This window comes from Oceanobacillus sp. FSL W8-0428 (genome assembly GCF_038004405.1).
Classification (GTDB): domain Bacteria; phylum Bacillota; class Bacilli; order Bacillales; family Amphibacillaceae; genus Oceanobacillus; species Oceanobacillus sojae.
Window position 1 is genome coordinate 4,669,758 of the sequence record NZ_JBBORB010000001.1, and the last position, 57,671, is coordinate 4,727,428.

General features: G+C 37.7%; 50 protein-coding genes and 2 rRNA genes (2 of these 52 cut by a window edge). 17 read left to right on the forward strand and 35 right to left on the reverse strand.

Annotated elements, in window-relative coordinates:
- Together MKY30_RS22505 and MKY30_RS22510 are read right to left on the reverse strand one after the other, a co-directional pair.
- Positions 1-219, reverse strand: the beginning of a protein-coding gene (locus MKY30_RS22505) for a DUF1444 domain-containing protein (protein ID WP_147210954.1). 591 nt of this gene lie to the left of the window's left edge; the window shows 219 of its 810 coding nt (coding positions 1-219); its start codon is at positions 217-219; its stop codon lies off the left edge, out of view.
- A gap of 315 nt (positions 220-534) precedes the next feature.
- On the reverse strand, positions 535-858 hold the full coding sequence (locus MKY30_RS22510; protein ID WP_147211075.1) for a thioredoxin family protein: 324 nt from the start codon (positions 856-858) through the stop codon (positions 535-537).
- Positions 859-1,128: 270 nt separating this feature from the next.
- On the opposite strand from MKY30_RS22510, the gene MKY30_RS22515 reads away from it, so the two are divergent.
- Positions 1,129-1,569: a YtoQ family protein gene (locus tag MKY30_RS22515; protein WP_147210953.1), complete on the forward strand. Its 441-nt coding sequence runs from the start codon at positions 1,129-1,131 to the stop codon at positions 1,567-1,569.
- Positions 1,570-1,625: 56 nt separating this feature from the next.
- Here MKY30_RS22515 and MKY30_RS22520 read toward each other — a convergent pair whose 3' ends face one another.
- Together MKY30_RS22520 and MKY30_RS22525 are read right to left on the reverse strand one after the other, a co-directional pair.
- Positions 1,626-2,135, reverse strand: a complete 510-nt coding sequence (locus tag MKY30_RS22520) for a DUF84 family protein (protein ID WP_147210952.1) — start codon at positions 2,133-2,135, stop codon at positions 1,626-1,628.
- Between the two features lie 4 nt (positions 2,136-2,139).
- Entirely contained in the window at positions 2,140-3,204 is a 1,065-nt protein-coding gene (locus tag MKY30_RS22525) for a M42 family metallopeptidase (protein ID WP_147210951.1), read from the reverse strand.
- Between the two features lie 183 nt (positions 3,205-3,387).
- On the opposite strand from MKY30_RS22525, the gene MKY30_RS22530 reads away from it, so the two are divergent.
- Positions 3,388-3,702 carry a PepSY domain-containing protein gene (locus MKY30_RS22530; protein WP_147210950.1) on the forward strand — a complete coding sequence of 105 codons (315 nt, stop codon included), beginning with the start codon at positions 3,388-3,390 and terminating at the stop codon, positions 3,700-3,702.
- A gap of 67 nt (positions 3,703-3,769) precedes the next feature.
- On the opposite strand, the gene MKY30_RS22535 is transcribed toward MKY30_RS22530, so the two are convergent.
- Complete coding sequence (locus tag MKY30_RS22535; RefSeq protein WP_147210949.1) at positions 3,770-4,627, reverse strand: YtnP family quorum-quenching lactonase; 858 nt, start codon at positions 4,625-4,627, stop codon at positions 3,770-3,772.
- Positions 4,628-4,959: 332 nt separating this feature from the next.
- Between MKY30_RS22535 and MKY30_RS22540 the strand changes: the two genes are divergently transcribed.
- Both MKY30_RS22540 and MKY30_RS22545 read left to right on the forward strand, forming a co-directional pair.
- A complete protein-coding gene (locus tag MKY30_RS22540; protein ID WP_147210948.1) occupies positions 4,960-5,142 on the forward strand; it encodes a hypothetical protein in 183 nt (60 codons plus the stop codon).
- On the forward strand, positions 5,139-6,608 hold the full coding sequence (locus tag MKY30_RS22545) for a sodium:solute symporter family protein (RefSeq protein ID WP_147210947.1): 1,470 nt from the start codon (positions 5,139-5,141) through the stop codon (positions 6,606-6,608). Before MKY30_RS22540 ends, MKY30_RS22545 begins: the two co-directional genes overlap by 4 nt.
- A 45-nt stretch (positions 6,609-6,653) precedes the next feature.
- Here the strand turns inward: MKY30_RS22545 and MKY30_RS22550 are convergent, their stop codons facing one another.
- From MKY30_RS22550 to MKY30_RS22580, 7 genes are all read right to left on the reverse strand, one after another.
- Positions 6,654-6,842, reverse strand: a complete 189-nt coding sequence (locus MKY30_RS22550) for a hypothetical protein (RefSeq protein WP_147210946.1) — start codon at positions 6,840-6,842, stop codon at positions 6,654-6,656.
- Between the two features lie 222 nt (positions 6,843-7,064).
- A complete protein-coding gene (locus MKY30_RS22555) occupies positions 7,065-8,120 on the reverse strand; it encodes an aromatic acid exporter family protein (protein ID WP_156985961.1) in 1,056 nt (351 codons plus the stop codon).
- A 279-nt stretch (positions 8,121-8,399) separates the two neighbouring features.
- Positions 8,400-9,785, reverse strand: a complete 1,386-nt coding sequence (locus MKY30_RS22560; protein ID WP_339282491.1) for an NAD-dependent succinate-semialdehyde dehydrogenase — start codon at positions 9,783-9,785, stop codon at positions 8,400-8,402.
- 193 nt (positions 9,786-9,978) lie between these two features.
- Positions 9,979-11,145 (reverse strand): hydroxymethylglutaryl-CoA synthase, encoded by a 1,167-nt coding sequence (locus MKY30_RS22565; protein ID WP_147210943.1) that lies wholly within the window; start codon positions 11,143-11,145, stop codon positions 9,979-9,981.
- A 301-nt stretch (positions 11,146-11,446) separates the two neighbouring features.
- Positions 11,447-14,533, reverse strand: coding sequence for an SMC family ATPase (locus MKY30_RS22570; protein ID WP_339282492.1), 3,087 nt, complete (start codon positions 14,531-14,533; stop codon positions 11,447-11,449).
- 17 nt (positions 14,534-14,550) lie between these two features.
- Entirely contained in the window at positions 14,551-15,717 is a 1,167-nt protein-coding gene (locus MKY30_RS22575; RefSeq protein WP_339282493.1) for an exonuclease SbcCD subunit D, read from the reverse strand.
- 105 nt (positions 15,718-15,822) lie between these two features.
- A complete protein-coding gene (locus MKY30_RS22580) occupies positions 15,823-17,037 on the reverse strand; it encodes an EAL-associated domain-containing protein (protein WP_339282494.1) in 1,215 nt (404 codons plus the stop codon).
- 608 nt (positions 17,038-17,645) lie between these two features.
- Here MKY30_RS22580 and qoxA point away from each other — a divergent pair.
- The 4 genes from qoxA (at position 17,646) to qoxD (ending at position 21,453) form a co-directional block, all read left to right on the forward strand.
- On the forward strand, positions 17,646-18,536 hold the full coding sequence (gene qoxA, locus MKY30_RS22585; protein WP_147210939.1) for a cytochrome aa3 quinol oxidase subunit II: 891 nt from the start codon (positions 17,646-17,648) through the stop codon (positions 18,534-18,536).
- A 76-nt stretch (positions 18,537-18,612) separates the two neighbouring features.
- Complete coding sequence (gene qoxB, locus MKY30_RS22590; protein WP_147210938.1) at positions 18,613-20,562, forward strand: cytochrome aa3 quinol oxidase subunit I; 1,950 nt, start codon at positions 18,613-18,615, stop codon at positions 20,560-20,562.
- Positions 20,562-21,164 carry a cytochrome aa3 quinol oxidase subunit III gene (gene qoxC, locus MKY30_RS22595; RefSeq protein ID WP_339282495.1) on the forward strand — a complete coding sequence of 201 codons (603 nt, stop codon included), beginning with the start codon at positions 20,562-20,564 and terminating at the stop codon, positions 21,162-21,164. Before qoxB ends, qoxC begins: the two co-directional genes overlap by 1 nt.
- Position 21,165: 1 nt before the next feature.
- Positions 21,166-21,453: a cytochrome aa3 quinol oxidase subunit IV gene (gene qoxD / locus MKY30_RS22600; protein WP_147210936.1), complete on the forward strand. Its 288-nt coding sequence runs from the start codon at positions 21,166-21,168 to the stop codon at positions 21,451-21,453.
- A gap of 69 nt (positions 21,454-21,522) precedes the next feature.
- Here the strand turns inward: qoxD and MKY30_RS22605 are convergent, their stop codons facing one another.
- Positions 21,523-21,753 carry a hypothetical protein gene (locus tag MKY30_RS22605; protein WP_147210935.1) on the reverse strand — a complete coding sequence of 77 codons (231 nt, stop codon included), beginning with the start codon at positions 21,751-21,753 and terminating at the stop codon, positions 21,523-21,525.
- Between the two features lie 198 nt (positions 21,754-21,951).
- On the opposite strand from MKY30_RS22605, the gene MKY30_RS22610 reads away from it, so the two are divergent.
- Entirely contained in the window at positions 21,952-22,710 is a 759-nt protein-coding gene (locus MKY30_RS22610) for a processed acidic surface protein (RefSeq protein WP_339282496.1), read from the forward strand.
- A gap of 106 nt (positions 22,711-22,816) precedes the next feature.
- Here MKY30_RS22610 and MKY30_RS22615 read toward each other — a convergent pair whose 3' ends face one another.
- Positions 22,817-23,047, reverse strand: coding sequence for a hypothetical protein (locus tag MKY30_RS22615; RefSeq protein ID WP_156985956.1), 231 nt, complete (start codon positions 23,045-23,047; stop codon positions 22,817-22,819).
- A 412-nt stretch (positions 23,048-23,459) separates the two neighbouring features.
- On the opposite strand from MKY30_RS22615, the gene MKY30_RS22620 reads away from it, so the two are divergent.
- Positions 23,460-24,275: a ZIP family metal transporter gene (locus MKY30_RS22620; RefSeq protein ID WP_147210932.1), complete on the forward strand. Its 816-nt coding sequence runs from the start codon at positions 23,460-23,462 to the stop codon at positions 24,273-24,275.
- 70 nt (positions 24,276-24,345) lie between these two features.
- Here MKY30_RS22620 and prpB read toward each other — a convergent pair whose 3' ends face one another.
- From prpB to mmgD, 3 genes are read right to left on the reverse strand one after another with little or no spacing between them, the layout of a single operon-like run.
- Positions 24,346-25,257 (reverse strand): methylisocitrate lyase, encoded by a 912-nt coding sequence (prpB, locus tag MKY30_RS22625; RefSeq protein ID WP_339282497.1) that lies wholly within the window; start codon positions 25,255-25,257, stop codon positions 24,346-24,348.
- A gap of 13 nt (positions 25,258-25,270) precedes the next feature.
- Positions 25,271-26,704 (reverse strand): bifunctional 2-methylcitrate dehydratase/aconitate hydratase, encoded by a 1,434-nt coding sequence (locus MKY30_RS22630; RefSeq protein ID WP_339282498.1) that lies wholly within the window; start codon positions 26,702-26,704, stop codon positions 25,271-25,273.
- 17 nt (positions 26,705-26,721) lie between these two features.
- Positions 26,722-27,828, reverse strand: coding sequence for a citrate synthase (gene mmgD, locus MKY30_RS22635; RefSeq protein WP_339282499.1), 1,107 nt, complete (start codon positions 27,826-27,828; stop codon positions 26,722-26,724).
- Between the two features lie 218 nt (positions 27,829-28,046).
- Here mmgD and MKY30_RS22640 point away from each other — a divergent pair, with 218 nt between their 5' ends.
- On the forward strand, positions 28,047-28,916 hold the full coding sequence (locus MKY30_RS22640) for a LysR family transcriptional regulator (RefSeq protein ID WP_147210928.1): 870 nt from the start codon (positions 28,047-28,049) through the stop codon (positions 28,914-28,916).
- A 53-nt stretch (positions 28,917-28,969) separates the two neighbouring features.
- Here the strand turns inward: MKY30_RS22640 and MKY30_RS22645 are convergent, their stop codons facing one another.
- Positions 28,970-29,887, reverse strand: a complete 918-nt coding sequence (locus MKY30_RS22645) for an AEC family transporter (protein ID WP_147210927.1) — start codon at positions 29,885-29,887, stop codon at positions 28,970-28,972.
- Positions 29,888-30,112: 225 nt separating this feature from the next.
- Here MKY30_RS22645 and MKY30_RS22650 point away from each other — a divergent pair, with 225 nt between their 5' ends.
- Positions 30,113-30,538, forward strand: coding sequence for a thiol-disulfide oxidoreductase DCC family protein (locus MKY30_RS22650; protein WP_339282500.1), 426 nt, complete (start codon positions 30,113-30,115; stop codon positions 30,536-30,538).
- A 184-nt stretch (positions 30,539-30,722) separates the two neighbouring features.
- On the opposite strand, the gene MKY30_RS22655 is transcribed toward MKY30_RS22650, so the two are convergent.
- The 3 genes from MKY30_RS22655 to MKY30_RS22665 all read right to left on the reverse strand — a co-directional run bounded on the left by MKY30_RS22655 (position 30,723) and on the right by MKY30_RS22665 (position 36,488).
- Positions 30,723-31,010, reverse strand: coding sequence for a DUF378 domain-containing protein (locus MKY30_RS22655; protein ID WP_147210925.1), 288 nt, complete (start codon positions 31,008-31,010; stop codon positions 30,723-30,725).
- 940 nt (positions 31,011-31,950) lie between these two features.
- Positions 31,951-33,147: an ornithine--oxo-acid transaminase gene (locus MKY30_RS22660; RefSeq protein ID WP_147210924.1), complete on the reverse strand. Its 1,197-nt coding sequence runs from the start codon at positions 33,145-33,147 to the stop codon at positions 31,951-31,953.
- 206 nt (positions 33,148-33,353) lie between these two features.
- Positions 33,354-36,488 (reverse strand): DEAD/DEAH box helicase, encoded by a 3,135-nt coding sequence (locus MKY30_RS22665; protein WP_341085442.1) that lies wholly within the window; start codon positions 36,486-36,488, stop codon positions 33,354-33,356.
- Positions 36,489-36,748: 260 nt separating this feature from the next.
- Between MKY30_RS22665 and MKY30_RS22670 the strand changes: the two genes are divergently transcribed.
- Positions 36,749-38,320: a peptide chain release factor 3 gene (locus MKY30_RS22670; RefSeq protein WP_147210923.1), complete on the forward strand. Its 1,572-nt coding sequence runs from the start codon at positions 36,749-36,751 to the stop codon at positions 38,318-38,320.
- A gap of 46 nt (positions 38,321-38,366) precedes the next feature.
- Here MKY30_RS22670 and helD read toward each other — a convergent pair whose 3' ends face one another.
- The 6 genes from helD to trmB all read right to left on the reverse strand — a co-directional run bounded on the left by helD (position 38,367) and on the right by trmB (position 46,770).
- Positions 38,367-40,676 carry an RNA polymerase recycling motor HelD gene (helD, locus tag MKY30_RS22675; protein WP_341085443.1) on the reverse strand — a complete coding sequence of 770 codons (2,310 nt, stop codon included), beginning with the start codon at positions 40,674-40,676 and terminating at the stop codon, positions 38,367-38,369.
- Between the two features lie 258 nt (positions 40,677-40,934).
- Complete coding sequence (locus tag MKY30_RS22680) at positions 40,935-41,381, reverse strand: hypothetical protein (RefSeq protein ID WP_339282504.1); 447 nt, start codon at positions 41,379-41,381, stop codon at positions 40,935-40,937.
- A 122-nt stretch (positions 41,382-41,503) separates the two neighbouring features.
- A complete protein-coding gene (locus tag MKY30_RS22685) occupies positions 41,504-42,733 on the reverse strand; it encodes a Zn-dependent hydrolase (protein ID WP_341085445.1) in 1,230 nt (409 codons plus the stop codon).
- 27 nt (positions 42,734-42,760) lie between these two features.
- Positions 42,761-43,948: a hypothetical protein gene (locus MKY30_RS22690; protein WP_341085447.1), complete on the reverse strand. Its 1,188-nt coding sequence runs from the start codon at positions 43,946-43,948 to the stop codon at positions 42,761-42,763.
- 673 nt (positions 43,949-44,621) lie between these two features.
- Entirely contained in the window at positions 44,622-45,887 is a 1,266-nt protein-coding gene (gene uraA / locus MKY30_RS22695; RefSeq protein WP_147210918.1) for a uracil permease, read from the reverse strand.
- Positions 45,888-46,134: 247 nt separating this feature from the next.
- Positions 46,135-46,770, reverse strand: a complete 636-nt coding sequence (gene trmB / locus MKY30_RS22700; RefSeq protein ID WP_147210917.1) for a tRNA (guanosine(46)-N7)-methyltransferase TrmB — start codon at positions 46,768-46,770, stop codon at positions 46,135-46,137.
- A 180-nt stretch (positions 46,771-46,950) separates the two neighbouring features.
- Here trmB and MKY30_RS22705 point away from each other — a divergent pair, with 180 nt between their 5' ends.
- Entirely contained in the window at positions 46,951-47,232 is a 282-nt protein-coding gene (locus MKY30_RS22705; protein WP_341085450.1) for a YtzH-like family protein, read from the forward strand.
- A gap of 17 nt (positions 47,233-47,249) precedes the next feature.
- On the opposite strand, the gene MKY30_RS22710 is transcribed toward MKY30_RS22705, so the two are convergent.
- The 6 genes from MKY30_RS22710 to MKY30_RS22735 all read right to left on the reverse strand — a co-directional run bounded on the left by MKY30_RS22710 (position 47,250) and on the right by MKY30_RS22735 (position 53,507).
- Positions 47,250-48,068 (reverse strand): phosphotransferase family protein, encoded by an 819-nt coding sequence (locus MKY30_RS22710; protein ID WP_147211073.1) that lies wholly within the window; start codon positions 48,066-48,068, stop codon positions 47,250-47,252.
- A 433-nt stretch (positions 48,069-48,501) separates the two neighbouring features.
- Complete coding sequence (locus MKY30_RS22715; protein WP_341085451.1) at positions 48,502-49,410, reverse strand: diacylglycerol/lipid kinase family protein; 909 nt, start codon at positions 49,408-49,410, stop codon at positions 48,502-48,504.
- Positions 49,411-49,445: 35 nt separating this feature from the next.
- Positions 49,446-50,375 (reverse strand): nuclease-related domain-containing protein, encoded by a 930-nt coding sequence (locus MKY30_RS22720; protein WP_341085452.1) that lies wholly within the window; start codon positions 50,373-50,375, stop codon positions 49,446-49,448.
- A gap of 192 nt (positions 50,376-50,567) precedes the next feature.
- On the reverse strand, positions 50,568-51,131 hold the full coding sequence (gene thpR / locus MKY30_RS22725; protein ID WP_339282513.1) for an RNA 2',3'-cyclic phosphodiesterase: 564 nt from the start codon (positions 51,129-51,131) through the stop codon (positions 50,568-50,570).
- 2 nt (positions 51,132-51,133) lie between these two features.
- Positions 51,134-51,868: a pseudouridine synthase gene (locus tag MKY30_RS22730; protein WP_156985950.1), complete on the reverse strand. Its 735-nt coding sequence runs from the start codon at positions 51,866-51,868 to the stop codon at positions 51,134-51,136.
- Between the two features lie 16 nt (positions 51,869-51,884).
- Positions 51,885-53,507: a putative polysaccharide biosynthesis protein gene (locus MKY30_RS22735; RefSeq protein ID WP_147210911.1), complete on the reverse strand. Its 1,623-nt coding sequence runs from the start codon at positions 53,505-53,507 to the stop codon at positions 51,885-51,887.
- Between the two features lie 220 nt (positions 53,508-53,727).
- Between MKY30_RS22735 and MKY30_RS22740 the strand changes: the two genes are divergently transcribed.
- The 3 genes from MKY30_RS22740 to MKY30_RS22750 all read left to right on the forward strand — a co-directional run bounded on the left by MKY30_RS22740 (position 53,728) and on the right by MKY30_RS22750 (position 56,699).
- The gene (locus MKY30_RS22740; protein WP_341085455.1) at positions 53,728-54,996 is read left to right on the forward strand and encodes a BaiN/RdsA family NAD(P)/FAD-dependent oxidoreductase; all 1,269 of its coding nucleotides are present in this window, start codon (positions 53,728-53,730) and stop codon (positions 54,994-54,996) included.
- Positions 54,997-55,112: 116 nt separating this feature from the next.
- Positions 55,113-55,307, forward strand: a complete 195-nt coding sequence (locus MKY30_RS22745) for a hypothetical protein (RefSeq protein WP_147210909.1) — start codon at positions 55,113-55,115, stop codon at positions 55,305-55,307.
- 222 nt (positions 55,308-55,529) lie between these two features.
- Positions 55,530-56,699 carry a dicarboxylate/amino acid:cation symporter gene (locus MKY30_RS22750; protein WP_341085458.1) on the forward strand — a complete coding sequence of 390 codons (1,170 nt, stop codon included), beginning with the start codon at positions 55,530-55,532 and terminating at the stop codon, positions 56,697-56,699.
- Between the two features lie 475 nt (positions 56,700-57,174).
- Here the strand turns inward: MKY30_RS22750 and rrf are convergent.
- Together rrf and MKY30_RS22760 are read right to left on the reverse strand one after the other, a co-directional pair.
- Positions 57,175-57,290: ribosomal RNA gene (rrf, locus tag MKY30_RS22755) — 5S ribosomal RNA — on the reverse strand.
- A 138-nt stretch (positions 57,291-57,428) separates the two neighbouring features.
- Positions 57,429-57,671: ribosomal RNA gene (locus tag MKY30_RS22760) — 23S ribosomal RNA — on the reverse strand; it runs 2,678 nt beyond the window's last position.

The following is a 57,671-nucleotide window of genomic DNA, read 5'->3' on the forward strand; positions in this document are numbered from 1 at the left end:
AGCTTCGTGAACATGCTCCACAATTTCATCGACAGCTTCCATACCCCGCTCATTGTATTTAGCAATTAAGTTAGGCAGGGAAACCGTCATTCCTTCTTTTGATTCTTTCCACTCAATTCGCACTGCATCATCATCACGCTTGTACACAATCCGATAATCGGGATTTTTCAATTCATCCTCCAGCAGATGCTTCATCTTGATGCTGGTCATTTTTGCCATAAAAATGCCTCCTTGTTTATTTAGAAAGCCCCTCTAAAAGTGCGTGTTCAAAAAGTCCGATAAACAGGGCCAAGAAGTTCAAGGCGACGAATTTTTTCCGGACGGACTTTCACAAGACGTGATGACTTCTGTGTTGTCCACAACAGAAGTTCCTCTATGCCTAACAATACGTGAGTAACGCTTTTGGTGGGACGAGTAATCGCAGTCCCATCGGAAAAAATTCGTCAACGCACTTCCGCAGGATGCGGTGGCTTCTGCGTTGCCCACATGACGTGGGCGTTATTAGTAGAAGTTCCTTTTATCGCCGTGTCATTTTTATTGGGCTTTTTGAACATCCTCTAAAAAGGATTCAATTTCTTCTTTCGTTTTTCGATCCTTACTAACAAACCGGCCAAGCTCTGCTCCTTTTTCAAACACAAGAAAGCTTGGAATGCCATAAATATCATACTCCTGGCACAGTTCAATAAAATTGTCCCGGTTCACCTCAATAAATTCAAATTGCGAATATGCTTCTTCTATTTCAGGCAATACCGGTTCAATCACACGGCAATCCGGACACCAGCCTGCAGTAAATAAAAAAACAACAGGTCCTTCCTGAATATACGCATTAAATTCTTCTGTATTTTGTAATTCTTTCATTTTAAACACCCTTTCTCTTTCTCTATAATAGCTTGCTGCCCATTTTCTTTCAATCAAGTTACCTTGTTTCATCTTTCCCTGAAGAAAATCTGTTTAGCAATCGTTCAAGATTACACTATGCTAGTTACATTAATTATCATAGGTTGTTATTTCTTCTTCGACACAAATAACATTTTCACAAAAAAACCTTTTGTCATAAGTAATCAAATAACTTAACAAGATTTAAAAAAACATTTACTATAAAGATAACATTGATTGGGAGGGATTGGAATGAATTTAACTGTTTATCTGGCTGGACAAATTCATGATAATTGGAGAGAAGAGGTTAAAAAGCTTGCCGAGGAAAAAAAGCTTCCTTTAACATTTGTTTCCCCGCAAACAAATCATGATCGTTCTGATGATATTGGTGAGGCAATTTTAGGAAAACAGCCTGGTAATTTTTATCGCGATGATGCTGCTTCAAGTGTTAATAATTTCCGAACACAGGTTTTAATGCAGAAATCAGATCTTGTTATTGCGTTATTCGGAGAAGAGTATAAGCAATGGAATACTGCCATGGATGCAAGCACTGCTATAGCTTTAGGAAAACCAACGATTATTATTCGCCCAGAGAAATTAATTCATCCTTTAAAAGAGCTGTCAAATAAAGCAAATATTACCGTAGAATCTGTAGAGCAGGCTTTAGATGTTATTGCGTATATCTACGAATAAGTAAATTTTGGTGATTAACAAAAAACAGGCCCGAAGGCCTGTTTTTTTATTGTTAACTATTTATTTGCAAAATCAAGCTGTCCTTTAAGAAGCTGTACAACATGTGTAAACATATCTTCTCTTGACACAAGGTTATTTGTAAAAATACCAATCGCACCTTCATGACTGCGGACATTTTCTTTTTTTGTATATGCGTCCATCACAACACTTAATTCACCAGCTGTTTTAAGTTCTTTTTCAAATTCTTTTGGAAGAGCTATTCTTGCTCCACTTGCTGTAAACAGTTCTCCGTCTGCTGTAGCCAATGCTCCCCAGTTACAGAGAAATAATGTATCATCTACATACATTACTCCTCCTTCTAAACCGATTCCTATTGAACCAGCCTCGCCTGATATGCACCCCTTCGCACGATTAATCGCACCAATTCGTGTTTCTTCATCTGAAAAAGGCTGAACAGAAACATTCGATGGAACTTCCAGTGAGTTCACCTCAAAATTAGAAAAGACATTTCTTACAGCCTCTACTTTTGTCGGATTCTTCGAGCCTATAATAACAGTTTGCTGCATTTTGTCAGCTCTGCTTTAACCCGGAAACAACTGTCTCATCAGTTGTTTTAACAAGTTTAACAATTAATTCTTTCGCAGCCGCATAATCATCTACATGAATAATGGATGCTGATGTATGAATATATCTTGAGCAGATTCCGACAACTGCTGAAGGGACTCCATCACCAGATAAATGGACACGACCAGCGTCAGTACCGCCTGGAGAAATAAAATATTGATAAGGAATATTATTCGATTCTGCTGTGTCGAGTACAAACTCTCGCATACCTTTATGCGTAATCATCGTACGGTCATAGATACGCAATAAAGCTCCTTCTCCTAATTGTCCAAATGCTTTCTTATCTCCGGATGCATCATTTGCCGGCGAAGCATCTAAAGCATAAAAAATATCAGGCTTTATCATATTAGCTGCCACTTGAGCTCCACGTAAACCTACTTCTTCCTGTACAGTTGCACCAGAATAAAGCTGGTTTGAAAGGGTTTCTCCCTGCAGTTCTTTTAAAAGCTCAATGGCTAAGCCGCAGCCATAACGATTATCCCAAGCTTTCGCCAGGATTTTCTTCTTGTTAGCCATTGGTTCAAATGGCGTAATCGGAACAATAGTATCTCCTGGTCGGACACCGATACGTGCTACATCCTCTTTATCATCCGCTCCGATATCAATTAACATATTTTTTATCTCCATCGGCTTGCCACGTTGTGCATCTGTCAGTAAATGCGGCGGAATAGACCCGATAACTCCAATAACCGGCCCTTTTTTTGTCATCACCTGGACACGCTGGGCCAGCATAACCTGACTCCACCAGCCCCCCAATGTCTGGAAGCGGAGCATTCCGTTATCCGTAATCTGTGTCACCATAAAGCCGACCTCATCCATATGCCCTGCTACCATCACTTTAGGCCCTTTACCATTTTTCACGCCAAATACTCCACCTAAATTATCCTGAATAATTTCATCGGAGTATTTTTCCAGTTCTTGTTTCATAAAATTACGAACGGCATGCTCATTACCTGGTGCGCCCTGTAATTCTGTTAAATTCTTAAACAATGTAAGCGTTTCTTTATTCATTAAAAAGCCTCCTAAGTATATTACTGCATCGACTAAAAAACTGTATTAACACTACTGCAAGTATACTCGAAAAAGTGAAACTCTTTCCAGTATTTATGTTCAATTGTTTGTATTTCTCCGTCAAATTACGATATACTACACATATAGCAGACATTGAATCTTACTAAAACAGAGGTGAATAAATTGAGCAAAAAGAAGGTATTACTTGCAGCAGCAATCGGTATTGCTATCGGATATATTGCACGTGAACAAGTAAGTAATCAAACAAAAATCACTCCAGAAAAAGCATTAAATCATGCAAAAGAAATGTTTAAACGTAATGGACCTATCAGCGGCTCCTGGATTTACATGAAACCGGAAGAATTAGAAAGAAACGGTCTGCTTTACGATGTGTACCGCGGTGGAGTAACCAGAAATATTGATGGTGCTAACAAACAATTTGATTTCTACGTAGACATAGAAACCGGCGCAGTTATAGATACAGAAGCAGCCGTTTAATACAATGCTTATTCAGGGCAGCTTTCTCTTTTAGAGATTGCTGCTCCTTTTATTTTCACTCTACCGTTTATTTATAAGCGTAGCGCATACGCTTTATCTGATCTATTATTTCTCCTGTTTCATTAAACTTAATTGCCCTGAAATACGCATCATGATAAAAAGTAAACCATGCATTTTCTTTATAGCCCTGATTCATCCAGTATTCTTTTTGTAATACGGATTGGACAGGGTAATCATCATATGCAAGAACCCAGAGCTTATTTTGATGTGCATGCGTCGGCATAATATCTGCCATATGTAAAAAGCTCTCCTTATCATCTTGGAACCGAATAATAGCGTGTCCATCACTATGACCGCCGGTATGGACCATCGTTAATCCTGATAAAATTTCCACTTCATCTGTAAAGGTACAAATTTGTTCACTAATCGGCTTCCAATTTTCCTCCCAATACGTATTTACCGACCGGATATTAGGGTGTCGCATCTCATCCCACTCCACCTGAGAAACATAAATTTTTGCTTTTTTAAACACAGATTCATATTTTTCTTCATCAGTAAGCTTTGTTAAACCATTCGCGTGATCATAATGAAGATGTGTCATTAATACGATCTCAATGTCATCAACAGTAAGCCCCAAATCCAGTAAAGATGCTTCTAATTTCGTTTCTTCCAACACCCCAAAATTTCTTTTCTGTTTCTCAGATAATTTATTCCATCCAATTCCTGAATCAATCAGCAAATAAGAGCCATCCAACTCCATTAAAATAGGATCTGTACGCAGCTCGATTTGATTTTTTTCGTTATTTGGATATTTTCTCTCCCACAACGCCTTTGGCACTACACCAAACATAGATCCGCCATCCAGATGTGTTACGCCCCCATTCAGCCAAGTGAGCTTTGCTCTGCCAACCTGTAAAGTTTCCATCTTAATCCTCCTTTTTTCTTCTAAGTTTATCTGATAAATCAACATCTCGCAAACGCTGTCATAAGAATCAAAATGTACGGTTTAAACACATATAACTAATCCCCTATTCTTTGGCTAAAGCTTTCCTTATCCCTTTACCAGAAGTCAGGTTTTAGCTGTTTTTTCATTTAAGCGTTGTTTACTTTCACCATTCGGAAAATCGCAGTTTAAAAATTATATTTTCACATTCACAAAAAAATGTGGCAAATTTATGAACTATCTGCTATGATTGTTAACGAATTCACATTCTTTTTCTTGTGAATTGAATCACATATATAAATGGAGGTATTAACATGAAGGAAAAAAGCTTAGCGATTATTATTGGAATTATTGTTCTTGCTGCTTTTATTATTCCATTTACACTTCTTAAAGACGTTGAAAAATGGTATGGAAGCTTTCTTTTTTGGTTGATATTAACTTTAATTGTAATCGCATGCAATACAATACTGACAAAAGATTGGGGCAATGAGGAATGAACGTGTCGCTTATTTGGTGGGGATTAGGAATTTATATTGCTGTATCTGTTTTTATCGCTTTTTTATCACGGACCGGCAAACAGACTAATATGGGAGCTTATTTCCTGGGAGACCGAAAAATGGGAGGTTTTGTTTCTGCATTAAGCTATAGTGCTACTACATACAGTGCATTTATGCTGGTCGGATTAGCAGGACTTACCTATCGTGGCGGTATCGGTGCACTAGGCTTCGAATTAATTTATTTAATGGGTGTATCGTTAATCTCATTTTTTGGTCCGCGTTTTTGGATTGTGGGCAAAAAATATGGATATATTACACCTTCTGAAATGATTGGTGATCGTTATCAAAGTAAAGCTGTGGCCATTGCAATTGCTATTAGTAACTGTCTTTTTCTCATCCCATATAGCGCCGTACAGCTGGCTGGTGTAGGATATTTACTACAGGGGGTATCAAACCAGCAAATCTCTTTCAGTAGCGGGGTAATTATCGCTGTCATTTTAGCAATTATATTTGCTTATATAGCCGGAATGCGCTCCGTTGCCTGGACAGATTCTCTGCAATCGCTATTTATGATTATCGGATCCACTTTGGTTGTCCTCTTTTTAATTCATGAGTTAGGCGGTTTCGCAGGATTCTTTCAGCAGCTGGAAACTAATCATCCTGAAATGCTGACAGTGCCTGGTAATGGCTATTTTAGCTTTTTAACATTTATTGGATTAACCATACCATGGTTTTTCTTTAGTATTTCCAATCCGCAAGTCAGTCAACGTCTGTTTATGCCCGCTTCTTTAAAAAGCATGCGGCATATGCTGTTAGGATTTATGATATTTGGATTGATTTATACCTTTGTATCCATATTCTGGGGTTACTCCGCTTTCTTACTGGAGCCAGGCCTGGATAATCCTGATTTAGCAACACCTGTTGTACTGTCTTCATCAGCAATACCGCCTGTTTTGGCTGTTATTGTAATGGTAGGTATTATTGCCGCTGCAGTCTCAACCATTGATTCTATACTGCTTACATTATCATCTATGTTTGCAAAAGACGTATATGGAAATATTCGCAAGGATACCACAGATCGCGTGCAGCTTAAGATTGGAAAATTTATTATTCCTGTTATTGCCTTGCTGGCTTATTTATTCGCAGAACTGCAGTTGGATTTGATCGCAGTATTATCCGTTGCTTCCTCTGCCGGCTTAATCGTTGTTGTTCCGGCTATTATCGGCGCATTCTTTTGGAAAAGAGGAACAGCTGCTGCTGTATTAGCGAGTACCATCATCCCCGGTACCCTTGTTCTGATTTTAGAGCTGCTGCAGGCAAAACCGTTCGGACTAGCTTCTGGCCTATGGGGGCTTATTCTATCAACATTACTGTTCATCTTTGTTAGTTTATTCACAAATGCTCCAACACAAAAGGCGAATGAATTTATTGATTATATAAAGGAAAACCTTCAAAATAAAAAATAATAAAATCCATAAAAATCGTGTAGATAGAGTTACCTACACGATTTTTTATGTTAATGAAGAAAGCATTTGATGCTGCTGCTTTTTAACAATTTTCATTTGTTCTTCTATTTGTATCCGCAGATCTTCCGGGATATGCTCCTGTTTGCTTTGCTGTAAAGTCTGGTAGGTTTCCTCATACCGTTCATACATATAATAAAGATTTTCTAGTTCATGACGAGATAAAAAACGTACCAAATTGATACTCCCCCTTCTATATATAGTATTACTACTATATACAAAACAGGAGATAAATATACCTATTTTCCTGGTATTGACAAGCAAAAATTTACCGCAGATAAACTTTTTTATAGAGGAAGAACAAAAGCTCTTGCGAAATGAATTTTCGTTTTATATTTCCTTAAACATAAAACGAAGGAGACTGCGATGTCACAATCTCCTTCGTCTCATATCTATGCTTTATATTTTGCCATCTGCATGTAATCCTTTTTTACGGACATATTTTTCCAACTTATCCAGTTCATAAAAAAGTTCTACGATACTATTCGCAACAGGAAAAACATAATGCCATTTTTCATAGTCTGTACCCTGCAATGCATCAATTAAATTATTAATCGTTACACCCATCGCCTGTTTTGTCTCTTTTTGTAAATCTCGGTCCAAGACGATGCGGTCTTCATACATAAGGAAGACATTTTCACTATAGTTATTGATTTCACTGACCAATTTTTTAATCAAGAAGGATTTACCGGCTGCCATTTGTTCAATTTCCTTTAAATTTTTCTCCAGCTCTACAATCAGTGTATGCTTTTTCCGTAATACCTGTATCATTTGCTTATAGATCACAATATTCCGGAAAAACGATCTTCGTTTTCGAATAAATAATCTATTTTTTTCATCTGTAATAATATCAAAATAGTCTCTTATTTTATTTATTTGCTTCTCCACTTTTCTTTCTTCATCACGAATTTGCGGTACACTCATTGTATTGCTCGGAATAACCCGCAGAAGAAAATGAGAGCTCTCACTGGCTTCCTTAATCATCTGAAACAGAATCTTTTGATGGTTTGGGGGATTTACAAATACATTAACAATAAAAGCAGAAAGCACCCCAATGGCTACCAGAGATACACGGGATAAAATATACACAAAATTAATATGATCTCCGTGACTTGCTACCATCATACTGACAATGGTTAAAACCGTTAAATTAATTGTTTTGGTCAAGCCCAGCTTGATATTAATTGCAATTGATAATATAACAACTGCCCCGACTGAAATAGGGTGACTTCCGAGTAAAAACACCCCTAAGATGGCGAGCGTTGCTCCGACAGAATTTCCAATAACTACTTCTTTAATATAATTAAATGAGCGCATAATAGACGGCTGCATTGCTATAACAGATGCAATCGCTGCGATAACAGCATATTCCATATCAAAAAAGCTTGTAATTAATAATGTTAATGTTACTGCCAGCCCTGTCTTTAACATCCTGGGGCCAATATTAAATTCCATTCACCTGCACCTCTCTAGAAGTAGTATACAGCTTTCCTTCAAACGTGTCACGGAAATAAAACACCGTTTTTTCTTGTGAATTTGAAAGTAAAATGATTCAAATACATTTACCTTCTATTTCATTTGATAAGCTTTATCAGACTGAATCCCGGCTTCTGAAGCCAAAGATTCAGTCTGTAAAAGATACTTGCCTGCACTTAGATATTTTTCAGGAATTAGAAATAATATATAGTTATTTTCAATTACAAGCATTTTACTGCATACATTTTCAGATGCGGATTATAGCTGAATGGACAGATATTTTACCTCAACATATTCATCAATTCCGTGGTGACCGCCTTCCCGGCCGAGTCCGCTCTCTTTAAATCCTCCAAATGGAGCTTGTGCTGTTGAAGGTCCTCCATCGTTAATACCCACAATGCCATACTCTAATTGCTCGCCAACCTCAATTGCTGTAGTGAGGTTTTCCGTGAATAAATATGCTGCTAATCCATAAGGAGTATTGTTAGCACGTGCAATAACCTCCTCCTTGGAGTCGAACGTGGTGATCGGAGCCAAAGGGCCAAAGGTTTCTTCCTGCATACACAGCATCTCATCATTTACATTAGTTAATACAGTCGGAGCAAAAAATAAACCTTCATTTGCTTTTTCATCACCTAACAGTTTTTCTGCTCCTTTGTTCAGAGCGTCCTTAATATGCTCCCGCACTTTTTCAACTGCTGACTGATCAATTAAAGGACCAATTTCTACTCCTTCTTCTAATCCATTCCCTACTTTAAGCTGTGCTGCTTTTTCTGCAAAAGCCTTTGCAAACTCCCGCTCAATAGACTCATGAACATAAATTCTATTTGCACAGACACAGGTTTGCCCCGCATTACGATATTTAGAAGCAATTGCTCCATCTACTGCTTTTTCAATGTCTGCATCCTCCATAACAATCAACGGAGCAAGGCCGCCAAGCTCCAGAGAAATCTTTTTCACAGTATCAGCAGATTTTCGCATTAATAATTTTCCTACCTCTGTCGAGCCTGTAAATGATATTTTCCGAACACGCGTATCCTCCATCCAGGCATCACTAATTTCACTGGAGCTTCCTGTTACAATTTGAAGCACGCCCTCTGGAATTCCTGCCTCTATCGCAAGCTCGCGCAGACGAATAGCTGTTAAAGGTGTGGCGCTCGCCGGTTTTACAACTGCCGTACAGCCGGCTGCCAATGCCGGTGCAACCTTGCGGGTAATCATTGCGGCTGGAAAATTCCATGGTGTAATCGCTGCAATGACACCAACAGGCTGACGGGTGACAACAATTCTCTTATCTCTCGCTGTTGCAGGAATTGTTTCGCCATAGAGCCTTTTTCCCTCTTCTGCGTACCAGGCAATAAAGCTGTTGGCATATTGAATTTCTCCGGCTGCTTCCTTTACAGGTTTTCCTTGTTCCATTGTCATGATTTCAGCTAATTCGGATTCATGCTGTTCAATAAGTCTGTGCCATTTATTTAATAAAGCACTTCTTTCATAGACGGATTGTTTCGACCATGCTGGAAAGGCTTCGTATGCTTTATCAACAGCTTGCTCAGCCTCCTTTTCCCCACCTTTTAAGACCGTATCCACTACCTCACCTGTTGCCGGATTCGTTACTTCAATAACTTCTTTACTTTTTGTCATTAGAATACCCTCCAACTTTCATGATATGCTTCACTCTACCCCAATTATACATCTTGAAATCATCAATTCCACCTATTTGAATGAATATAAAATGAATATAAGCTGATAAAAATACGTTTCCTTCACATTCACTTTTTATTTTTCAACAAAAAAACTCCCTGACAAAAGTTATTGCCCGGGAGATTTTATATTCCTATTTAGCTGCATAGCTGCGAATGTGATCTTTTACACCGGCTAAACAGATTTTTGCCGGATCTTCATCAATATTCAGCTGTTTCTCACTGCCATCTGTTGGAAGTGATTCTTCAAATACTTTCTCATATGCTGCTACAGAAATACATTTTCTATTTGCAAACATTGCTTGGTGCTCTGCTGTCTGCAGATGCTTTTTATAGTCCGGCTGCAGTTTTCCGGAGAAGAATTCACCGACAGCTCCAGAACCGTAGCTGTATAAACCGATCGTATCTCCTTCTTTTAACTCATCCTGATTTTCTAATAATGAAATCAGACTGAGGTAAAGAGAGCCTGTGTAGATATTGCCTACATTACGATTATATTTCGTACTGATTTGATAATTATTTTTTAACCTTTCCTGTACTTCCTCAGGTGCATCCTCAATCACTGTACGCAGTGCTTTCCAGCCCATTTTTGTATATGGTAAATGAAAAGCTATTGCGGCAAAATCCTCTAAGCTTCTACCAGTTTGCTCCTGGTAGTCTTTCCATACTTTTTGGAAGAAAGCAATATATTGTTCATTGGAGTATTTCCCATCCACATACGCTGTTGTGGAATATACCGGTCTCCAAAAATCCATAATATCCTCTGTATAATATGTGCTTTCACTTTCCAGATCCAGTAATCTTGGAGATGCACTTACTAAAATAGCCACTGCACCAGCGCCTTGCGTCGATTCACCAGGGGTATTCAACCCGTAACGTGCAATATCAGAAGCTAATACAAGAACTTTTTTATCCGGGTGAAGCGCAATATGCCCTTTTGCCATTTGAATTCCCGCAGTTGCACCGTAGCAAGCCTGCTTCAGCTCCACCGAGCGTGCCCTTGGATTCAAACCTAATAATTGATGTATATAAACAGCAGCTGATTTGGAATGATCTACTCCAGACTCTGTTCCAAAAATAACCAAATCTATTTTCTCTTTATCTTCATCATCTAAAATCTGTTCCGCTGCATTAGCTGCTAAAGAAACTGGATCTTGTGTCACTGGTGGAACAGCCATTTCATCCTGTCCCAAACCAACGGTAAATTTACCTGGATCAATTCCCCGTTCTTTTGCTAAATCATTCATATCTACATACAGATGCGGTGCATAAAACCCTAGTTTATCGATTCCAATCTTCACTATTATTCCTACCCTTCTCCTTACTAATATGAGGCTGCTTTAAAAAGCTCATATCCTGCGTTTTCAGTAAATCAAAACTTTATATACTTGGTGCAATAAAAATTCTCCCGAGATGTAAAACAATATCATATCGGGAAGAAGCCATTATATTTCCTTGGCAATATATTTCTTAATTATTCAGATGTCAATCCAAAACAATTATTGTCGAAAAATACAATAATTAAATGATAATACAAGGATTGTTTAAATAGCAAACAAAATAGCGTTATTTTATCTTTTAGCAGATTAATCACGGAGCCATTTATTTAACAATTATTTCTGTTTTACTGAATCCTTCTTTTGTTTTATGAACTTCTATCGCTGCCGGAAAAACATCCTTCAGCTCCTGCACATGCGAAATAACACCTATCATTCTTCCGGATTGCTGCAGCTGTATAAGCGCATCAATCGCTTTAAGCAAGGATTCTTCATCCAATGATCCAAAGCCTTCATCAATAAACATTGTCTGAATAACAATATTCCCCTGGAAGCTTTGAATGACATCACTCATACCAAGTGCAAGACAAAGAGAGGCATGGAATTTTTCTCCTCCAGACAATGTTTTTACATCTCTGGTCTGCCCTGTGTATTGATCATAGACATCTAATCCTAGTCCACTTTGTTTTCCACGTGATTCCTGGCGGTCACTTCTCGTCAGATAGAATTGTCCATTGGAAAGATCGTTTAAGCGCAGATTTGCAGCCTCAATAATTTGCTCTAGATACTCCATCTGCAGATACCGTTCAAAAGATATCTTTTTGGGATTTTGTCCCCGCAGAGTATCATATAAATCTGTTATTACCATCCGCTTTTTCTCCACATTTGCAGCTTGAAGATCAAATTCCTGTAACTGGTTTATATAAAATGTCATGTCCTTCTTTTCCTGCTGCAGCTGCTGCAGCTTTTCAAGATTGACTTTTGTTTCTTGCTTCCATTTTTCTAAGACAGTTTCTATCTCCGATACATCTTGTTTTGATTTTCCTTCCAGCTTCTTCTTAAGTTCGGAAATTTGTTTTTCTAATTGATAGCCTTGTTTTTCATAATCAGCAAGCCTTTTTCTCACAGACTCATAAGTAGATTCATCCCACTTTACTTGCTGATATGTCAGCTCTGTAAAATCTGCCTGCTCTAACTTCTCCTGAAAGATTTTCTCTAAGTTGTCTATTTTCTGTTTCCGTTTTATATGATTTTCTCGCAGGTTATGCACGTCAGCCGTCCATTTTGTAAATGCTTCCTGTACGTTTCTATAGTTTTCCTGCACATCTGTCCAGCGCTTTTCCATTTGTTGCTTTTTGGTTCTTAAATTGCTGATTTCAGCTTCCAATTTGGAAAGAATGCGTAAGCTCTCTGGAATCTGGGTGAATTGCTGCTGATAAACCGCCCTCTTACTTTGATAATCAGTTTGAAGCTGACTGACCCGGCTACTTTGTTCATTAACAGCAGTGTCACTTTGCTTTTGTTCCTGACGCGTCCTTGCTAATTCTTTTTTACATTCAGTTAAGCGTGCTTTAGATTGCTCCAGACGACCTTCCTCGCTTTTTTTCTTCTTCCCTTTCTCAACGATTTCCTGATATTTTTGCTCCGGGTTAGAAAATTCCAATTCGTGCTGAGTAAGCTCCTGTTCTAATGCTTGTTTTTCTGATTGATAAGCTTTTATATTTGCAGCAAGTTCCCGCCAAACAGCTTCTTTTTCATCCATCCGTTTTTTTGACTGTTCCAGCTCCTCTTTGGTGACTTCTGCTTCCTTTGTTGCAGCTGGCGATGGGTGCTTTAAGCTGCCACAGACCGGACAAGGCTCACCATCATGCAAATGCACAGCTAATACATGTGCCTGATTAGCAAACCAGGCTTGTTCCAGCCGTTTATAGCCTTCTTTCTCCTTCAGGTAAACAGCTTCTTTATTCTTTAAGGCTGCCTCACCTGTTTGTATTTGCACTACTTTTTCTTTATATTTTTTCATCAGCATTGCCTGCTCGCGGAGCAGTCTTAATTCGTCCCTTACTGCCTCCAGCTTATCTGAATCTTTATCTAACAGTTCTTCTTCTTTTTCCAGGCGGTCGATTTGTTTACTGCGTAACTCATGGCGCTCTTTTAATTTATCTAACTGTGATTCTCCCTGCTTTAATTGGGCATCTAGTTTCTGAATCTCCATTTTTTTTTCTTCTAATTCTTTTACAACAGGCAAAAAGCCTTCCAGACGATTTACTTCTATTGATATTTTATCCCGTTCTCCCGCATTTTCCTGTTCTTTTTTAAAATCAACTTCTGCCTGCTGTTTTTGATTTTCCATTTTTGTCTGTTGTGCTTCCAGCTGCTGCAGCGCTTTGTCACCTTCTTCGAACTCTTTACTTGCTTCTTTCAGCTGATGTTCATATGGAATAATCAACTTTGCCTGCTCTGCCGCAGACACTTCACTTTTTAATCTATCCATTTCTTTAGCTTGTTCTTTCCATGATGTGAAATGATTCTGATGCATCTCCAGTTCAGAAAAATTCTCATTAACCTGTTTTGCATGGAATAATTGATTTTGAACATATTCCTGCTGCTTTGTTGCTTCTTTATAGAAACTGTCCACTTCTTCGATAGTCTGTTTATTCTTTCTCAATTCTAATTCCAGTACCTCAATAATCTGATTTGCATTAACATGCTCTCTGCTTGCCAGTTCATGTATATCAGAATCATCCGCAAGCTCCAAAGAAAAAATTTGCGCACGCAGCTGCTCCATCCGATTTAAAATACGCTGATTTTCTTGCTCTAATTTTGCTTTCTTCTCTTTAAGCAGTTCATTCATATATTTATAATGCTCTGTTTTGAACAAGCGTCTTAATATTTCTTCTTTGTTTTCTGTACCGGAAGTAAGTAATTTACGAAATTCCCCTTGTGGAAGCATTACAATTTGTTTAAATTGATCCGGTGTCAGACCGATAATCTCTTCTACTTTTTGATCAATTTCACTTACCATTTGCCTGTCTACACAGGGAAATTCCCCTTCTTCTCGTATTTCATAAAATTCACATTTATCTCCAGTCTTACTTTTATTCCCTTTCTTAACATGACCAAGCTGACGAAAAATACGATATGTTTTATCCTGTATTTGAAAAACAAGCTCAGCCGATGTATGTATATCTTCATCTGCAAAGTCACTGCGCAGCATGCGTTGATCTTCCCGATCAGATCCACTTGCTTTCCCATATAATGCAAAAGCTATTCCATCAAATAACGTGGTCTTCCCTGCTCCCGTTTTCCCTGAAATCACAAAAAGTGTATTCCCCTGAAGCTCGTCAAAGTCAATGGTTTCTTTTTCTTTATAAGGCCCAAAAGCATTTAATGTTAGTCGTAATGGCTGCATTCTATTTTCACCTGCTTTTATCTGGATGCTTTCCGTTCACTGGCTGCATCCTGAATTTCTTGAAATAATTCATTCATAATTTGATTAATTTCTTCTGATGCTTCCTTCTCCGTCACTTCCTGATAAAAAGCATCAAATAATTCCATTTCACTTAAGCTCGTCTTCGGAGCCTGATTCTCTGTGTAATTATTTGCACCTGTTGTTGTTCTGATTCTTTCAACATGCATGGCGTTTGGAAAAATAGAACGTACCTTTTCCATTGGCGATAATACCGGCAGCTCATCCAGTAATTGCACAAATACATAATCTTCACTTCGCGGCTGTTTATAAATATCCTCCATCTTCATTTTTAAAGAACGGATTTCCCGTTTAGGAATAAGGAGCTTCTTCTCCACCTGAATTTCCCCTTTTTCATCCAATTCCACTACTAAATATCCTTTTTTATGATGTTCCTCTGATAAGGAATATTTCAGTATTGACCCGGAATATCGGATTTTTTCTTCTAATACATGATGAGCCTGGTGGAGATGCCCCAGAGCCGTATAATGAAAATCTTTAAACAGATGTGCATCAACATGCTCTGCACCGCCGATGGATAAGGGACGTTCAGAATCACTTGTATTTTCCTCTGTCTCGCCAAAAGGAGTTACAAAGGCATGTCCAACATAAACATGACGCGCTGCCGGATCCATATTTTCTTTTATGCGATTAACCAGAAAAGCATTTGCATCCTGATGATTGCGGATATCCTCTTCTTGAAACAAGGCTTTCACCACACTCGGATCCGCATACGGATTAAGATGAAAATGTACTTCACCAAATTCATCTGAAAGAATAATCGGCTTTCGATTTTCCGACAATTGCCCAATAATATGATAGCCATTTTCTTTCATCAGCCGGCTGCCAAAATGAAGTCTGCCTGGACTATCATGATTCCCCGCAATCGCTAAGACAGGTATACCTAATTGATTAATAATCCTGCCCAAAGTTCTATCCAATAAATCAACTGCTTCCACTGGCGGTACGGCACGATCGTATAAATCTCCTGCAATAATAACTGCATCTGGACTCTCTTTTTCTACCGTCTCAACAAACTGATCCAGAATAAACGCCTGGTCTTCAGTCATATACACTCCTTGTACCAGCTTACCTAAATGCCAATCTGCTGTATGAATTAATTTCATTTTGCAACCTCCCGACGAACCATACTTCCATTTGATTTTCATATTTCTTTTTCACAAAGTTATTCCGGCTTGTAAAGTCCTGTTGTATGTACAGAACCCTTTTATTTATAACAAGCCTTCTTTTTCAATCAAATAACTATAAGGAATATCAAAAAATATATAGCGCTGGTGCGACAACGGATAAGCATAGGTTCTAATCAGCTCTGAACGTTCAATATCTGTATATAAATCAGATAAAATTCCTTTTTTTTCAATATTCATCCGCATAATATTTTCGAAAAAATATGGACGCCAGCTCCAATTTTTATGCATTCCCTCTTGTAATAATATCCAATTCCCCTGACTATCCTTCTCTACATTTGCTGATACTTGTAATCCAACGCTATTACAGATATATATACGAAATACAAAATCTTCACAGCCTTTAGCAAGCTTTAGTAACCAGGCATCATCATTTCCTGGTCTCACCTGTGACAAAAGCCCGTTAATAGTTCCATGAACTAAATCTAATAATTCAAATTGCGCTTTGGCCTTCTGTTGTTCATAGGTTACGAATTCTCTAAAATACTCGGTTAATTTACTTTTACAGCAACCTTCCTCAATAAACTCCTGCTGCGGCGAAGTCAGGTAACTTCCCTGGTAATATTCTCCCCCGCTTTTCCAGGCAAAGTTCAATTGATTATAAGAACGTATTCCTTTAAATAATAGAGATGCACCTATTTTTCTGGATAGCATCGATACACCAAAATAAACATCCTTATACAAATGCGGCAGGAAATCATCCTTTAAAAATGATGTATCTACTTTTATAAAAGAAGGATGTAAAATAGCTAATTGATTTAAACTGCCATTCGGATAAGCTAATTCAATACTAATTTTAACTCCTAAAGTTTTTAAATATTTAATGATATGATTTAGCTGATCCATGTTGCCGGTCAGACAAATATCTTTAATTTCCAGAATTATTTTATTCAGATCTAATCCATTTTCTTGATAATCATGAAGTAAATTAATGAATGTTTCACCATTATCACGAACGAGTAATTCCGCATCATAATAAAAAGAAAGGTATCCTGGATAATTTTCCTGTAATTTCTTTTCAATCGCTTTTTGATGAATGTATTGATTAACTTCCAGACGAAATTCATCCGGTATAGAAGTATCATCGAAGAGCCAATCCAAACGCTGCTTTCTGCCATTTTCATCTAAAAAATAAGCAATTACTTCATAGCCGCTGATCAGCTGCTTGTCTGCACGGATAATTGGTTTATAATAAGGAAGTAATTGTTCTAAATCTATTAAAATATCTAGTGGATCCATACTGACTCCCCCTTCATGTCATTATATCATATTCCATTTTAAACCTTTTTGCGTATATTTTTATACGGATATTTTTACATACTCCTTCAATAATAACAAAATAATAAACTGAATCCTTATTCCATGATTTTTTACTATCATGAATTATTATTTAATCGTACAAATTTTCCAACAGAATATGGGAAATCCCATACTACCATTTTTTATTATTGTCAAGTTTTTTTCGACATTTTTCGACACTTTTCAAAAATATGTAGAAGTTTTCTTGAACATTTTGTGAAGTGTTTCTCAATGTCTTGTAATTTCTTTACATCAGTATTAATATTGTTTCTGCTATAGAGTTATACTAAATTAATTGTGTGTTCAATAATCGAAAGAATATTTTCCAATTTTCTTTGAACAACCTCTTAATAAAGTGAAACTTCATTCGGCGGAGGATTTTCATCCCCGCTGAATGATAGTTGAACCAATCGGGCCGTTACTGGCTGTTTAAACTCCCATATAGAGCCTTTAATTCTTCTCAATTCTTGAAGTTGGAGTCTTACAGCCGGTTACACTTCGATAAAAACCAGACAATCTTATACACAATCAAGGGAAGGGGTATTAACATGAAGTTAAAGTGGGCCTATTTAGCAATTTTAACAGGTATTGCCGGATTACTGGCAGGCTGTGAACCATTACTCGTACTTAATCCAAAGGGTCCCCAGGCAGAGACAACTGCAAATGTGATTTGGTTATCTATCATTACAATGTCTTTCATTGTTGTTGTTGTCCTAGTAATGCTAACAGTTATTTTATTTAAATATAGAGCATCAAAACAAGATCCTGATTATGAACCTCCACATATTGAAGGCAATAAATATGTGGAAGGGATTATTGTCACAATTCCAATTCTAATTGTTGCTTTTTTATCTGTTGTTTCCACTATTTCAACGCATCAAGTGGAAAGTCCTCCGGAAGGATATGCTGAAGATGAACCAGTCGTTATTTACGCATCATCTTCTAACTGGAAATGGCATTTCAGTTATCCGGAGCAGGATATTGAAACAGTAAATTATGTTTTCATCCCAACAAATCAAAATGTGGAATTCCGTTTATATTCTCACGGAACAATTTCAAGTTTTTGGATTCCGCAGCTTGCAGGGCAGAAATATGCGATGGCTGATATGACAAACTACTTGAATGTTGTTGCAGAAGAGCCTGGAGAATATATGGGAAGAAACTCCAACTTTAATGGAGAAGGTTTTGCAGAGAATGAATTTACAGTAACTGCGCTCGCTCCAAGTGAATTTGATTCTTGGGTCGAAGATATTCATAATACTGCCGATCCGCTTACAGAAGAGAAATTTGAAGAATTATTAGAGCCTGGACATTTAGGACAAATGACTTTTAATGGTACTCACCAGGAATTTAAACCTGCGCCTGAAGGAGAAAACAGCCCTCATGATCACGGAGGTTCCTCAGATTCAGAAGAGGAAGGCGAACATCACCACCACTAAGTCATTTATTTGGCTAGCAGCACACTCCTGGAGTGTGCCTGAATATTTCTAAGCTCTAGAAAGGAGTTTTATCATAATGGATTTTTTTGATAGATTTACAATTCCACCCCATGATGATCCAATGCTTTATGCGTCCATCGTTGCAATTGGACTTGTAAGTATTGCGATTGTTCTCGGTGTTACCTATTTTAAAAAATGGGGTTATCTTTGGAGTGAGTGGTTAACAACAGTTGATCATAAACGTATTGGAATTATGTATATTATTTCAGCATTGCTAATGCTTTTCCGAGGTGGCGCTGACGCTGTTATGATGCGGCTGCAAACTGCTGTTCCGGATAATTCCTTCTTAGATGCACAGCATTATAACGAAGTTTTCACCACACACGGTGTTGTTATGATCTTTTTCATGGCAATGGCATTTATTATCGGTATGATGAACTTTGTTGTTCCGCTTCAAATCGGAGCAAGGGACGTTGCTTTTCCGCGTTTGAACGCGCTCAGTTTCTGGTTATATTTCGCTGGAGCTATGCTATTTAATATTTCCTTCGTTGTCGGAGGATCACCAGATGCCGGATGGACAAACTATTATCCGCTGGCAGGAACAGAATTCAGTGAACATGTCGGGGTTAACTACTATAACTGGGCACTGCAAATTTCCGGTATCGGGACCTTGATGACGGGAATTAACTTTATCGCTACAATTATGAAAATGCGTGCACCTGGTATGACATTAATGAAAATGCCAATGTTTACCTGGTCTGCATTAATTACAAACCTTATAATCGTGTTCGCGTTCCCTGTATTGACAATTGCTTTACTAATGGGAACATTAGACCGTCAATTCTTTACCAACTTCTTTACAACAGGAGACGGCGGTATGGATATGATGTGGGCAAACCTGTTCTGGATTTGGGGACACCCTGAAGTATATATTCTGATACTTCCTGCATTCGGGATTTACTCACAAATTATCGCTACATTCTCTCAGCGTAATTTATATGGCTATAAATCGATGGTTGCATCGATGGTTATTATTTCCTTGCTATCCTTTATGGTATGGGTTCACCACTTCTTTACTATGGGACAAGGCGCAGTTGCAAACAGTATATTCTCTATCACAACAATGGCAATCGCTGTGCCGACGGGAATTAAGATATTTAACTGGCTTCTGACGATGTGGAAAGGAAAGATACGATTTACGACACCAATGATGTATTCTGTGGCATTTATTCCGTTGTTTACCATTGGCGGGGTAACAGGTGTTATGCTAGCAATAGCAAGTGCTGACTACCAATATCACAACACAATGTTTTTAGTAGCTCACTTCCATAATGTAATCATCCCTGGTGTTGTATTCGCGATGATTGCCGGTCTCATTTATTATTGGCCAAAAATGTTTGGTTTCTTGCTGAATGAACGTATTGGTAAATGGGCATTCTGGAATATTGTTATTGGTTTCTGCCTGTCCTTCTTCCCAATGTACATTACCGGTTTAAACGGTCAGGCACGAAGAATGTACACTTATTCAGAAGCATCTGGGTTTGGTCCTTTAAGTATGGTGTCCTTCTTTGGTGCGTTGCTCTTAGCAATCGGGTTCGTATTGATCGTTTATAACGTTTATTACAGCTTCCGATATGCACCAAGAAATGTCGGGGACGACCCTTGGAATGCACGTTCTCTTGAATGGGCAACCCATAATCCAGTTCCAGAATATAACTTTGCTATTACACCAAATGTTAATTCAAGTGAAGCATTCTGGGATTATAAGAAGAACGGACATGACTTATTTAAAGGTGAAATTAAGGACATTCATATGCCGAATAACAGCGGCTGGTCCATTATTTTTGCCGGTATCTTCTTTGTTTTTGCCTTTTGCTTCGTATTCCATGTATGGGTAGGAGTGATTATCGCATTCGCCGGTATTATTGGCTGTCTGCTGTATCGTTCCTTCGAAAAAGATGATGGGCATCATATTCACAAAGAAGAAATTGAAGAAACGGAAAAGAAATTTGGAGGTGCTAAGTAATGAAACTTGATTCCAAAAATCTGCCTCTTGAATATAGCACCGAAACCAATAGAATGAATATCCTTGGATTCTGGATTTTCCTAAGTGCGGAAATCATGCTGTTTGCGACCCTGTTTACATCGTATTTTGTTTATGTAGACCGCGGCGTGGGCAGCGGGCCCGCCGGGGCAGAGATTTTTGAATTGCCACCGGTATTGATTGAGACATTCCTTCTCTTGACAAGTAGTTTTACGATTGGATTAGCGGTCCATGCAATGCGTATTAATCGTGTAAAAGCAATGATTGGCTTTATGGTAGTTACACTTCTCTTGGGTGCTGGATTCCTCAGCGTGGAAGTATATGAATTTATTCACTACTACCACATAGGTGCAACATTACAGACAAGCGGTTTTACAGCAACACTCTTAACAACGCTCGGGACGCATGGAGCCCACGTAACGTTAGGGCTGTTCTGGGGTATCATGATTATTATTCAAATCCTTCGCAATGGCTTAAATGCGCGGACAGCGAATAAAACATTTATATTCTCCCTTTACTGGCACTTCTTAGATGTTATGTGGATCTTCATTTTCAGCTTTATTTACTTGAAGGGAATGATGTAGCATGAAAGAACTTTTTCCACTAAAACAGGTTAACGGATATATCTTTTCGCTACTCCTTACTGTTGTTGCATTAAGTGTCTATTTCTTTGACATGTCTTTTGCAATGGGATTAACCATTCTTGTTGTTACAGCATTTATTCAAGCAGGGGTGCAGCTCGTTGTATTTATGCATGCCGGAGAAAGTGAAGATAAAGGCGGTATCTATGTCCATACAATTTATGGCGTAGTGCTGGCTCTGTTAACTATCCTTGGTTCATTACTGGCAATGATATGGGGATATATGTTTTAAATAAATTGAAAAGCTCAGGCATCGATGCCTGAGCTTTTTTATTACATTCAACTATCAACTTTTCACCGACTATAACTGCTTCTGATTTTGATTCTTTCTCCTAATATTCTCTTCCACTGCAACAAGGAACAACCCCATAATAAAGATAAATGTGCCGCCCTCTGCTAAGCCGATACCTATAGCTGTCACCAGTGGTATAGCGCTTACAAAGTAACCGTATATAAACATTATTGCACCAATTGTAATTAATGTCCCGCAGACTAGAGACAAGCCTTTTAATAATTTTTTGTTAATTTCCATGAATCTCATCTCCTTTAATTATAGTATGCCTTTTGTTCAATAATTTGTCAATATCTTTGTGTCAATTTATCGAACAAGCAAATTTACTCTTGACTCGTGACTTTCGGTTTATTTTTTTTACCTTATTCTTATAAGCATGGAATTTCGTCTTAAAACGCTTTATACTTAAGATATAGTATAGTTACAGGAGGATGAAGGATGAAAAAGAAATTATTATCTGTATGTTTTGCACTGGTACTTATGATTGGCCTTTTACCTTCCCAGGCATTCGCTATTGATGCTGATGACACTCAATTGGAAAGTTTTTTAGAATCCATTGATTGGGAATTGGAAGATTATGAAGGTTATCTGGCGGATTTTGGCCTTGAATTAGCTGATTTTGAGGATGCTTCCTATTTAGGTACACCGCTTACCGAAGAAGGTTTAGAAGAAATTTATGATACATATGATCTAACATATGATGAATTAAACAACCTGTTGTATGAAGAGGAAGGATTCCTTGAAGAGGATGAAGAATTTCCGGATAGTATCTGGTACATGTTTATCGAGGATATTGAATTCAGTTTAGATTTAATTATGAATGATCCTCTTACTGCATTGGATGAAGATCTTTCTGAAGAGAATTTAGAGGCTGCTGCGGAAGAATATGGTTTTGGATCTATCGAAGAACTGGAAGAACTTTTCAATTTATATGAAGATTCCATTAACAACTATACAACACTTTTTGAAATTGAAAATGCAACTGAAATTTATGTAGCAATGGAAGATGGCTCTGACTTAGATGATGAAACGTGGGGAGAAAATGACGATGTATCAGAAGATGATGATCTTTGGGAAGATAACACTGACCTTTCTTTAGATATGCTGGATACTTCAATATTATCAGATGAACCAATTTTTGATATTTACGCAATGATCACAGTTATGCTTTTAGAATCTGCATTAGATTTCAAATAATCTTACTTTCGGGAATTAATACTTATCCTTACGTTTTTTTATTTTATACAAAATAACCTTCTTCCAAGATGACAGATTAAATCTCTTCATGGAAGAAGGTTTTACATTATATAAAGCTCTTATTTTTTAATAACTGCCTGATTTCCATTAGATCGTACTCTTCTTCTATTTTTTCCTTTATAAATGTTAAAACCTCTACTGCTTCAATTTCAAAATATGTTATTTGGTCAACAATTTTTGTTGGTATATATCCTTTAAAAGAATCCAGCCACTCCCCTATTTTATACATGGGTGCTTGAATAACCTTACTCATTCCTAATAGGCTGATAACATACATCTTTATTTCACCGACCTTATATTTCTTTCATTTTTTCTTAAGTTTATTATACCTGTGAAGTTCATTTAAGGTATGGAATAATTAAGTAAAAATAATAACAATGAGGAGACATGCAGAAAGCCGGATTATTGTTAAAAACTATTCCCGATATTTACTATCCCATACTGTATCTTAATTTAAACTGCCAAATCCCTAAATAGTCCTTACTGAAATCTGCGATGATTGGGCTAGAAATGCATACAGTAAACAGACACTCAAACAAGTTCTCTTTTTTCCTTTTCATTCTTGTGTTCAAATATGTATGATTGTTTTTTCATCCTATTTAATGATAAAGTAATAAAGTTAGCATAATTATTAGTTCTTGAATAAAAAAATATATGATAAACGAATGGAAAAGAAAGGAATAGACATCATGTTAGAGATTTTTCAAAATTTTAGCCCTGTCATGCAGGCCTTATTAGCAACAATTTTCACATGGGGAATGACTGCACTCGGGGCAGCAATAGTATTTGCAACAAAAACCGTTCATCAAAAACTGTTAGATAGTATGTTAGGATTCGCTGGAGGTGTTATGATAGCAGCCAGCTACTGGTCATTACTCGGGCCGTCTATCGAAGCATCAACAGATAATGCCATTGGCCCCTGGTTTCCTGCATTAGTCGGTTTTTTACTGGGAGGCGGATTTTTATGGGTTATTGATAAAATCCTTCCCCATCTTCATCCAAACACAGAAAAAAAAGATGCTGAAGGGCTCGCACCATCTAAAAGAAAACGAAGTACATTACTTGTACTTGCAATTACAATTCATAATATCCCTGAAGGTCTCGCTGTCGGAATTGCTTTTGGCGCATTAGCAAATCATAGTACCGAGGCTGCTTTAGCGGGGGCAATCACTCTTGCCATCGGAATAGGAATTCAGAATTTCCCTGAGGGTGTTGCTGTTGCAATGCCGTTACGTGGTGAAGGAATGTCCCGAGGAAAAAGCTTTATGTATGGACAATTCTCTGGACTGGTAGAACCAATTGCCGCTGTAATAGGTGCATTAGCTGTTGCTCATATTGAACCATTGCTTCCTTATGCGTTAAGCTTTGCAGCTGGAGCGATGATCTTTGTTGTTGCGGAGGAGGTTATTCCAAGCTCTCAGGAGAATGGAAATAGAGATTTGGCAACCATTAGTCTGATGATTGGTTTTGCACTTATGATGGTGCTTGATGTCGCATTAGGTTAAGCTTGTATTCCTTCAAAAGAAAAGGATACCTGTTATTTTAGAATCTAAAATAACAGGTATCCTTTTTTGTTCACTTAAAATAATCCTCTATTACAGTCTTGGAAATTCCCTGATCAAGTGCTTCAAATTCACCATATTGAATAGCTTCATAGAGTTCTTTTCTGGTTTGCATATTCTCTAATCCATTTTTCTGTGTACCCTCATCCCGAATCAATTCAAAAATTCGTTCATAAGCTTTTGCAGCCACACGTAAAGAAGTTACTGGATAAATAACCATATCAAAGCCTGCATTTTCAAATTCTGACGCTGTTAAATAAGGTGTTTTCCCAAATTCTGTCATATTGGCCAACAATGGTGCATCCACTGCCTCAGCAAAAGCCTGGAATTCTTCATTATTTTGAAGAGCTTCCGGAAATATAGCATCTGCTCCAGCTTCAACATAACCTTTCGCACGATCAATTGCACTATCTAAACCTTCAATAGCTCTGGCATCGGTTCTCGCCACAATATAAAGTGTCGGTGCTACCTCTTTAATTGCGGCTATCTTTTGCATCATTTCTTCCTTGGTAACGACATTCTTTCCATTCAAATGTCCACATTTTTTAGGAAGCTGCTGATCCTCCAGCTGAACTGCAGCTACATTCGCTTCCACCATTTCTCTCGCTGTACGGACAACATTCAGGACACCGCCAAAGCCTGTATCAATGTCTACAAGCAATGGTAAATTGGTTGCCCGGATAATGTCCTTTGCCCGGTCAGCTACTTCCGCAGAGGTTACAATCCCTAAATCAGGTAATCCCCTGCTTGCAGTATAAGCAGCTCCGGATAAATACAGCGACTGAAATCCAGCCTGCTTTGCTACTAATCCTGCCATTGCATCATGTGCTCCAGGAATTTGCAAAATTCCCTTTTCCCCTGCCATCTGCCGAAACTGTTCAGCTAGTTCATTTTGTGGGAATGGATTATCTACAATCCAAGCCATTTTTTCTCACCCTCTAATCTAAAAATAATTCTATAAAATCAGTAATTGCCATTTGCTTTATCGTATCATAATTTATCGTCTGTTGTTTAATACGCTCTGTCTGTTTTTCTGTAAACTGCGTTGCTAAATTAGCTTCATACTTTTTAATTATTTGCGGGAATGCTTCCTTCCTGCGGAATCGATGCCCTAAAGGATATTCACAATCAATGATATCTGTGGAAGTGCCATCCATAAAATGAACCTGCATAGCATTCGCAATAGAGCGTTTCTCCGGATCCAGATAATCCTCTGAATACTGTTTATTCTCTGTTACTGTCATTTTAGCGCGAAGCTCATCAATACGCGGATCTTCCGCCACATCGTCTTCATAATCCTCTGCAACGATATTTCCTTTTAATAATCCAATCGCTGCAATGTACTGCAAGCAATGATCTCTATCTGCCGGATTATGGAGCGGTCCTTTTTTATCAATGATACGGATAGCTGATTCATGCGTTGATATAGTAATTTCTTTAATTTCATCAATGCGGTCTATCACTTCTGGGTGTAATTGAACAGCTGCTTCTGCTGCTGTTTGCGCATGAAATTCTGCCGGATAGGAAACCTTGAACAATACATTTTCCATCACATAGCTATCAAGCGGTCTCTTTAATACAAGTTCTTTTCCTTTAAAAAGAACATCCTGAAAGCCCCATCCTTCTGCACTTAAAGCAGTTTGATAACCCATTTCCCCCTTTACAGCCATGAGTGCCAGCCGGACCGCACGGCTTGTTGCATCACCTGCTGCCCATGATTTTCTGGAGCCCGTATTAGGAAAATGGCGATATGTCCGCAGACTCGAATTATCAATCCAGGCATTTGATAATGCGTTGACGATTTCTTCCTTCCCGCCGCCTAACATTTTCGTAACAACAGCTGTTGTTGCAATCTTTACATATAATATATGATCCAGACCAACACGGTTCAGACTGTTCTCCAGAGCAAGAATTCCTTGAATTTCATGCGCTTTAATCGATATCTCTAAAATCTCTTCAACTGTTAAAGGTTCTTCTCCCTTATTTTGCCGCAGTCTGCTGACGTAATCAGCAACTGCTAAAATACCTCCCAGATTATCTGAAGGATGTCCCCACTCCGCCGCAAGCCATGTATCATTATAATCTAACCAGCGTATCATTGCCCCTATATTAAATGCTCCTTGTACTGGATCAAGCACATGAGCTGTGCCCGGCACCCTTACCCCATTTGGAACAACTGTCCCGGGTACAATTGGTCCCAACAGCTTGGTACACTCCGGGTAATTTAAAGCAAGAATACCACAGCCAATTGTATCAATTAATACATGATGCGCAGTTTTAATAGCCTCTTCACTGTTAATTTCTTTATTTAATACATAATCAGCAATCTCTTCTAAAAGTTGATCTGTCTGGTTTGTTTTTACGGATACCATCTGTATTTCCTCCCCTGTTAATAACCTTTTCCTGTATACTCTACTCTAGGCCTAAAAATTCTATTATTATCATGCTGTTCAATAATATGTGCTGCCAGCCCGGCCGTTCTTGCATTAAAGAAAATTGGTGTATAAAGCGGTATCGGAATACCAAGCTTCCAATAAACCGGTGCTGCATAATAATCCAGGTTTGGATATAAGCCCTTTTCTTCTTTCATAATAACTTCCCCGGCTTCACACATCTCTAAGAGCTTATAATCATTGTCTTTTTCACACAATTTCCGCAACGCTTCCTTTGTAATAGCTGCTCTTGGGTCCATTTTCTTCATATATACCCGGTGGCCGAATCCCATGATTTTCTCTTTGTTTTGAAGTTTGTGATGAATTAAAGCCTCAAAAGCATCTACAGAATCTACATCCTGCAACATATACATGACAGCTTCATTCGCACCGCCATGTAAATGACCTTTTAAGGAAGAGATAGCTCCAGTCAATGCGCCATACATATCTGAATTTGTAGAAGCAATTACACGTGAAGCAAATGTGGAGTTCGGCATTTCATGCTCACTATAAAGTAATAATAGCTGATCAAAAATTTCTATTTCCAGTTTTGACGATATTTTTCCTGTAATCATTGATAAAAAATTAGCACTGTAGCTGAGTGTCTCATTTGGCTCAGCAATATCCAGACCCTCTGTAGCAAAATAACTGTTTACCGTAATAAAAGGCAATTGGCCTAAAAGCTTATAAGCGCGCCGTTTATTTTCTTCTTGGGAGCGGTTTTCTATTTCAGAATCGAATCCGGCTAATAACGAAATAACTGTACGCATCCCGTCCATTGGATGCATTCCTTTTGGTAAAAGATTAAATAAAGGCAAAACATCATCAGACAATTTATAAAATTTCTTAATATTATCCTCCAGGCTGTTCTTTTCTTCAGGACTGGGCAAATAACCTTCCAGCAATAAATGAACAACATCAAAATAAGTTTTATCCTTTGCTAATTCAATTAAATCCTCTCCGCGAATGACTATTTTTTCACGGTTCACATCTAAAAAAGATATTTCTGTTTTTGCTGCAATAACACCATCTAAACCGGGAACAAAACTTTCATCAGCACGCATTATTTTTCCCCCTTTATAATGAAAGCGTAATCATTTTGTTATCAAACAAGGCTAATGCAGAATTTTAAAAGGGAAATAACATCCTTCTTTAACCTTTTCTGCTCTGCATAAACGTTTTCTTATATTTAAGTATAACCTTGAATAGAAAATTAGAAAAATATATAATACTAATAAATAACGATAGATTTTTTCTATATCTTGATTTAGGAGGATGGCCATTGAATTTACAAGACTGGAAAATGCTTGCCGCACTTTATAAAACCGAAAATATTACCCAGGCTGCTCATCAATTATTTTTATCCCAGCCTACTTTAACTTCAAGAATTCAAAAGCTTGAAATTCATTATGGAGTTCCGCTTATTCTTCGGAAACGACGTGGTATTACTTTTACTCCTGAGGGTGAGGAACTTGCCCATCATGCTAAAAGAATGCTTCTCGAACAGCGTAAAATGGAAGAAAAGCTGATCAATATGCAGGAAGAGGTACAAGGAACATTGCGGGTCGGTGTTTCCAATTTCTTTGCTGCAAATAAAATGCCGAAGCTGCTGCAGCGTTTTAAAGAAAAATATCCAGAAGTGGAATGCCAGGTTGTTACAGGCTGGAGCAGTGATATGCACCGTCTTCTATTAAATCATGATGTACATATCAGTTTTATTAAAGGTAATTACGCCTGGAAGGAAAAGAAAGCGCTGTTATATGAGGAAGAAATCTGCGTCGCCTCTCCATGGGATTTCGCATGGGATGAAATTCCCAAGCTTCCAAGGGTAGACTATTACACAGATGAACATATGCGGATTTTATTAGATGATTGGTGGCACCAAAATTATATTGAACAGCCTAATATTACAATCCATGTCAATCAGGTGGAGACCTGTAAAGAGATGGTTGTTCACGGGCTCGGTTATGCGATAGTTGCTAATCTGGTCGTCCGTCCGCATCCTGAATTATTTATCAAACCAATTACAGATCCATCCGGTGAGCCTCTAAAAAGACAAACCTGGATGTACTATCAGGAAGATACTCTGCAAATGAATATTGTCCGTGCTTTTGTTGATTTTGTTCAAACATTAGATGTAAAAGCTTTATAAATGCGTGTTCAAAAAAGACTGATATAACATTTTATTTGACTCTTTAATCCGCTTTAATGATACGCTACAAAGCTTGCAAGCAGCCAAATCAGAACAAAACTTACAATGATTGTTATATTAACTATAGTACCGACTATTTTCGTATTATATTGGTATCTTATTGCATAAACTACGGATGTCGTGGAGGCTGGCAGAATAAAACCGATTAACACAGTATTTGCAAGCATTGGATAATCAGAGAGTATCCAAAAAAGACTAAATCCCAAGAAGAGCCCCGTTCCATACTTGATGGCTAAATACTTCCCTATCAGAGGAAGCCATGATTTCTCGAAAGAAAAATTTAAATAAAGGCCCAGTAACAGCAGGGACAGGGGCATATTCGCTACAGAAATAATTTCTGCAGTGTCTAAAAACAGACCCGGCAAATGGAACCCAGATAGGTTCAAGGCAACGACAAACATATAGGTTAAAAATGGAATAGACCGAAGCAGTGGACTGAATGCCTCTCGCAAATAAAAGCTTGATGTCCCCTTCGCAAAATAACCAGCTATAAAAAAGCATACTCCAAACACAATAACAGCATTACCTACATCAAACATACCGAAATGCTGAATGCCTTCTCTTCCCCAGATAGCTTCTACAAGCGGAAAAGCAAATAAACCGACATTGACACCAGGAACCATCATGGCAGCCATCCCTTTTATACCATCTTTCTCAGAGCGGAATGCCAAGATGCCTATCAGCGCGGAAGCAAGCCCAAATAAAAAAGCAATGAAAATAAGTGAAACAAGAGATAAGGATATCACCATCTGATCAAATGTAACAATCACTAATGCGGGCAGAGTAATATTAAATACAATTCTTGCAATTGTCTGTCCGTCCGATTCTTTTAAAATTTTTATCCTTTTAAAAAGGTAGCCCAGTAAAATAATAAATACAGAAATAATAAATTGCAGTTGAAACCCTTCCAAAATTTTCTACTCCTTTAATTCATTAAAAAATGCACCTTTGTTATCTTATCACAGTCTTATTACTGTTCATACAGAAAGGCTTTATGTTTTTTAAACATTTTGGGTATTCATTTATTGATGAAAGGTTTTCAGTGTTTCTGCGCTTCTTTGTCAAACAAGTTAAACTTGTATGTAATAAACAGGGGTTGTATGATAATACTAAGCTTGGTTGTAGAGGTGGTATAAATGAAACTTATTTTATTTGATGGAGAGTGTCATATCTGTGACGGCTTCGTTCAATTTATTCTGAATAGGGACAAAGAAAATCAATTTCTGTTTACTTCATTGCAAAGTGAGGCCGGAGAATTTATTCAAAAGAATTATCAGGTTCCAGAGAATATCGATAGCGTTTTATTCATTGATGGAGATAAAGTTTATATCAAATCTGATGCTGCTTTAAATATATTGCAAAAATTAACATTTCCCTGGAAAATGCTGATAGCAGGCAAAATCCTGCCATATTTTATAAGGGATGCCCTATATGATTTTATTGCGCGCAACCGGCATAAATGGTTTGGTAAAAAACAGACCTGCCGTCTTCCTACGGCACAAGAACGCAAAAAATTTATAGAAACAATTGATGATTTAAAAAAACAAAAGCCTTTCGTCTAAAATAAAACAGCCTTCCCGGAGAGTTTCCCCATATTTCCCGGGATAAGGCAGCTGCACTAACCAGGCAGTAAACATATCTGAAGTGCAGCCCAAACACTTTTTACTGTTTAAAGCCCACTTCAGATATTCATCCTGCTCCAGGGATACATCTGCGTTTTATTTTTTCGAAAGGCTTTTTGCCCAGTTATTTATCGTCAATTTCTTCCTCAATGCCATAATCCTCACTAAATTCTGTTCGGAAGCCTGTTTGTAAATGATCCGAATCCTGGATTGGTTCACCAACCCCGGAGAATAAAGTTGTAAGATAATAAATGGCGCTAATCCCAACGAGTCCATAAATAATTCGAGAAAGGACAGCGGTCTGCCCGCCAAAAATAGCCGACACTAGATCAAATTGAAAAAATCCAATTAGTCCCCAGTTGATACCACCAATAATCAATAAAGTGACTGCAATAGCATGTAGTGTTTTCATTGTCTCTCACCTCCTCACTGCTTATCTTTTACTTAATCACTTATTTCATACTTCCACTGTTTGGGAATTATTGTTTTATAATAACTCAACTTTCGCACCTGAGAATAAACATCTATACCTTACCCTACCAGGATAAGCATGTTCTTCATTATCCTGCTTGCATTTTGTGAAATATCTTTTTTTTGAATGGAGATTGTGTATAGCTCCTGCAACCAACCACTACGCTTTCCATGGGGACGGCTTCAGCTAACTTGAAAAGAAAACCGCTTTTTGCTTAATGAAAAGATCATTTTAGTGTTTCAAATGGTTGAATTGACAATTTAAATGATGACACAGCATGGGATAGTAAATATCAGGAATAGCTTTTATGAACAGAAAGTAATGGCGACGGGATATTTTTACATGCACCACGAAAAAGATGTTCTTTACTGGTCTAATTTCTATTGGCTCCTTTGTATTAAACAGTATAGAACACCCTTTCTAGCGGAGGCGGACCGTTTTAACTCCTGAAGGGAAAGCGGAAAGCGTCGTTTAAAAACGTAACAACTGGACCGAAGCAACTGAGATAAAGGAATTACCGTGAGTTTACGAACGGATGATGACTTATCGTAGGGCGCTATCGGGAAGTTGTCTAGTTTTTGACGCTTGCAGCTGGACAGGGAATAGCATCATCTGAAGATCCACTTTTGCCAAGTGCTCTTCTTGGCAAAAGTTAGCTGAAGAGCATGCCCCTAGGAAAGCAAAACGGTCCGCCGCAGCGGTGGCCTCACACATTACCTTCTTTCTAGCCAGAGTTTATGCTTTGTCAAGAATTAGGTGGAAGGAACGATCAACACATGTCTCCATGATAAGCAAGTTACTTTTTAAGGTTCGGAAGTTGAGTAATAATAAAAAACCCTAATGATTTTCGCATTAGAGCCTTTTATAAAACTTACCTTATTTAATTAGTCTGCAGCACTTTCTTTATTCTATCCAATGCCCAGTCAAGCTCTTCTTTACTGATCGTTAATGGAGGAGCAAAACGGATAGTGGTTTCATGTGTTTCCTTACAAAGAATTCCGTTTTCTTTTAATGATTCACAAATAGGGCGTACAGGCTTATTAAATTCTACACCGATAAATAATCCTTTAGCACGTACTTCGTTCAAATCAGGATGGTCAATAGCAGCTAATTCAATAGCAAAATACTCTCCCAGTTCAAGTGACCTGTCGACAAGTCCCTCTTCTTCAATTACATCTAATGCAGCCATAGAAACAGCACAGGCTAACGGATTTCCTCCAAATGTTGACCCATGCGAACCAGGTGTAAATACGTCCATAATTTCCCTGTCAGCTGCTATAGCAGAAATAGGCATAACACCTCCGCCCAGCGCTTTCCCCATTACATATATATCAGGCTCTACATTTTCCCATTCACAGGCAAACATCTTTCCTGTACGAGCAAAACCAGTCTGCACTTCATCGGCAATAAATAGTATATTTTCTTCATCACAAATTTTTCGAACCTCCTGCAAATATCCCTCCGGTGGAATAAGGATACCAGCTTCCCCTTGTATCGGCTCTAAAATAACTGCTGCTGTATTTGGTGTTATCGTTTCTTTTAACGCTTGAATATCTCCATAATTTATCTTATAAATACCAGGAACAAAGGGACCATAGTTTGTTGTAGCACTTGGGTCATCAGACAATGAAATCGCATTCATTGTTCTGCCATGGAAATTGCCTCTGGCAGCAATAACCTCTGCCTGATTATCCTCTATACCTTTTTTCTCGTATGCCCATCTGCGGGCAGCTTTTATTGCCGTCTCTACTGCTTCAACTCCAGTATTCATAGGCAATACCTTATCTTTTTTTGTTAACTCGGCAAGACGCTCTGTCCAGGGTCCTAATAGTTCATTATGAAAAGCTCTTGAAGTAAGCGTCACTTTATCTGCTTGATCTTTTAACGCTTGAATTATCTTAGGATGTCGATGCCCTTGATTCACCGCTGAGTATGCGCTTAGCATATCCATATATTTATTTCCTTCCGGGTCCTTTACCCAGACTCCCTCAGCTTCTGAAACAACTACCGGTAATGGATGATAATTATTTGCACCATAGGTTGAAGTCAGTTCCATTATTTCTTTTGATGTCACCATAAAGCAGCCTCCCTTGATTTTATTCAGATTTATTCTCTTTCTTCTTAAGCATAATCATTAGTCTGAATAAACGTCAAGCCTCTTATCAGATTATGTAAAATGATTTCATACTTTCCTCTTATACCATTGATTTAACAGATGTTTTTCCACGTAGAAAAGAAGCTTAAGGAGGAAGAGTAATCACCATCCAGCCTTAAGCCAATTATCTATTGCAGCGTTTCTTGCAGCAGTTTCTCCACATCTTCATCTGTCAGCTGATAATTCCATAAATCCTTCGTCTGCACCATCTGTTCTATCAGTTTTCTTTTTTTCTGCTGGAGATTATACATTTTATCCTCAATTGTTCCCTCCGTCAGCATGCGAATCACAGTAACATCATAAATCTGACCGATTCGATGCGCACGGTCTATGGCTTGATCCTCTACTGCCGGGTTCCACCATGTATCATATAGAATAACCGTATCCGCACCAACTAAATTCAAGCCTGTTCCCCCCGCTTTTAAAGAAATTAAGCAAATATCATTTTCCCCCTGATTAAATGAACGGCATATTTGCAGCCGATCCTCAGAAGGTGTTTGTCCATCTAAATAGAAATAAGGAATCTCCTCTATTCTCAATAAATCTCCTATGCGCTTCAGCATTTGGGTAAACTGGGAAAAAATCAGCATTCGCTTGCCTGAACGTTTTGCATCCTTCACGATTTTCATTAAGCGCTGAAGCTTGGCAGATTCTCCATCATAATCACGTATAAATAATGACGGATCACAGCAAATTTGCCTTAGACGTGTGAGCCCTGCCAAAATCTTAATACGATTTTTACGAACCGTATCACGATCCAAATGTTTAAATTTTGGATGTCTTAATTTCGATAAATACGAAATGTAGATTTGCTTCTGTGCTTCTGTCAATGGAACACGTTCGATATATTCCGTCTTTATCGGCATATCCTTCAGAACATCCTTTTTTTCTCTTCGCAGCATAAATGGATGAACTCTTCTCAGAACCTGATCATTGGTAAGCCAGGCAAAGTCTTTCAAACCGCCAAGCAATTCGGGAAATATAATATGAAAAATCGACCATAAGTCCTCCATTTTATTTTCTAAAGGAGTTCCCGTTAAAGCAAATTGATAATCTGCTTTTAATTTTTTTACCGTCCGGAAAACCTGTGTTGCCGGATTCTTAAAAGTCTGCGCTTCATCAAAAATAATTGTCTGGAACGTAATGTTTTTCTTCAGCCAATCAATTTCATTTTTTAAAACACCATAAGAAACAATCCATACATCCTTCTCGAGCAATGTTTTCTTTTTCCGCTTTCTTTCCTGGATGGCGCCGTCCAGTATCTCTGCTGAAAATCCTGGTGCGAATAATTCCCATTCCTGCTTCCACTGATAGCATAAAGATGTTGGGCAGACAATGAGTACAGGTGCTTTTTTCTCCTTTTGCTGCTGGTATTTCGTCATACAAAATGCAATAGCCTGCACCGTCTTTCCTAAGCCCATTTCATCTGCTAAAACACCGCCAAGTCCAGCTTCAGCCACTGCCAGCATCCAACGGACACCATCCTTCTGATAAGGCTTTAAAATAGGTTCAATTTCTGACGCTATCGGATATTTTTCATTTGCTGGAGCCTGGATATCATAAATCATTTCCTTCACAGCTTCTCCTTCAGCCAGATAGCCATTATCCTCCATTCGATGGGCAAACGATAACCCATCCTTTAGCGACAGCTCAATTTCCTCCAAAATTTCAGAAGGCGTCATTGAAACAGAGAGAAGATATTTTTCCAATTCTTTTATTTCTTCTGTTTCCAATGTGAGAAAGGAGCCATCCTTTAACCGATAATATGGCCGCTTTTCTTCTATCGCTTCAAGAATCTGACGAACCTCCTGTTCCCAGAAGCCTTTCACCTGGAAGGAAAAAGCGAGCCAATTTGTTCTATCGCGTTTATGCTTCACACGGACAATCGGCTGGAACCGCTTCTTGCTGATTTGATTACGGACAGCATTTGTAACAAAAACATCTGCTATCTTATACAGTTCAGGCAAGTAATGGTATAAAAATTCATATTCTAGCTGTTCATTTTGCAGAATAAAACTGCCTTCCGTATGTGCAAAGCCGCTTCTTTCCAGAAAAGCAATAATTTCTGCTTCTTTTTCCTTATCACGGCGAACCATTGCTGTTTTCTCAAAAGGCGTTATCTTTTTATCTCCATATTGAAATTCCAAGCCTGCCAGTAAACGATTATGAATCCGATCAATATAGATACTTGCTTTAAGCGGTGTATAGAGACTCTTCAACGTTCCAGTTGTATCCTCTACTTCACCGATCCGTTCTAAAAGTACAGAAATAGATACAATTTGTTCCTTGCTGACAACGATTGTTCCCGACTGTTGTTTCCACAGCTGCTCACATAAATGAATCAGCTGCTTTTCTTCCTCTGTCAATAAATATAAAGAACCGTTCTGATAAATAAGCTGATAAGCCAGCAAAAATATTGTATGGCTTCTTTCCAAAAATGAAATCGAATAATTTATTCCTGTTTGACGGATACGAAAAGAAAACGAGGGCAGCGCGTCGTAAAAGCTTAATAACTGCTTGTGATATGCATCAGCTTCCAAATACAAAGAAACAAGTGGACTAGAATGAAGTAATCTTTCCATCCGCTCCCAGACTGTTGCCGGAATAGAGATCCAGCTTGTTTTATCAGCAAAAGCTGTTCCAATCATTTGCTGATCCTCATAAGCCTGAATAAGCTGTTCTAAAATCTGATTGCTGTCATCTTCAAAATAAAATTTAGCTGCATCATATAAGAGATTTTCAGCAACAGAAAATCGCGTTCCATTTTTTAATGCTTTCAAAAAGGCGATAATATTATTAACAAGTTTACCATCAATTTGCACAGCCATTTGCAACGCTTTCCGCTCTGATTTTTCGGGTATACGCAAGTAAAAATGCACCGGAATAGCTTGTCTTGTTTCAAAATAACCACGATGCCGAAATTCCTTTTCTGATTTTCCTGTAAGTGAAGTGCTGTCTGTTTTCGGCTCACCAGTTTCATGTACACCAATTAAAACTGCAGCAATATGCTGGCAATCCAATGTATAAGAACCAAGCTTCGGGCAGCTGCACCCGGTGCTTTCTATTTTATTATTTCGATACGTCAGCGTTATATGGAAATCATCTGTGGTTCTAACTGTTCCAATAATCTGCTGATCAAGAAAGGTCAGCTGGACATTTCCTTTTTTCCAGAGACGTTCTCCATATTTATAAGACAGCTCTCCACATCGTTCTTTGATTTCCTGCTTGGATATCCATACCATTTTACTGCACGACCTTTTCATTCATTTCTCATACTCCCATATTTACAGCCAAGCTTATATTCATAAAATAAACTTTTGACCAGATTTTTTTATTTTATCCCTTCGATTATTTCACGAATGGGGTTAAATTGTAGTATGATATATCTATTGTTTATTATAAAGCAAGAATGCTTTAACATCTAATAAAGAAATGATGATTTTAAACGTAGCTCCTGATCAACCTATCAGCAGTAAATACAGCTCTTAATAATTGATCGGTCTATTATAGAAAGGATTTCACTATGACAATTCAAGAAGAAGTAAAAAAAAGAAAAACATTTGCGATTATCTCGCATCCCGATGCCGGGAAAACAACGATGACAGAAAAACTATTACTATATGGTAATCTGATTCGTTCAGCCGGAACAGTTAAAGGAAAAAAATCCGGCAAATTCGCTACATCTGACTGGATGGAAATTGAGAAACAGCGTGGTATCTCCGTTACATCCAGTGTCATGAACTTTCAATATGAAGGTTTTCATATCAATATTTTAGATACCCCTGGACATGAAGATTTCAGTGAGGATACCTACCGGACATTAACCGCTGTGGACAGCGTTGTTATGATTATTGATTCCACTAAAGGGATTGAAGCACAGACGATTAAGCTGTTTAAGGTTTGCCGTATGCGCGGTATTCCCATCTTTACCTTTATGAATAAATTAGACAGGGAAGGAAAAGAACCTCTTGCTTTATTGGAGGAGCTGGAAGCAGTATTAGAAATTGATACTTTTCCTATGAATTGGCCTGCAGGCATGGGGAAAGGTTTCTTAGGTATCTTTGACCGGGACAATAAGCAATTTGTACAGCATCATCCTGGTGCAGAAGAAACCTATATTCCTTATCAAGAATTAGAAAACCATCCAGAGTTGACAGAAAATGCAACTTACCAAGATGCATTAAATGAATTAGAGCTTGTTGAAGAAGCTGGAAATACGTATTCTGAGGAAGCTATTTTAAATGGCGAATTAACTCCTGTTTTCTTCGGCAGTGCGCTGTCTCCATTTGGCGTTCAAACATTTTTTAATTCCTTCATCCGCTTAGCACCAAGTCCGACACCGCGAAAGTCAACCAAAGGAGCAGTTGACCCGCAGGAAGAAGACTTTTCTGGATTTATTTTTAAGATCCAGGCAAATATGAATCCAGCACACCGTGATCGTATTGCCTTTTTACGTGTATGCTCCGGAAAATTTACCCGCGGTATGAGTGTTCAGCTGGCCCGGACTGGAAAGGAATTAAAATTGGCCCAATCTCAGCAAATGGTTGCCTCATCCAGAGAAACCATTGAAGAGGCATATGCAGGGGATATTATTGGAATTTATGATCCAAATGCCTATCAAATTGGCGATACTCTGCTTACCGGGAAAGAAAAATATGAATTTGATGAACTGCCGCAGTTCCCGCCGGAAATCTTTAAAAAGGTAATGGCGAAAAACGCATTAAAGTCGAAGCAATTTCGTAAAGGGATTGAACAGCTTGTTCAAGAAGGTGCCATACAGCTGTTCCGGGATAAATTAACGGATTCCTTTATTCTGGGCGCGGTCGGAGAATTACAATACCAGGTCTTCACTTATCGCATGGAAAATGAATATAATGCTGAAGTAATCATGGAGCCCATTGGCGAGCGTATTCCCAGATGGTTAAAGCCTGAACAGGCTGATGCTTCATTGTTTGACTCAGGAAATCTGCTGGTTCGTGACCGTCATGATCAGCCGCTTGTACTCTTCCGCAATGAGTTTGCGTTAAACTGGTTTAAAGACAAGAACCCAGATGTTGAGCTGATTGATCTTTTTGAAACAAATAATTATCAATAAAAAAGGATTTCTGTCCCCAATCTGACCAGGGACAGAAATCCTTTTCTCATCTCTCAACAATTGTCGAATATCTATATTTCTCGTTAGGGATTTTGCTTAAGAATGGAGACATTTCATTGGAAAATAAAATCGTTAAATCATGCATAGCCCGGGTACACGCAGTATAAAGCAGATATCTATCTGCAGCATACGAATACACCTCATCAGAAGCATCTGCAAGAATCACTGCATCAAACTCAATCCCCTTCGCCAAATAAACAGGAACAACAACAATACCTTTTTGATAGGTTTTTGAATCCTCATTAATCTGTTTTATATCTACCTCTTTATGCAGCTTCCGGTATATATCATCACAACCAGCAGCTGTCTTCGCTATAATTGCAATTGTTTCATATCCTTCTTGCTGCTTTTCCTCTATTTTATAAAGCAGCGCATCCTTTTCAGAAATCGACTTTGTCAAACGAATAACTTCTGGAAGTACACCACTGCGGTTAAAAGGTTCAACCGGTTCATTGCTTGGAGAAAAATAAGATGTAAAATCCGAAATCTGCTTCGTTGATCGATAACTTTTTGTTAATACAATCCGTTCTGTACTATCCTCATGTGAGATTTTTTCTTGAATCGGATTCTCCTTTGATGCATAGGAATAGATTGCCTGGTTAACATCACCAAGCAATGTAAAGCTGGCATACGGATAAAGGTGTTTTAGATACGCAAATTGAAACGGCGTATAATCCTGTGCTTCATCAATAACAATTAAATGCACTGGACGGGTAACTTCATGACCAATTATTTCCCCTTTAAAAAAGTTATACGCTGTTGCCAGTTCCCATGGAATCTGTTTTTTTCGGAGCAGCCTTATTGCTTCTACTTTATATCGCTGGATAGCATCATTTCCATTCAACTCTGCTATGAGGTCCATATACATTTTAAATGTATTGACAAAGCGATTTTGACGAATCATTTTTTGTAAAGGAGCAAAGGTTTTACGAATAATTTTCTCTCTTAAAACCTTTTCTTCATCCTGAATACCGCTTTCCTCCTGCTCACTTTCAGCTTCATGATAAGCCTTCATATAATCATCCTTGGATAACAGCTGAATCTGATCCAGAACCCAATCTTTCTTGATTTCCTCTTTTTGGATTTCACGAATACGCTGCAGTAACCAATTCCTTAGCTGTTCCATTTTATTTGGAAGACGCATATCTTTCTCCAGCGATGCAAAATAATTTTCTATCTCTTTTTTATCAATCAGTAATTCATTCCGAAAACGTATCGATCTGAAAGTAAGATTCGTCCGGTTTAATTTCTCTAAGTGCTGATTAATATCCTCCATAAAAGCCGTACTGGAAAAGTGCTGGATAGCTTCTAATTGTGTCTGCTGCTCTTTTTCCTCTAAACGCATCAGTTTCTCAATTTGAGTGAATGGTGAATCTACATGCAGCGCCTTATCCGTTCCATTTGAAACAAATTGATGGAAGGTTTGCTGGTTAACTGGTTCTTCACCTAACTCAGGCAAAACATTTGCTACATAGCTTGTAAATAAGTCATTTGGAGATAATAACAATACCTGATTCGCTGTTAAATTAGTCCGGTGATGATAAAGTAAATAAGCAATACGCTGTAAAGCTGCCGATGTTTTTCCGCTTCCCGCAGCACCTTGAACAACAAGCACTTTACTGCCTCGATGACGGATAACTGCATTTTGTTCCTGTTGAATTGTAGAGACGATGGATTTCATTTGCGTATCTGCCGCCTGACTCAAGCTCTCCTGAAGCATCTCATCAATGATAGTTACCGACGTATCAAAAATTCCTTTCATTTTTCCATTACGAATCATAAATTGCCGCTTCAAGCTCATTTCACCATGAACCGTTTCTTCCTGACTCCTGTATTCTACCGGTCCTGGAGCATAATCATAATAAATCCCGGAAATAGGTGCACGCCAGTCATAGATAAGAAAATCCTTCTCTTCTTCATCCATTAAAGAAGAAGTACCAATATAAATTTGCTCTATATCTTCACTGCCTTCTTCCTGAAAATCAATTCTTCCAAAATAAGGCTGATTTTTCAGGCGCTCTAATTGATTCATCCGTTGATAATTTTTCCCATAATGCCGTTCTTTTTGGGCAAGGATATTCGATTGCTGTTTAATGCTTTCCTGTGTTTCAATGATATCATCCATCTCATCCATGTTGACTGTAATATCATCCCAAAAAGTTTTACGCAGCTCTACGACATCCTCTTTGACCTTGGAGGACTGTTCCTTCAAAGCATTTTGTTTCTTTTCAATAATATCTAATACCTTCTCCAGACGCTGATATTCAAATTCATGGTTATTATTTTGCTTATCCATCAACTTCCTCCTTTAAAACCGAAAAAAATAGTTGACATATATATTCTTATACTGTATAATGATAGTATATACGTGTATATTATAAAGTATATCTTTAACTTTTATATTTTATCATTGTTGAATAAATTAATCAATACATAGATATAAAGCCTGCTATTTTTTGGTGGGCTTTTTTGCTGTTTATTTTTCATCACTTTTATTATTCAAAATGCATCAATGTAATTAATTAATACATTGCCAGTGATATTTTATGTTGTATCAATCTTTTACTAATAATATATCATATTGAAGAATGAAATTTTTTTCTATTTCCAATTTAGCCATGTTAAATCCTAATTTTATTCCATATTTCAAGATTTTTCGATACTCCGAAATTGAATCCTCCAACGCCTCTTCCTTCACAGAATTATTTTTATCCATATATGATAATAAGTCCTGTACATTTTCCCCCGTTAATTTATCAGTAGTACTAAGGATACTCGAAATATAGTTTGCTACCTGTTCATTAGCGAAGCTCATACCTTCCAGTACTCCTTTTGGAAAATCAGGAGCCAGTTTTTTCAGACCTTTCTTAGCAGCCTCTTCAGAAATATCGTCTCTATAATAAACTCCCGACATATCGTGAAAACTTTTTTGACTCTGTACCTGCTGCTCTTCTGCTAATGTTCGAAAGTTCTTCTCTAATTCTTTCAGTTGGGTTCTCAAGCTAAAATCCATCCTTCGTATTATTTTATTTAAATATATCATTCTTTTATAAATACCTGCCAGAACCAGACTTTTATTTATACGAAAAGCTATCGACAACAAAAAAACCCAGTGCCTAAGCACTAGGATTTTTTTGTTAATTTTAATGCAGTTTCATACAATACTTCCACACCAGCAGCAAGCTCATGTGTTGCCGTCCACTCCTCCGGACAATGACTGAGCCCGTCTTTGCTGGGAACAAAAATCAATCCGACCTCCGTTATATCAGAAAGAACCATCGCATCATGTCCTGCTCCACTGTGCATGGTGATATAGGAGATATCCAGCTGTTCACAGGATGCTTGCAGCAGAGAACGGATTTCTTGATTTAATTCCTTTGGCTGCATGTACAGCGATTGCTCCACTTCAGCCTGGATATTATCCTTTTCATAAGACGCAATGAAGTCTTTTACTTTTTGTACTACATTTTTAATATGCTCTTCTTTACTTGAACGAATATCGACAGAGAACGTTACTTTATCCGGGATAACATTAGCTCCATTAGGAAATACCTCATGTCTTCCTACTGTTGTAACTGTCCCTTCTCCTTCTTCTATTGCAATCTGCGGGAGCTTAGCAATAATATTCGCCGCTGCTACCAACGCATCTGAGCGACGATCCATCGGTGTTGTACCAGCATGTCCGGCTTTTCCGGAAATAGTTACTTCAAGCTGTGTTAACCCGACAATAGATTCCACTACACCAACCGAAATTTGCTCTTCTTCTAAAAGAGGCCCTTGTTCAATATGCATTTCTAAAAATGCTTTTATTGTTTTTGGGTCACGTTTTACCTCTAAGGAAGGATCTAAACCAATCTCTTCCATAGCTTCCGGCACAGAGATGCCATTTTTATCTTTAAGCTGTTTTATATCATCCTTTTGAAGATATCCTGCAATTCCTCTTGACCCCATTAAACCGCCGCCGAATCTAGATCCTTCTTCTTCAATCATCGCAATAATTTCCAGTGGATATGCCGGCTTGATATGATTTTCCTGAAATAGTGCTGCTATCTCTAATCCAGCAACAACACCGGCAGGGCCATCATAATCTCCTCCATTTGGAACACTGTCAAAGTGAGAGCCTACGATAACACTTGGCGCATCCTTCTTTTCACCCTCGAGCTTGCCAAAAATATTACCGAGACCATCTTCTCTTACTTTCAGTCCGTATGTTTTCATCTGCTCTTTTATATAGGTGCGGGCCTGTAAATCCTCTTCACTATACGTTAAACGCGTCGTTCCCTGATTTGGTGTGGCTGTATATTTACTTAAACTATTAATATGCTTTTCAATCCGTTCCTGACTAGCTTTCATGTGATGATACCTCCATTAAATACATACTTACAAGAAATTAACAAATACACCTGCTAGTATAACAGATACAATCGTCACCGTCACAAATCCTCCAACTAACATCGGGGAAAGCATATGACTCGTTAAAATTTCTCTTTCCTTTGGATCCTTTGTTAAAGAATTGATAACCTCATTTGTAATAACGTAATCTGCCGGAAAACCATAGAAGGCAGTTAACGAGATTGCATATGCCATTGTCTTGCTGACTTTTAATAGCTTTCCAACAATAAAGGAGAAAATGTACATCCCAATAACTGCTAAAAGAATACTTCCAACTAATAAGTAAATGATGTCAAGCATCATTCCAGGAGTAGCATTTCTTAATCCATCAAGAACATATAGCATTAATCCTAACATAGCAAAGCCAAAACCATTTGCTTTTTGCAATGCCTGCTTTTCTAAGAAGCCGATACTTCTTCCGATTACCCCAAACAACAGACAAAGTACCATTGGACTGACAGTTACCAGCGGTTCCAGCAAAGTAGAAACGAAATAAGCTAGAAAACCAGTGAATGCTAATCTAAAAAATATGAAATAACTTGTATGATATTGTTCAGGCAGCTTTTTAAATAATTTCGCACCCTCGTATTCTTTCACTGTTCCTTTACCTTCATCATCAACTGATTTTAATTCACCACTGCGAATTTGTCCCAATAAATGTTTTCCTTCTTTTTTCAGCATAACTGATGTTAATGGGTAACCGGCAAACCCTTGCATGACATAGATAACAATTGCAAATACGGATAAGCTGACAAGCCCAGCATCTGCTGCTCCTTCTGACATAATCAGTGAAGATACCAGTCCACCTACTAATGGCGGTACAGCAACAACCATAGCCTGAAACCCAAAGAGCATGGTGCCAAAGCTAAGTAAAAAGGCAACAACACCTAAAATACCGCCAAGTGCAATTAAAATCGTTTTCCATTGTGCTTTCAGCTCCTGTAAAGATAAGAGTGTACCCATATTTACAATCAATAGGTACATAAGTGCGGTAGCAACCACAGGAGGTATTCCAGCTACGGCAACAATATCTTCCGGGAAGAAGGTCCAATATCCTGCTAAAAACAATACTGCACAGACAAAAATCGACGGCACCCAGGCTTTTGTTCTCGCAGCAACTACATCTCCTATATATAAAATCAAAACAATAAGTACTAACGCAAACATCTGTGACATGCTCATTCATCCTCCAAAAATTTAATTGTTTTTTCTTGTTGTCTGTCTTCAAAAAGGTTATGAACATTTTTACGACTAAAGACAATCAATATCTAGTTTAACAATTCGATTGAAAAATTTTGTAAATTAAATATATTGAGATTAATATTTCATTCACATATTTTTCTGACTATTTACTGCGTAATAAAAGATTTTCATTTCTGGAGAAATTACTTATCCGCATTACATAAAAGATTTTAATATCATAAAATACATCTCTGAAAAAAATTCATATTCTAAGAGTAAAAAATACAGCCCATGAAAGTATGGCACTGCTTCGTTTTCAAAGTATTCAATGAATAATTTGTTTCCAGGTAATACTCTCTGCTTCAAATCAATTGTCAATAATCAAATCATTTTGTCGATAATCGACATATTATCACCAATGGGACCACTCGTCAATAAGAATTTAACAGGCTTTACAGCTTGATATAACTGAGTTCTATTATAGAACAGCTATTAAAATGTTATAACGCTTGATTTGGTATCGCTTTCTATATTTCATTACAATTTTATTAATATGGAAAAATTTATAATAGAAAAAAAGAACTTTAAAGCAGCATATAATTTCTCTAGTTAGAATTTAAATACTGCTAAAGTTCTCTTTTTCGTAAATTATTTATTTTGTACTTCCCTACTTATCTTCATTTGATAAGTTTAATATATCTAACAGCTTAAAGAATAGACTGATTAAAATAGCTACAATTGTTGCCAGTCCCATCCCTTTCAGCTCTACTGTTCCCAGTTGAATGGTTGCTCCGCTTACTCCAATTGCTAATACGACACAGGTCAGTATCAGATTTTGTGATTTATTATAATCAATCTGCTGCTCTACAAGCATGCGCAAGCCGCTTACTGCGATAATACCAAATAATAATAAAGAAATCCCACCCATAACAGGTGTTGGAATAGACGAAATCAAGGCAGCCAGTTTTCCACAGAACGAAAGAAGAATTGCAAGTACTGCTGCTCCGCCAATAATCCATGTAGAATATACTCTTGTAATCGCGAGAACACCTATATTCTCGCCATATGTTGTATTTGGTGTCGATCCGAAAAAGCTGGAAATCATTGTGGAAATACCGTTACCAAATAATGACCGGTCCAAGCCGGGATCCTTTACCATATCTTTCTTTACAATATTCCCAGTAACCACTAAATGTCCAATATGCTCCGGCACCAGAACAAGTGCGGCCGGTAAGATAATAAGAATATCAGACCAGTTAAATTCAATTTGATAATATGTCGGCATTTGAATCCAGGCAGCCTCACGTACTGCTGAATAATCGACAATCCCGAACATTGTTGCAATAACGTACCCAGTTACTATCCCGAGTAAAATTGGAATAATTTTCAGGAATCCTCTTAAGGTTACCCAGTAAATAATGGTTGCTCCTAAAGTCAATAAAGATATTGTAATAGCTGTCATATCTCTGGAAGCCTCTTCCCCAGGCAACAGGCCAGCCATATCTGCAGCATTAGGTACAAGTTCAAGCCCGATAACCGCAACAATTGCTCCCATGGCAGCAGGCGGGAAAATCACATCGATCCAGCTCGTGCCTGCGTATTTTACAATAACCCCAATTAAGGTTAAGACAAGGCCTACCACAAAGAATCCACCGAGCGCTGCACCATATCCTCCGCCATTCGTCAGAACCATTGTAACTGGCGAGATAAAGGCAAAGCTCGATCCTAAGTATGCAGGAATTTTTCCTTTTGTAATAAGAATATATAGTAGTGTTCCAAAACCATTCATCATTAAAATGGTAGCTGGATCTACATTAAATAAAATCGGAACTAAAACGGTTGAACCAAACATAGCAAATAAATGCTGCAGGCTTAAAGGCAAGCTCTGTAATAGCGGCGGCCGTTCATGTACTTGTATTTCCCTTGATTTCATAGCTATCTGTCCCTTCTATGTAAATTCCATATTTATTTTGTCTAATCTAAAGACACCTTACCCATGCGGAAGGTAAGGTGTCAGAATTCACAAAGGAACATTATCCTCTAAAGGAACATATATTTTGCTTTATCCGATTGACCTTACCAGCCTCACTGGACCAGATTAAAGGTTCATTACATACGATAATATCATATTATATTATGACAAATAAATGCAATAACTGTCAATTATGCATTTGTAAAGATTAGAATTTTGCTTTACAGCGATAGATAACATGCCCCTTCGAAGAGAACTTTTCTTCATACTCTGTTTTCACATTTTTTTCATCTTCTATTGCGTGCAGGTCCAGGTTCACTTCAACAAGCTTCATCCCATATTCTGAAAAACTGACCAGGGAATACTCAAATAATCCTCTATTGTCTGTTTTCAGAACGATTTGGCCTTCGTCAGGCAAAATATCCTGATACTGCTCTAAAAAGCTCTTATAAGTCAAGCGTCGCTTCTCATGCCGATTTTTTGGCCAGGGATCGGAAAAGTTTAAGTAAATCTGTTCAACTTCATTATCCGCAAATAAAGAACGGATATCATTCGCATCCTCATTTAAAAGGCGGATATTAGACAGGCCAGCTTCATCAACCTTTTGAACTGTTGAAACAATAATACTTTTGGCAACTTCTATGCCAATAAAATTAATGTCCGGATACTGTTTTGCCATCCCTGTGATGAATTGTCCTTTACCTGAGCCTATTTCTACATGAATTGGATTTTCATTTCCAAAAACGCTGCTCCATTTCCCTTTATTCAGACTGGGATTTTCTAATGCAATATGATTTTTTTCTTTTAAATAATCGTCAGCCCAAGGCTTATATCTTTGTCTCATATAAACTATCCTCACTTTATTACTTTTACTTATGATATAACGTCAGAAAACCAAACTCCCAGGACATAAAAAACATAGCTTATGTTTCCTGCTGTTTAAAAGGAGATCAGTTAAGTTAACCAGCCGTGAATAATAAATGACCATTCGTTTAAACTATTCTCAGGAATGAGGTGAATTAAAATGCAATTATCTATAGAAAACAAACTGCAGCTACTATGTGATATTCTGGATGAACATCAATCTAATTCTTCCGGATCTCCTAATGAATATGCTCAACTGGAACGGCTTACTGCTTCCATATTAGCCAAAAAGGATCTGTCTGACCAGGATATTCAGGATGTCCTGACAAGCATTCATCAATACGGAAAAACAGGAACTGGCGTATCCGATTGCGCCAGACATATTGAAAATCATCAGGATCAGATCAGCCGCTGGATTAATACAGTCCAGCAAAACCTTTAAAAACTGGTTCATACAATTTATGATACGATAAAATCCTTAATCGACCAATTGATTTCCAGTAATTCCTTTAATCTCTGCTGAACCTTTCCGTTCTCATGCCGCGCAAAGTGCCAGCATAAGAATTGCAGATTGTCCTGAAGCAGATACCAGTACATGCGAATAAACCATTGTCTATCTGGCTCTATTCCGTAATTGATAAGCCACTTTTCCCATTTTTCCCGGGGTATATACCATTTTAAGAGCATACCAATATCCGTCGCAGGGTCAGCAATGGTTGCATTATCCCAATCAATTAAATAAATCATATTATCTTTTGTTAAAATTAAATTATTATGATTCATATCACAATGGCAAACTGCCAATTTTTGGTTTCTAGTGTAAGGAAGCATTATTTCTAATAAACCAATTGCTTCCTTTACTTCTTTTTGTTCATATAGTAAACCATTCTCTTCTAACTGCAGACATAGTTTCGAAAAACTTTCGTCTGAAGTTGTCGGTTTTTTCCCCATTTTCAATAGCATATGCATTAATTCAGAGGAATGATGTATTTTATACAATAAATCAGCCACAGCTTGCTGCTTCATTTCTTCTTCATTCAAAGAACGCCCTTCCAGCCATTCTTGAGCGGTAATAACATCACCATTTTCTATTCTCTTTGTCCAAATAAGCTTTGGTACAATTCCTTCCGCAGAGAGTACCGCTAAGAAGGGCGATGTGTTTCTTTTCAAAAACAATCGCTTTCCGTTTTTTTCAGCTATAAATGCCTCGCCGGTTAAACCACCAGCCGGTCTGACAAGCCACCCTGTACCTAAAGCATGTTCGAGCCAGTTAATCATAATGTCTTCCCATCTTTCAAAATTAGCGTTCAAGGATCGTCCGAAAAATCTTTATTTATCACAGTATAATTGACTGGGACTGCGATTACTCGCCCCATCGAAGGGAGTTTGCAGGGCTCTCACTTCGAGAAATAAGAAAATAATTTATTTCTAAGCAGGAGTCGGCCAGCCAGGTTACAAAGGCGTTGTGATTACCCGCCATCAAAAAACTCACGCAATGAAGTTTCACTTTATGTAAAAGACTATTCTTGCTTTTTTATCTGTTTACGAATACAGATAGATAAGCAACCCTTCTCTATTTCCGATAAATAATATGATTCTTTTTAACGTGTTAAGTCTTTATTGTATCTATAAATGATCAAAATTACAATATCTATATAATTTATCAATTATATTAAAATAGAATGAAACTTCAATCAATCTGTTTTTCTTACTATTTCTTTATATATACCGCCTGTTTTTCCCTTTTTATATAACAAGTCTGTAATCTGCCGGTTTCTCCATCTGCCTGATAGCTGACAGGAGATTCAACCTCAATTGTCATTTCTTTTACCTGAAATAATTCAACTTCCTTTAAATATTGATGCAGCCCAAAAATAACCAGCAGGAATAACAACAGGATTTTCTTTTTGGAAATCTGATGGATAACCAATATGGAAAGATTGTGTGGATTAACGGTTGCATGAGGAACTACTTTTAGTCCTCCTCCACAGTAGGGATGATTTGCTGCCGAAACTATCCAGGCATTTTCTATATGTCTTATCCTTCCATCATACGTCAAACGGATATTCATTGGTTGAAATCTCAAGATAGCTTGAATTAATGCAATTAGATAAATCAGCTTTCCTAATTTGAGCTGATTAAGCCAAATTTTTAAATGGGATTGATTCGCTATTTCTGTTGTAGCTGCATCAATTCCAATACCTATACTGTTTATAAACTTTTTTTCTCGACCATTTTCCAGTTGAAATGAACCGTTCCAAAAATTAGGCTTAGCCGGGTTTGAAATGATATTCTGCCATTGTTTTTCAGCAGTATCCCTTTGTCCTATTCCTTTGGCAAAATCGTTTCCAGAGCCGCCCGGGATAAATGAAATAGATACCGATTGATTTGACCAGCCATTCATTACTTCATGCATTGTACCATCTCCACCGATAACAATAACATGTTTTATATATTCTTTTTTTGAGTAAGTTTCGGCAATTATCTGGCCATCCCCCGGCTGGTTTGTAAATAACGTCTTCCTCTCTATATTTCGATAGCTGGTCATTTTTTGAATTCGTTCAAAAATCTTTTTTGCATGACCATTACCGGCATTCGGATTCACAATTAATAAATACATACTTCGGTATCCTCTTCTTATAGTAATCCGGCGGCTTATTCTTCTTCCCATTCCGGTCTTGGTATTGACTGCGATAAGCTGTTTCGTAATAATGTTTCAGCTACATTCAGCTGTCTCTTCTTGAGTGGTAAATGAACAGACCTTTTATTCTGAAACCATTCTGGGAAAGCAAGCTTATCAATAATCTCACTTTGATAAGGTGATGTTGCATATAAAATACGATTGGTTCTGGATATAACCGTTTTTTTAATTGGTATATCAATATTTTCTGCTTGAAGAAAACGCTCAATCCATTTTTCAGATCGTTTTAATGAAATTAATGGATTAACAATACGTATTGGCTCTTCATTATTTTTAGCCGTAATGGTCCAGGTCCGTTCATCTCCGGCCATAATTACTTCATCTGTATCCAATTCTACAAAAGAAAGTATTTCTATCCCAATTGGAGTAATGAGAATAATATCTGTTTCAACTGCTGCTTGCTTCACTTCAAATATCGGTCTGTACATAACAAGATATGTATCTGGAAAACGCTGTAATAAGAATCTTAATAAGGAGTCATTATAATAACCAGAGTCAACAATGGATACCTGTGAAACAGTTGATGACGCCCATTTCATTTGAATTTCCAATAACCGGTCCAAAAAAACCTGCTTTAATTCTTCTTCTGTCTCAGGTATTTGGGTTATGTCTTTTTTTCGTTTTACTATCTTCTCATCAGGTGTTAAATCCTCTACAACAACCGGCTTTTTCATGAAACGTTCTTTCCATTTTTGCAAAAGAGAAATTTTTTCCTCGGTACTTCCTGCTTCTGCTTGCTCTTCTTCCTCCAGAGCAGTATCCAGCCATTCCGAATAGAAGCGCTGCCATTGCTCTTTCTTTTGTCTGATATATTGCGTAGGATAGCGATATGTATCCCATTCATACCTTGAAATATAATCCTGTAGCTTAATTAACTGTGCCATCTATTCTCCTCTTTCTCATTAGAAAACCCGGCATTCGCTAAGTCTTTAGGTGAATGCTTTAATTGCGCTTAGCAAATAGAAAATATTTATCCTGTGCTGTGCGCTATAAAAAATGGGCTGCAAAGGTTCGTTTTATCATCGATTTACAAACTCATTTATCTATATACACTCACAGTTACTTATTCAATGCTTTCAGCTCAATGGAAAACTCTGAACAATCTCATATTTTGGATTTGACGCAGGGTGTACTTTATATAAATGAATAGCATCTACCTTAAATATATCGTCTAAGTCAGGGGTATTATCCAGTATGTCGTTCCAAATCTTTTCTGTTAAGAAATTATCTTGATTTGCCCACTTCTTAGCTATTGTAATGTGCGGAGTATATGCTCTTTTCTCTCTATTATATCCAATTGATTCACATATTTGAACAACTTGTTTCTGAAGCTGGTTTAATATTGGATTATTCTCAATCCCCATCCAGAGTACTCGTGGCTGCTGCTGGTTTCCGAAAGTCCCCAGTGCAGTTCTTTTTATATCAAATACGGAATAGGCTGCTGTTGCAGATGAAAGTTTGCTTTGGAGAGCGTGTAATAATTTTTCGTCCACATCTCCTAAAAAAACAAGCGTGATATGAAAATCCGGCCTGCTTGCCCATTGTTTATATGGAAGCTGATTTTTTAGATTAATCTGCCACTCTGATAATTGCTTTGCAAGCTCCGGCTTCACCTGGATACCTATAAAATAATGAGACATGGTTAAAACTCCTTGTTTTTTAAACTGAAGCAATACGCCATTTCTTCCTCTGTCAGCGGACGATAAGCCCCTAATGGCAATTGGCTGTCCAAGCTCAACTCGCCCATCCGATACCGTTTTAAATAAATAACCTTACAATTTACTGCTTCAAACATACGTTTAATTTGATGAAATTTTCCTTCTGTAATCTCTATTTCAACCTCAGAAAACCCTGGTTCTTCAGTTGCAGCTAATATTTTGAGATTAGCTGGTTTTGTCTGGTATCCGTCATCCAGGATAATACCCGCAGTAAATTGTTGAACAACGTCCTGCGGGAGCTCTCCTTTAACCTTTGCACGGTATATTTTTGAAACATTTTTATTAGGTGAGATCAGCTGATGTGCCAGATCCCCATCATTTGTTATCAATAATAACCCTTCTGTATCTTTATCCAGCCTTCCTACAGGAAAAGGCTGAAAATGCTTATCCTGCTCTGATAACAGGTCAATGACTGTTTTATCTTTAACATCAGCCGTTGCGGAAACAACACCAGGAGGCTTATGAAGCATTAAATAAATAAATTCCTGATAGATAATTGGCTCGTCTTCTACACGTACACTGTCCTCATCTGGATTTACTTTAATAGAGCCATCTTTGATTACTTTATTATTTAAGGTGACTTTTTTTGATTTCAGCAGTTTTTTTACTTCTTTTCTGCTCCCGACACCCATATTTGCTAATAATTTATCTAATCGCATATGAATCTCCCTACTTCTATCTTTTCATGCGTTTTAATCGGTTTAAGCCTGGTACACTTCCATTAAATATATGATCCAGCAAAGTTGATTTATACGCTAAATAGAGATAAAACAATCCTCCAGCGGATACACCGATCAGAAGCATAATAACCGTTGCCCAGCGTACTTCCTGATATGGCAGGAAGAAACCAAAAGCAAATTTTAATACAGCAATTACGAAGCACATCATTCCGGTAAAAATTAATATTAAAATCGTTCGTTTAATTGTTTGTTTAAACGAAAAATTCACGGTTCTCTTTAATCGCGCTAAATTGAGACCAACAGCAATTCCTGCTGCAATCGCCGTACCTAAAATTGCACCCTTGCCGCCAAACAGATGAATAAACTGACTGTTAAAGATTACTTTTACTAACAAGCCGCCCAATAAGCTGACAACTGCATAATTCTGCTGGTTAACCCCCTGCAGCATTCCAGCTGTAACGGTAATCAAGCCAAACAGTAATGCTACCGGAGCGTACCATGCCATTAATGATCCGGTAATCTCAATATCTTCCAAGGTAAATAAAGCACCAAAAATTTCATCAGAAAGAATTGCAATCCCGGCAGTTGCAGGAATAACAAAAACCATGATAACCTGTAAAGCTTGATTAATAAGCTTTGTATAAGTAGTTTGATCTTTTTGTGTAAAAGCATTCGTTAATGACGGGAGCATTGCCATAGACAACCCTGTTGCAATTGTCATTGGAATAATGATTATTTTATGTCCCAAGTTGTTAATAACAGCTATCTCCGTTTCCCATAAAGCAGCCCGGCCACTGGCGACCATTGCAGGCTGAAATGTAAACTGGTCAACGAACTGGTATAAAGGAATAGCTAATCCGACTATGACAAATGGGCCTGCATAACGGAATAACTCCTTAAATAAATCTACTGTACGAAAATCATGTGTTATTTCCTGTTTGGCAATTTGTTTATCGATAAACGGCTTTCTCTTTTTCCAATACCAAAATAGAACTAAACATGATGCAAGTGCACCAATCAATGCAGCGAATGCAGCAAAGCCGACTGCTAATGTAATCGACCCATTAAAATAATTTACAATAATATAGGAGCCGGCCAAAATAGCTATGATTCGCACAATTTGTTCTATCGTCTGCGAGATAGCAGTCGGTCCCATCGATTGATTCCCTTGAAAAAAACCTCGGACTATACTCATTGCTGGAATTACAATTAATGCAAAACTGACCATCCGAATAACAAAAGCAACATCATCTGAGGTAATTGATCCATTTTCTCCTTTAATCTGGTGTGCCCCTATCCAATCTGCTGATAAAAACAAAATAAGGAATGCAATAACACCAGTAACAAGCATTAGTGCGCTGCCGGCCCGAAACATTCGCATTCCAATTTGATAATCGCCTAAAGCATTATATTTAGACACAAATTTCGATACAGCTGCAGGGATTCCAACAGTGGATAAACTGATAAAAATACTGTAAGGTGTATACGCATATCCAAATAGCGCATTACCTGTAGTACCCACAATCGCAAAAAACGGTATAACAAAAATCATTCCTAAAAACCTGGACAGGAACGATGCACCGGATAACAGCATTGTTCCTCGTAGCATATTTGACATTGTAACTTTTTCACCTACAATTAGATTAATAAAATAGATTGCTTTATTTTAGCACTTCCTATTAATTTTAGCATACTTTTTGTCTGCTTTCTTTGATTTAAATTGCTAAAAATCGACAAATCCAATAAAAGCTCTTTATTATTACGTATAAATTATATATATTGTACATTTTTTTAGAAAATGCTACGATACGCATGGAAAAGAAAGGAATGGGAAAACTTTGAATTATGATGTTGTTGTTATAGGCGGAGGGCCCTCCGGATTAATGGCTGCAATTTCAGCAGCTGAACATGGTGCAAAAACACTGCTTATTGACAAAGGTAAAAAGCTTGGTAAGAAATTAGCCATCTCCGGAGGCGGACGTTGTAATGTAACTAACCGTTTACCACAGGAGGAAGTGATAAAACATATTCCTGGTAATGGCAAATTTTTGTACAGTGCTTTTTCCATATTTAATAATTATGATATTATTGATTACTTTGAAGGTCTCGGAATTGCTTTAAAGGAAGAAGATCATGGCAGAATGTTTCCGGAATCAAATAAAGCAATGGATGTTGTGAATGCACTTATCCATCAATTGAAAGAGCAGGGTGTTACGGTGAAAATGAATACAAAAGTAGCAGCTATAGAATACGGTGAGGATATACATACTGTACATCTTGAAGAAGAAGCCCCTGTTAAATCTGCAGCTATTGTTATTGCTGCCGGTGGAAAAGCCGTGCCTCATACTGGTTCTACAGGAGATGCCTATCCATGGGCGAAGACTGCCGGGCATACTGTAACCACACTATACCCTACAGAAGTGGCGCTCACCTCAAATGAAGCATTTATTAAGCAAAAGAAGCTCCAGGGGCTATCCTTAAGAAATATTGGTTTAAGTGTCTTAAATAAACGTGGAAAACCAATCATAACACATCAAATGGATATGATTTTCACCCACTTTGGTATTTCCGGGCCAGCCGTATTACGCTGTTCCCAATTTGTTGTCAAAGAGCTTATGCGTGGCAGAAATGCGGTAGAAATGCATCTTGATATTTTACCAGAAATAACAGAAAATGATTTATCTAAGCAAATAAAGGATATCCTATCAGAAAATCCAAAAAAAGCTTTTAAAAATGCAGTCAAAGGACTGGTTCCTGAGCGTCTTCTTGATTATTTAATGGAAAAGCATAACATTGGAGCAGAGCAAAAATGCGCCAACATTTCTAAAAACACTACGCTTGAATTTGTGAAAAATATTAAGAACTTTTCCTTCCAAGTACATGGCAGTCTTCCTTTGGAAAAGGCCTTTGTTACTGGCGGCGGTATTTCTATTAAAGAAATTGTTCCAAACACAATGAAATCAAAAATGATGGATGGACTATATTTCTGCGGAGAAATTTTAGATATACATGGCTATACTGGAGGATATAATATTACCTCTGCCCTCGTTACCGGCAGAATTGCCGGGATGAATGCAGCTCTCGACACAAAAGCAGATGTTAATTAATTACTTTCATAATTTATCTTTCTGCGGAAATAATAAGCTTGTCTGAACTGGCCTTCTGCTTATTGGCCAGCGGCTAATGACTGTCTTTTTCACACTTGTTGAAGGGAAGGATTAGTATGGAAAAAAACTCAATTTGGCTTCCATTGGTTGCCTCTGTTGGTATCGGCGCAGCTACATTTTATTCTATGACCAATCAGCAGCAAAATGTAGGTCAGGCATTGCAGCAGGCAGCACCTTTTTTCAGCTCTAAACAAAAATCAGGTTCGAAGAAAGAAGATCCTGAAACGTTAGGACCATTTGGAATGAGTTAATTCTCAGACGGAGAAGTATCCTTAGTGATACTTCTTTTTTTATAGTGAGACAGGAAGAATTTATCAGGTATGTCAATTCCAAAGCTATTAGAAGCGTACAAAATTATTTTCTCTGTCAATATTATACTTATATGAATGTAATATATGCCTAGCTAACATTTTAAAATTGAGTTATACTATGGGACGTCAAATTTTATAAGCAAACCAGATTGGAGAGTTTTTATGCAACGCTTTGGTTTATTGTTACGAATTATTATTGCCATTGCTTTTGGTATTGTTATCGGATTAATTGCAAACGATTGGCTTATTCGATTATTCGCCACCTTCAATGATATATTCGGCGGATTTTTAAGCCTCATCATCCCGCTTATCATCATTGGTTTTATTGCTCCTGGCATTGGAAACATGGGAAAAGGTGCTGGAAAATTATTATCCGTTACTGCTCTGTTGGCTTATGTATCAACTATTCTTGCCGGTATTGTTGCATTTATAGCAGCAAGTAATCTTTATCCAGCTATTTTAAGCGGCCAGTCATTAACGATGTTTAATGATCCTAATAACGCACTGCTGAAGGGTTTTTTAGATTTTGAATTACATCCTCCTTTTGAAGTCATTACAGCACTCATTCTTGCATTTGTTTTAGGAATTGGAATGGCGGCATTAAAAAACAATGCATTATTAAATGTTTTTAATGATTTTCGTTCCATCGTGGAATTAGTTATCAGTAAAACAATTATCCCTTTACTACCGATCCATATTTTTGGGATTTTTGCCAATATGACCCATGCCGGTCAAGTTGCTTCAATTATAAAAGTATTTGCTGTTGTATTTGTAATGATTATTCTATTACATATTTTATACTTGACTCTTCAGTACTCTGTTGCTGGAGCATTGAGTAAACAGAATCCTTTGGCTATGTTAAAAACCATGTTGCCTGCTTATTTTACAGCACTTGGAACACAGTCCTCTGCTGCTACAATTCCAGTTTCATTAGAGCAAGCAAAGAAATTAAAAATAAAAGATAATATTGCTGATTTTACGATCCCTTTACTTGCTAATATACATTTATCTGGAAGTACGATTACTCTGTTAAGCTGTGCAACTGCTGTTTTGTTTTTACAAGGGGAATCGATTACATTTGGAACTGTTTTTCCTTTCTTACTGGTATTAGGAGTTACTATGATTGCAGCTCCCGGAGTTCCAGGCGGAGCCGTTATGGCGTCTATTGGTCTGCTTGAATCCATGTTAGGCTTTGACCCAACTATGGTATCATTAATGATTGCACTATATCTCGCCCAAGATAGTTTAGGTACCGCTTGTAATGTTACTGGAGACGGCGCAATTGCAAGTATGACCGATTCCATTAACAACCGTTGGAGCATCTCTAAATAATAAGCAAGGACAAATAAATCCCTTTTTGATAAAATGTTCTTTTCATTTATCAAAAAGGGATTTTTTATTAATATTAAAAGTAGTCGAAACATATAAGATTCTAGAAAAGATATGATACAAAAATTTTTAAACAAATCTATACATTAATCTACTTTTTCAATCAATATGTTATTTTGAGCCGATTCAATAAATATTTTCATTAATACTTGGCTAATTCTCAGTTTCCTATAGTTCTCATCAATTAATATTGCTAACATTCCTCTATGTTCAAGGCTCTTTTTCAAAGTTAATAACTCCTAAAGTTTTCATTTCAGCGTTATTTAATTATATAATCTCCTTCCCTGAAAGGAATAGAATGCATTTTTATCTGTTGACGAATGGAGAACGCCTCTACATTCCGCATAGAATCCATGTTTCATAAGTTTCTAAACGAAAAAAGAGTTAAGCATTAGTATGCTTAACTCTTTTTCATTGTGCCTGGCAACGTCCTACTCTCGCAGGGGGAAGCCCCCAACTACCATTGGCGCTGAAGAACTTAACTTCTGTGTTCGGCATGGGAACAGGTGTGACCTCTTCGCTATCGCCACCAGACAATACAATATGTAACTTGAAGATGTTTCCTTAAAAACAAGGACAAGTTATATTATATGCACTTCAGAATAAAAATGCAACACTTTTTTTAAATTTGCACCCTGAAAACTAAATAAGAGTAACGTGACATCAAAAAACTTAGATAAGTCCTCAATCGATTAGTATCCGTCAGCTGCACGTGTCGCCACGCTTCCACCTCGGACCTATCAACCTCATCGTCTCTGAGGGATTTTACTCACTTGAAGTGATGGGAAGTTTCATCTTGAGGGGGGCTTCATGCTTAGATGCTTTCAGCACTTATCCTTTCCACACGTAGCTACCCAGCTATGCTCCTGGCGGAACAACTGGTACACCAGCGGTGTGTCCATCCCGGTCCTCTCG

What these genes read in the sequence shown, in the direction of transcription:
- MKY30_RS22510 (WP_147211075.1), bottom strand. Translation starts at nt 858, where the DNA reads ATGAAAGAATTACAAAATACAGAAGAATTTAATGCGTATATTCAGGAA.
- MKY30_RS22515 (WP_147210953.1), top strand. Translation starts at nt 1,129, where the DNA reads ATGAATTTAACTGTTTATCTGGCTGGACAAATTCATGATAATTGGAGA.
- MKY30_RS22520 (WP_147210952.1), bottom strand. Translation starts at nt 2,135, where the DNA reads ATGCAGCAAACTGTTATTATAGGCTCGAAGAATCCGACAAAAGTAGAG.
- MKY30_RS22525 (WP_147210951.1), bottom strand. Translation starts at nt 3,204, where the DNA reads ATGAATAAAGAAACGCTTACATTGTTTAAGAATTTAACAGAATTACAG.
- MKY30_RS22535 (WP_147210949.1), bottom strand. Translation starts at nt 4,627, where the DNA reads ATGGAAACTTTACAGGTTGGCAGAGCAAAGCTCACTTGGCTGAATGGG.
- MKY30_RS22540 (WP_147210948.1), top strand. Translation starts at nt 4,960, where the DNA reads ATGAAGGAAAAAAGCTTAGCGATTATTATTGGAATTATTGTTCTTGCT.
- MKY30_RS22545 (WP_147210947.1), top strand. Translation starts at nt 5,139, where the DNA reads ATGAACGTGTCGCTTATTTGGTGGGGATTAGGAATTTATATTGCTGTA.
- MKY30_RS22555 (WP_156985961.1), bottom strand. Translation starts at nt 8,120, where the DNA reads ATGGAATTTAATATTGGCCCCAGGATGTTAAAGACAGGGCTGGCAGTA.
- MKY30_RS22560 (WP_339282491.1), bottom strand. Translation starts at nt 9,785, where the DNA reads ATGACAAAAAGTAAAGAAGTTATTGAAGTAACGAATCCGGCAACAGGT.
- MKY30_RS22570 (WP_339282492.1), bottom strand. Translation starts at nt 14,533, where the DNA reads ATGCAGCCATTACGACTAACATTAAATGCTTTTGGGCCTTATAAAGAA.
- MKY30_RS22575 (WP_339282493.1), bottom strand. Translation starts at nt 15,717, where the DNA reads ATGAAATTAATTCATACAGCAGATTGGCATTTAGGTAAGCTGGTACAA.
- MKY30_RS22580 (WP_339282494.1), bottom strand. Translation starts at nt 17,037, where the DNA reads ATGGATCCACTAGATATTTTAATAGATTTAGAACAATTACTTCCTTAT.
- qoxA (WP_147210939.1), top strand. Translation starts at nt 17,646, where the DNA reads ATGAAGTTAAAGTGGGCCTATTTAGCAATTTTAACAGGTATTGCCGGA.
- qoxB (WP_147210938.1), top strand. Translation starts at nt 18,613, where the DNA reads ATGGATTTTTTTGATAGATTTACAATTCCACCCCATGATGATCCAATG.
- qoxC (WP_339282495.1), top strand. Translation starts at nt 20,562, where the DNA reads ATGAAACTTGATTCCAAAAATCTGCCTCTTGAATATAGCACCGAAACC.
- qoxD (WP_147210936.1), top strand. Translation starts at nt 21,166, where the DNA reads ATGAAAGAACTTTTTCCACTAAAACAGGTTAACGGATATATCTTTTCG.
- MKY30_RS22605 (WP_147210935.1), bottom strand. Translation starts at nt 21,753, where the DNA reads ATGGAAATTAACAAAAAATTATTAAAAGGCTTGTCTCTAGTCTGCGGG.
- MKY30_RS22610 (WP_339282496.1), top strand. Translation starts at nt 21,952, where the DNA reads ATGAAAAAGAAATTATTATCTGTATGTTTTGCACTGGTACTTATGATT.
- MKY30_RS22615 (WP_156985956.1), bottom strand. Translation starts at nt 23,047, where the DNA reads ATGTATGTTATCAGCCTATTAGGAATGAGTAAGGTTATTCAAGCACCC.
- MKY30_RS22620 (WP_147210932.1), top strand. Translation starts at nt 23,460, where the DNA reads ATGTTAGAGATTTTTCAAAATTTTAGCCCTGTCATGCAGGCCTTATTA.
- prpB (WP_339282497.1), bottom strand. Translation starts at nt 25,257, where the DNA reads ATGGCTTGGATTGTAGATAATCCATTCCCACAAAATGAACTAGCTGAA.
- MKY30_RS22630 (WP_339282498.1), bottom strand. Translation starts at nt 26,704, where the DNA reads ATGGTATCCGTAAAAACAAACCAGACAGATCAACTTTTAGAAGAGATT.
- mmgD (WP_339282499.1), bottom strand. Translation starts at nt 27,828, where the DNA reads ATGCGTGCTGATGAAAGTTTTGTTCCCGGTTTAGATGGTGTTATTGCA.
- MKY30_RS22650 (WP_339282500.1), top strand. Translation starts at nt 30,113, where the DNA reads ATGAAACTTATTTTATTTGATGGAGAGTGTCATATCTGTGACGGCTTC.
- MKY30_RS22655 (WP_147210925.1), bottom strand. Translation starts at nt 31,010, where the DNA reads ATGAAAACACTACATGCTATTGCAGTCACTTTATTGATTATTGGTGGT.
- MKY30_RS22660 (WP_147210924.1), bottom strand. Translation starts at nt 33,147, where the DNA reads ATGGTGACATCAAAAGAAATAATGGAACTGACTTCAACCTATGGTGCA.
- MKY30_RS22665 (WP_341085442.1), bottom strand. Translation starts at nt 36,488, where the DNA reads ATGAAAAGGTCGTGCAGTAAAATGGTATGGATATCCAAGCAGGAAATC.
- MKY30_RS22670 (WP_147210923.1), top strand. Translation starts at nt 36,749, where the DNA reads ATGACAATTCAAGAAGAAGTAAAAAAAAGAAAAACATTTGCGATTATC.
- helD (WP_341085443.1), bottom strand. Translation starts at nt 40,676, where the DNA reads ATGGATAAGCAAAATAATAACCATGAATTTGAATATCAGCGTCTGGAG.
- MKY30_RS22685 (WP_341085445.1), bottom strand. Translation starts at nt 42,733, where the DNA reads ATGAAAGCTAGTCAGGAACGGATTGAAAAGCATATTAATAGTTTAAGT.
- MKY30_RS22690 (WP_341085447.1), bottom strand. Translation starts at nt 43,948, where the DNA reads ATGTCACAGATGTTTGCGTTAGTACTTATTGTTTTGATTTTATATATA.
- uraA (WP_147210918.1), bottom strand. Translation starts at nt 45,887, where the DNA reads ATGAAATCAAGGGAAATACAAGTACATGAACGGCCGCCGCTATTACAG.
- trmB (WP_147210917.1), bottom strand. Translation starts at nt 46,770, where the DNA reads ATGAGACAAAGATATAAGCCTTGGGCTGACGATTATTTAAAAGAAAAA.
- MKY30_RS22705 (WP_341085450.1), top strand. Translation starts at nt 46,951, where the DNA reads ATGCAATTATCTATAGAAAACAAACTGCAGCTACTATGTGATATTCTG.
- MKY30_RS22710 (WP_147211073.1), bottom strand. Translation starts at nt 48,068, where the DNA reads ATGATTAACTGGCTCGAACATGCTTTAGGTACAGGGTGGCTTGTCAGA.
- MKY30_RS22715 (WP_341085451.1), bottom strand. Translation starts at nt 49,410, where the DNA reads ATGTATTTATTAATTGTGAATCCGAATGCCGGTAATGGTCATGCAAAA.
- MKY30_RS22720 (WP_341085452.1), bottom strand. Translation starts at nt 50,375, where the DNA reads ATGGCACAGTTAATTAAGCTACAGGATTATATTTCAAGGTATGAATGG.
- thpR (WP_339282513.1), bottom strand. Translation starts at nt 51,131, where the DNA reads ATGTCTCATTATTTTATAGGTATCCAGGTGAAGCCGGAGCTTGCAAAG.
- MKY30_RS22730 (WP_156985950.1), bottom strand. Translation starts at nt 51,868, where the DNA reads ATGCGATTAGATAAATTATTAGCAAATATGGGTGTCGGGAGCAGAAAA.
- MKY30_RS22735 (WP_147210911.1), bottom strand. Translation starts at nt 53,507, where the DNA reads ATGTCAAATATGCTACGAGGAACAATGCTGTTATCCGGTGCATCGTTC.
- MKY30_RS22745 (WP_147210909.1), top strand. Translation starts at nt 55,113, where the DNA reads ATGGAAAAAAACTCAATTTGGCTTCCATTGGTTGCCTCTGTTGGTATC.
- MKY30_RS22750 (WP_341085458.1), top strand. Translation starts at nt 55,530, where the DNA reads ATGCAACGCTTTGGTTTATTGTTACGAATTATTATTGCCATTGCTTTT.